Origin of the sequence: Pseudomonas sp. L7 (assembly GCF_046605565.1) — a bacterium.
Taxonomy (GTDB): domain Bacteria; phylum Pseudomonadota; class Gammaproteobacteria; order Pseudomonadales; family Pseudomonadaceae; genus Aquipseudomonas; species Aquipseudomonas wayambapalatensis.
The window spans coordinates 4228924-4285346 of record NZ_CP176784.1 but is presented as its reverse complement, the minus strand read 5'-3'; the positions used below and the strand labels follow the sequence as shown (position 1 = coordinate 4285346).

Here is a 56423-nt window from a genome sequence, read left to right as displayed (position 1 = left end):
CCCTCACCGGCGTGTCCGCATGGCATATAATGCGCGCCGGTTTTTTCGGGGTATGAACATGAGCACAGAAGATCCACGCTTTGCCGGTGTCGCCCGGCTGTACGGCGATGACGGCCTGCAACGTCTGCGCCAGGCCCACGTGGCGGTCGTCGGCATTGGCGGTGTGGGTTCCTGGGCGGCAGAAGCCCTGGCGCGCAGTGGCGTGGGCGAAATCAGCCTGTTCGATCTGGACGATGTCTGCGTCAGCAACACCAATCGCCAGGCCCATGCGCTGGAGGGGCAGGTGGGGCGCTCGAAGGTCGAGGTCATGGCCGAGCGCCTGCGCGCGATCAATCCGGCCTGCACCGTGCATGCGGTGGCTGACTTCGTCACCCGTGACACCATGCTCGAATACATCACCGAGTCGCTGGATTGTGTGATCGATTGCATCGACAGCGTGCAGGCCAAGGCCGCGCTGATCGCCTGGTGCCGGCGGCGCAAGATTGCGATTGTCACCACCGGGGGGGCGGGCGGACAGATCGATCCGACCCAGATCCAGATTGGCGACCTCAACAAGACCTTCAACGACCCACTGGCGTCGCGGGTACGTTCCACCTTGCGCCGGGACTACAACTTCTCGCGCAATGTCAGCCGCAATTATGGTGTGCCTTGCGTGTTCTCCAGCGAACAACTGCGCTACCCCAAGGGGGATGGCAGTGTGTGCCTGCAGAAGAGTTTCGTGGGAGAAGGCGTGCGCCTGGATTGTTCGGGGGGCTTCGGCGCGGTGATGATGGTGACCGCGACCTTCGGCATGGTGGCCGTGAGCAAGGCCGTGGAGAAGCTGGTGGCTGGCGCGCGGCGGCCGTCGGAGCGGGTCAAGGCGCAGTAAGCGCCAAGCAGGCGCTTTCGACTCAAGGGCTGGTTACCAACTCCGCCATCTGTAGCAACACCGCATGCAGCCCATTGCTGCGTGAGGGCGAAAGCTGTCGCTCCAGTCCAAGTTGCGTAAACCACTCGCGCAGGTCCAGCCCGGCCAGATCGTCGCTGCCCAGCCCCTGCACCCGCACCAGCAGCAACGCCAGCAGGCCGCGCAGCAGCCGGGCATCGCTGGTTGCCTTGAAGCGCCACTGTCCGTCGACCTGCACAGCCACCAGCCAGACCAGGCTTTCACAGCCATGCACGCGGTTGGCGTCGGTCTTGTCAGACTCGTCCAGTGGCTCCAGGCGATCACCCATCTGCATCAACAGGCGCGCACGCTGCTCCCAGCCTTTTGCCTGGGTGAAGGTGTCCAGCGCCTGCTGGGCTGCTTCGGGCAGGCTCACCGCAGCAGCTCCAGACCCTGGTCGAGCGCATCGAAGAAGCGCTGCAGGTCGTCGCTGTCGTTGTACAGCCCCAGCGAAACGCGGATCGCGCCTTCCAGCCCAAGCCCCTTGAGCAATGGCATGGCGCAATGGTGCCCGGCGCGCACTGCGATCCCTTGTTCGGTCAGCAGGTGGGCGATATCGGCGTTGTGCACGCCATCGATGACGAAGCTGGCCAGTGCGCTCTGTGGGGTGCCGAGGATGCGCACGCCTTCGCGGTCGGCCAGGCCGCGCACCAGGTGCTGGTGCAGGCTGGTTTCGTGGGCCGCCACGGCCGCGGGATCGAGGCTGGCGAGGTAGTCGAGGGTCGCGCCCAGGCCGATCACGCTGGCGATCGGCGGCGTACCCGCCTCGAAGCCCAGTGGCGCGGGACGAAAGCTTGACTCATGGTAGTCGGCCAGTTGCACCATCTCACCGCCGAACTGCCAGTGTCGCAGCCGTGCCAAGGCCTCTGTGCGGCCATAGAGCGCGCCAACCCCGTCCGGGCCATACAACTTGTGGCTGGAAAACACGTAGAAATCGCAGCCCAACAGCTGCACGTCGTGGCGGCCATGAACCACGCCCTGGGCGCCATCGACCACGCTCAAAGCGCCTTGGGCGCGGGCATGAGCAAGCAGCGCAGGCAATGGCTGCCAGGTGCCGAGCACGTTGGATAACTGGCTCAGCGCGACCAGGCGTGTGCGCGGTCCGATCAGTTGCAAGGCGTGCTCGAGGTCGATCCGGCCATGCTCGTCCAGCGGCAGCACCACCAGACGCAGATTGCGGCGCTGCGCCAATTGTTGCCAGGGCAGCAGGTTGGCGTGGTGCTCCAGTGCGCTGACGGCGATTTCGTCGCCGGCTTCGAAGCCATGCTCCAGACCGTAGGCCAGCAGGTTGAGCGCCGAGGTGGCGCCGTGGGTGAAGATGATCTGCCGGGAGTCAACGGCGTTGAGCCAGGTGGCAACCTTGTCGCGGCTGGTCTCGAATGCCTGGGTCGCCAGCGCACCGGGCAGGTGCTGGGCGCGGTGCACATTGGCTGCACCATGGCTGTAGTAGTGGCTCAGGGCGTCAAGCAGGGCCTGGGGTTTCTGCGTTGTGGCGGCGCTGTCCAGGTAGGTCTGACGCTGCCGTTGCAGGGCGGTGATGGCGGGAAAGTCGGCACGCCAGGGGGAGGGCTGGAACATGATCGCGGGGCCTGGAATGAAAATCGGGTCTGGCGTAGTGCCAGACCCGATCTTAACATCTCAAGCACCGAGCGTCCGCTGATCGCGGGCAAGCCCGCTCTTGCAGCGGCCTGCAAAGTCCTCAGTTGTGCGCGTGCAGCGCCTCGTTCAGCTCGATGGCCGACTTGTGGGTCTTGCACTCCACCGCACCGTTGAGCGAGTTGCGGCGGAACAGCAGGTCGGCCTGGCCGGCCAGGTCACGGGCCTTGACCACCTTGACCAGCTCATTGTGCTCGTCGAGCAGGTTCACCTTGGTGCCAGCGGTGATGTACAGGCCGGCTTCGACGGTGTTGCGGTCGCCCAGGGGGATACCGATACCGGCGTTGGCGCCGATCAGGCACCCTTCACCAACCTTGATGACGATGTTGCCGCCACCGGACAGGGTGCCCATGGTCGAGCAGCCGCCGCCCAGGTCCGAGCCCTTGCCGACGAACACGCCGGCCGAGACGCGGCCTTCGATCATGCCCGGGCCTTCGGTGCCAGCGTTAAAGTTGACGAAGCCTTCGTGCATGATGGTGGTGCCTTCGCCGATGTAGGCGCCCAGGCGCACACGGGCGGTGTCGGCGATACGCACGCCGCTCGGGACCACGTAGTCGGTCATCTTCGGGAACTTGTCCACCGAGAACACTTCCAGCAGCTCGCCCTTCAGGCGTGCTTCCAATTGCTGCTCGGCCAGTTCGGCCAGGTCGATGGCGCCCTGGTTGGTCCAGGCCACGTTCGGCAGCAGTGGGAAGATGCCGGCCAGGGAAACACCGTGCGGCTTGACCAGGCGGTGCGACAGCAGGTGCAGCTTGAGGTAGGCCTCGGGGGTGGAGGTCAGCGCACCGTCTTCGGCGAGCAGGGTGGCGACCAGTGGCTTGTGGCTTTCGGCCAGGCGGGTCAGCAGTGCGTGCTGGATGGCATCCACGCCCTTGACCGCGTCGGCGAGCTGGGCGGCCTGGGCCGGGCTGAAGGCGATCGCCTGGTTGCCGCCTTCGTAGCCGAGGATCGGGGTGATGGCCGCGACCAGCTCGCTGGACGGGTTGAGCAGGGGCTGAGCGTAGAAGACTTCCAGCCAGGTGCCCTGGCGGTTCTGGGTGCCGACACCGAAGGCCAAGCTGAACAGAGTGGTGGACATGCGGTTACCTCGTACTGAAATGGATTGACAACGGGCGGCTCACTGCAGGGCGGCCGCGTACAGATCCGGTTTGAAACCCACCAGGGTCTTGTCGCCGAGGTCGAGGACCGGGCGCTTGATCATCGACGGCTGAGCGAGCATCAGCTCGACGGCCTTGGCCTGGTCAAGGCCGGCCTTTTGCGCGTCGTCGAGCTTGCGGAATGTGGTGCCGGCGCGGTTGAGGATCTTTTCCCAACCGTGTTCGTCGCACCAGCGGTTCAGGCTGTCACGGTCGATGCCCTGGGTCTTGTAGTCGTGGAAGTCGTAGCCGATGGCTTTTTCCTCGAGCCAGGTACGCGCTTTCTTCATCGTGTCGCAGGCCTTGATGCCGTAGATAATGTAAGCCATTGAACGTCAAGGGTCGTCGGAGCTTTCCGGGCCGACCCCGCAACTCCTCGAAAATTGGGGTGGGCAGGATTATGCGGTAACTCTCGGCACGGCGCCACGGCTGTGGCGCCGGCTTCTGACCGACGAGTTTTCAGCCTTTGTCGAGCAACTGCCCGGACTTGATGAAATTCACCCCGGCGTGCTGCATCTTGCTCATTGCATTTTCCAGCGAGCCGTCTTTGTCGATGGCGCGGCAGGCGTCCAGCACTACATAGGTGGTGAAGCGTTCGCGCCGTGCGTGCAGGGCAGTCCAGGCCACGCAGAAATCCAGGGCAAGGCCCACCACGTAGACGCTGGTGACCGCTTTTTCACGCAGGTAGCCGGCGAGGCCGGTGGTGGTCTTCTGGTCGGCTTCAAAGAAGGCCGAGTAGCTGTCTACCAGCGGGTTGCCGCCCTTGCGCACGATCAACTGGGCGTGGGGCAGGTCTACCTTGGGGTGGAATTCGGCACCCTGGCTGCCCTGCACGCAGTGATCCGGCCAAAGCACCTGGGGGCCGTAGGGCAGTTCGATGATGTCGTAGGGGTTCTTGCCGGGATGGCTGGAAGCGAAGGAGATATGCCCGGCGGGATGCCAGTCCTGGGCCTGGACCACAGTGCGGAAATTCACGGCGATCTGGTTGACCAGCGGCACGATCTCGTCGCCGCGGGGCACCTCCAGGGCGCCGCCGGGGGTGAAGTCATTCTGGATATCGATCACGAGCAGGGCGCGATCGGGGCTATCGTTGCTGATTGTGTGGTTGCTCGGTGCAGTACTCATCGAAAGGCCTTCCTTGTTGTGACGATGGTGGGGTTATAACAGCGGTTTCTGAATCAGCTGTTTGTGTAGCATGGTGTTACATCTTCTCCGGCGACTTGCGACTTAGGTGCAGCAGTTCGTTGGCGGCTTGGCTCGTTACTATATGTGTCCAGTTACCGACGGCGTTGTCCAAGGCGACCAGGACCGCTTTTGAATCGAAAAGGGAAACACGCCACATGCAGTCAGCTTATACCGTTCTTATCCTGCTGATGCTGGTCAGTGTCTCCAAGCTGGTGGGGCGGATGATCCCGCTGCCCCTGCCACTGGTGCAGATCGGCGCTGGAGCGCTGCTGGCCTGGCCAACACTCGGCCTGCACGTGGCCCTGGATCCCGAGTTGTTCCTGTTCCTGTTCCTGCCACCGTTGCTGTTCGCCGATGGCTGGCGTATCCCCAAGCGCGAGCTATGGCGCATTCGTGGCCCGGTGGTGGCCTTGGCCGTGGGGCTGGTGCTGTTCACCGTGGTGGGCGCGGGATACTTCATTCACTGGATCCTGCCAAGCATTCCACTGCCGGTAGCGTTCGCCCTGGCCGCGGTGCTCTCGCCCACTGATGCGGTGGCAGTTTCGGCGATTACCCAGGATCGCCTGCCAACACCCTTGATGCACATGCTCCAGGGCGAAGCGCTGATGAACGATGCTTCGGGCCTGGTGACGTTCAAGTTCGCATTGGCGGCAGCCATTACCGGGGTGTTTTCGTTGACCGATGCCAGCCTGACGTTCGTGCTGGTGGCCATCGGCGGGCTTGCGGTTGGCGTGGGACTGAGCTGGTTGGTGGGGCGCCTGCGTGCCTGGATGATCGCTCGGGGCTGGGACGATCCGGCGACGCATGTGGTGTTCATGCTGCTGTTGCCCTTTGCCGCCTACGTGCTGGCCGAACGACTCGGTGTCTCGGGCATTCTCTCGGCGGTGGCGGCAGGGATGATGCAGAGCTGGCTCGACCTGTTGCCGCGCCAGACCAGTACGCGCCTGCTCAACCGCAGCGTCTGGTCGCTGCTGGAGTTCGCCTTCAATGGCCTGATTTTCCTGCTGCTGGGCTTGCAACTACCCGACATCATCAAGGCAGTGGTCAGCCATGAAGCGTCGTTGTGGCCGACCCTGGCCTTGCGTTGCCTCGATGTGGTGGCGATCTTCGTGGCGTTGGTGCTGCTGCGGTTCGTCTGGGTACAAAGCGTGTGGCGCGCTATCGGCGTGGTGCGCCGCTGGCGCGGTAAGTCGGCGCTGGTGCTGATGCCCAGCGCACGTTCGTGCTGGCTGTTGACCCTGGGCGGCGTGCGCGGGGCCGTGACCTTGGCGGGTGTGATGTCGGTGCCCTTGCTGATCGGGGCCGGCCAGGCGTTCCCGGAGCGTGATCTGCTGATCTTCATTGCCGCCGGGGTGATCCTGCTGTCGCTGATCAGTGCCTGCATCGCCCTGCCGATTCTGTTGCGCGGGGTAACCAAGAGCCCGGACGAACGCCTGCATCAGGAAGTACAGGAAGCCTGGAGACGCACCGCGGAAGCCGCTATCCATGCACTGGAGGCCGAGGAGGTCATCGATGCCAATGCCCCGCAGGATGCCGCCCAGGCGACGCTGGCGACCGAGTTGAAGGCGCGCCTGATGGCGGAATACCGGGATGAGCTGGACAGTTACAACGACAGCGCCGAAGCGCGTGCGCTGGCCGAGCAGATGGATCTTCTGGAGCGCCGCTTGCGCTTGCGTGCATTGCGCGCACAGCGGCTGGAACTGTACAGCCTGCATCGCCAGCACCTGGTGGGGGATGAAGTAGTGCGCCAGGTGCTGGGTGAACTGGACATGAGCGAGGCGAACCTGGGGCAGGTTCGTTAGCGTCAGTCGTGTGGGTAGGCCAGGCGCATCATCTCGAGGTCTTTCGCACTGAGCTCCGTATTCTGGACTACCTCGGATCCATCCAAGGTCATCCAGGCCGCAATCGGGTAATGCATTATAGAGAGCGGATCGTACTGGGTTTTGATCAGTTCGTTGTCGGGCCGTTTGTTCAGGTAAGTCTCCCTGATGTCTTGCTCTGACCAGTCATCCGATTGCTTGGCAGCTTCGAATAGAGCCGGCTCGTTCCAGGGGATGGTGGCATCGGGGTGTAGCTGTTCATGTTCGAATCCTAGTGCATGGCCGAACTCGTGTAACACGGTGGATTTGAATGATTCATCCCCCGGTATGACATTCAGCGACATGGTGTAGTCTTCACTAGCCAGTGCATCGGTGCCGATGTCTGATTCGTTGTGCTCTGCATGTTCGCCTGTGAGGATCCTGATCTGGGCATGTTTGTCATCATCTTCTGACAGATCAAGCTCCAGGTTGGCGCCGGAAAGATCCACCCACTGGCAAGCCAGTTCGAAGATCGACATCTTGAGCTTTCTGTCCGGAGCACCGAGAAACGAGATCCACAAAGTACGACCGGGTGCCCATAGTCGGCCGGTCTCGATCAGTCCGCGCTTTTTTCGACCGCCGTTGCTCTGGCCCCTGTTGCGGGGGTTCTCGGTAACGGCCAGATCATGGGAGAGCTGCTGATCGATGCGGTGGCGAGTACGGAGTGAGGCGAGTGTATACATCGGAGAGTTCCTGGTGTGGTTGGAACTCAGGATGATCTGCGACCGATCAAGCTACGTGGCATTACATAAGTCTGTGCGGTGACACGCGTTCAGGCATCCCAGCGCCCGAGTGCCGTTAGATAGTTACCTAGGGGCTGACATCGACGCCAGTCCCAAGGGGAGAGGCATTTCAGCGCCCTGCGAGGAACCCGCGAATCCGCTCGGCCGCCTCGATGCACTCGGCCAGAGGCGCAACCAGCGCCATGCGCACGCGTCCTGCGCCCGGATTGACGCCATCCACTTCACGCGACAGATACGAGCCCGGCACAACGGTCACGTGCTCGGCTTCGAACAGGTCACGGGTAAAATCAGCGTCGCTGCCCGGCACCTTGGCCCACAGATAGAAGCTGCCATCCGGGCGTTGCACGTCCATCACCGGTTGCAGGATCTCGAGCACGGCATCGTACTTGGCGCGGTACTGGTCGCGGTTTGCGCGCACATGGGCTTCGTCCTGCCAGGCGGCGACGCTGGCCAGTTGCGTCTGCACCGGCATGGCGCAACCGTGGTAGGTGCGGTACAGCAGGAATGGCTTGATGATCTCGGCATCGCCAGCGACGAAGCCCGAACGCAGACCCGGCAGGTTGGAGCGCTTGGACAGGCTGTGAAACACCACGCAGCGTTTGAAGTCGTTGCGGCCGAGCTCGGCGCAGGCGCTCAGCAGGCCTGGTGGTGGAGCGTCTTCGTCGAAGTACAGCTCGCTGTAGCACTCGTCGGCGGCAATCACGAAATCGTGCTCGTCGGCCAGGGCGATCAGCTTTTTCAGGGTGTCCATCGGCACCAGTGCGCCGGTGGGGTTGCCAGGGGAGCACAGGAACAGGATCTGGCAGCGCTTCCAGATCTCGACCGGCACCGCGTCGAAATCAGGGTTGAAGCCGTTGTTTTCCAGGCAGGGCAGGTAGTGCGGAGTAGCTCCGGCCAGCAGCGCCGCGCCTTCGTAGATCTGGTAGAACGGGTTGGGGCTGACCACCAGGCCGTCGTCGGCGCGGTTGACCACCGTTTGCGTGAAGGCGAACAGCGCTTCACGGGTGCCATTGACCGGCAGGACATGCTGGTCGGCATCGAGCCAGCCAGCGGGCACGCCAAAACGGTGCTCGCACCATTGGACGATGGCCTGGCGCAGGGCCGGCAGGCCGAGGGTGCTGGGGTAGACCGCCAGTTTATCGAGGTTGTCGGCCAGGGCCTTGGCGACGAACGCCGGGGATTCATGCTTCGGCTCACCGATCGACAGGGCAATGGCGCGTTTGTCCGCGGCAGGTTTCACGCTGCCGAGCAGGGCGCGGAGCTTCTCGAAGGGATAGGGCTGAAGCTGGGTCAAGGCATGGTTCATCGGCGCAAGGTCTCGTAATCGTCAGAAGGTCACGCGGGTAGGGCTGGTATCGCTGGACTGGCCGGCCTGCAACTGTTCGACGATGGCTTCCTGCAGGCGGCTGCACAGTTGCGGGTCGGAGAGCGGCTGGTTGTCGGCGTCGGTGATGAAGAACACGTCTTCCACGCGCTCGCCGAGGGTGGCGATCTTGGCGTTCTGCAGCGACAGGTCGAACTCCAGGAAGATCCGCCCCAGGCGCGCCAGCAGGCCGGGCCGGTCGGGTGCGGTGATTTCGAGGATGGTCACCGGGCGCTGGGCATCGTTGAGGATGGTCACCTGCGGCGCGAAGTTGAAGTGCTTGAGCTGGCGCGGCACGCGCCGCTGGATGATGGTCGGGTAATCCTCGGGATTGCGCAGTGCCTCGGTCAGCCCTTCGCGGATCTGCTTGACCCGCTGCGGGTTGTCGCCGATCGAGCCGCCGTCGTTGTCGAGCACGATGTAGGTGTCGAGGGTGAACTGGCTGCTGGAGGTGATGATGCGGGCGTCGTGGATGTTCAGGTTGAGCTGCGACATCGCCGCCACGGTCACGGCGAAGAAGTCGTGCTGGTCGGGCGCGTAGATGAATATCTGCGTGCCGCCTTCGAACTCGCGCTGGGTGGTTTCCTTGATCAGCACCAGCGGGCCGCCATCGGCCGGCTGCTGGAGAATCGCATCGCTGTGCCAGGCCACATCGGCGGCGGTGTGCTTGAGGAAATAGTCGTCGCCCAGCTGCGACCAGAGTTGCTCCACATCGTCCGGGTCTGTGCCTTCGCGCACGAGGATGTCCAGCGCGGCGCTTTGTGTCTGGCGGATCTGCTCCTCGCGGTCCAGCGGGTTCTCAAGGCCCCGGCGCAGCGCGCGCTTGGCCTCGGTGTAGAGCTGGCGCAGCAGGCTGGCGCGCCAGGAGTTCCACAGGCTGGGGTTGGTGGCGTTGATGTCGGCCACGGTCAGCACGTAGAGATAGTCCAGGCGGGTTTCGTCGCCGACGAACAGGGCGAAATCGTTGATCACCTGCGGGTCGGAGAGGTCCTTGCGCTGGGCGGTGGTGGACATCACCAGGTGGCTCTGCACCAGCCAGGCAATCAGCCGCGAGTCCCAGGCCGGTAGCTGATGGCGCTCGCAGAACGCCTGAGCATCCACCGCACCGAGCTCGGAGTGATCGCCCTGGCGACCCTTGCCGATGTCGTGATAAAGGCCGGCGAGGTAGATCAGCTCAGGCTTGGGCAGGCGTCCCATGAGCTTGCTGGCCAGCGGGAATTTCTCCGACACCGGGGTGTACTGCAGTTTGCGCAGGTGCTTGATGAGGTTGAGCGTGTGCGCATCGACCGTATAGATGTGGAACAGGTCGTGCTGCATCTGTCCGACGATCAGGCCGAATTCCGGCAGGTAGCGACCGAGGATGCCATAGCGGTTCATGCGCCGCAGGTTGCGGTGGATGCCGATCTCGCACTTGAACAGTTCGATGAACAGGCTGGTGTTGCGGATATCGTTGCGGAACTTGTCGTCGATCAGGTGCCGATGTTCACGCAGAAGGCGCACGGTGTCGGCGCGTACGCCCTTGATCTCCGGATGCTGGGCCATCAGCACGAAGATCTCCAGCATGGCGAACGGGGTGCGCTTGAAGACGTTCGGGTTGACCGCCTCTATATAGCCGTCATGCAGGCGAAAGCGCGAGTTCAGCGGCTGGGTGCTGCCATTGTCGTCGGCGAGGATCACTTCCTCGAAGTGCTGGATGATCAGGTCGCAGAGCTGGCTGATGCTCATCACCACCCGGTAGTACTGCTGCATGAACTGCTCGATGGCGCGCTTGGGGTTCTCGTCGCTGTAACCGAGCAGCGCCGCGATACTGCGCTGGTGGTCGAACAGCAGGCGGTCTTCGGCGCGTCCGGCGAGCATGTGCAGGGCGTAGCGTACGCGCCAGAGGAAGGCCTGCGACGAGGCCAGCAGGTCGTTCTCGCTTTCCAGCAGAAAACCTTCGCCAGCCAGCGCGTGCAGGTTGAGGGTGCCGTACTGGCGGCGGGCAACCCAGAGCACGGTCTGGATGTCGCGCAGGCCACCTGGCGAACCCTTGACGTTGGGCTCCAGGTTGTACTCGGTGTCGTTGTACTTGTGGTGCCGTGCCTTGAGCTCGGCACGCTTGGCCAGGAAGAACTCCTTGCTGGGCCACATGTGCGCGGTGCTGGTGACTTCCAGCATGCGCTCGCGCAGCGTCTCGGGGCCGGCGACGGTGCGGCTTTCCATCAGGTTGGTGATCACTGTCAGGTCGGCGCGCGCCTGCTCGGCGCATTCCTCGACGGTGCGCACGCTCTGACCGACTTCCAGGCCGATGTCCCACAGCAGTGTCAGGAAGCGCTCGATGGCGTCGCGATACTGCTCGTGTTCCGCCTGGTCGAGCAGGATCAGCAGGTCGATGTCCGACCAGGGGTGCAGCTCGCCGCGGCCGTAGCCGCCGACCGCGACCAGGGCGATGCCGTCCGGATTGCCCCAGTCGAACTGGTTCCAGGCCTGTTGCAGGATATTGTCGACGAACCAGGCGCGGTCCTCGATCAGGCGGCGGATCTCGACGCCTTCGCGAAAGCGTCTGTCGAAGACTTCTGCGGCCTGGCGCAGTGCCTTCTTGAAGGCGGGAATGGGGCTTGCCTTGAGCGCCAGTTCCGCCTGGAACTGGCCACGGTCGAACAGCTCTGGATCCACCTGGGGCATCGAGTCGCCTTCCTGAGTTGAATTACGCCGAGGTACGGGGAATGGTGTCGTCTTTGCGCAGGGTGAAGATTTCATAGCCCGTGGCGGTGACCACCAGCGTATGTTCCCACTGTGCCGAGAGCTTGCGATCCTTGGTGATGGCGGTCCAGCCATCGCCCAGCACCTTGGTGTCGGCCTTGCCCTGGTTGATCATTGGCTCGATGGTGAAGGTCATGCCTTCTTTCAGTTCCATGCCGGTGCCGGCCCTGCCGTAGTGCAGGATCTGCGGTTCTTCATGGAACACCTTGCCGATGCCATGGCCGCAGAACTCGCGAACCACCGAGAAACCGTTCTTTTCGGCGTGCTTCTGGATCACTTCGCCGATGTCGCCCAGGCGGCAGCCCGGCTTGATGAGCTCGATGGCCTTGTACAGGCACTCTTGGGTGACCTTGGACAGGCGCTCGGCCCAGGGCGCGACGGTGCCGACATGGAACATGCGGCTGGTGTCGCCGTGGTAGCCATCCTTGATCACCGTCACGTCGATGTTGATGGTGTCGCCATCCTTGAGCGGCTTTTCGTTGGGGATGCCGTGGCAGACCACATGGTTGATCGAGGTGCAGATCGACTTGGGGAAGCCCTTGTAGTTGAGCGGCGCCGGGATCGCCTGCTGGACGTTGACGATGTAGTCGTGGCACAGGCGGTCGAGTTCCTCGGTGGTCACGCCAGGCTTGACGTGCTCTTCGATCATTTCGAGGACTTCGGCGGCCAGGCGGCCGGCGATGCGCATCTTCTCGATGTCTTCTGCGGTCTTGATGGTGACGGTCATTACAGGCTCTCTACGGCGCCGGGCGGCGCGCAACAAACGGGAAAGGCCGGATTCTAACAGAGCAGGGCGGCGTTCTGTGGGGAGAAAACCGCGGATCCGGTGGTCTATGGAAGGCATTCTGGCGCGATTGCCGGGCTGCTGCAAAAGCCCCTGACGGATGAAGCACCTTGCGGGTTCCGTTCGTCTTCTGTCTGTGGTATAAAATGCGCCGCTTTCGGGGAGGTCCCCGTCAGCTCAAACCCACACACGTGTCGACACGATGGCCTGGGTGCCCGGGATCTTCGGATCCATGGGTTGGTCATTGGGATACGTGGAGGCCCAACCCGACTTATCAAGGAACTATCATGTCCCAAGTCAACATGCGCGATATGCTGAAGGCCGGTGTGCACTTCGGCCACCAGACCCGTTACTGGAACCCGAAAATGGGCAAGTACATTTTCGGCGCGCGCAACAAGATCCACATTATCAACCTGGAAAAAACCCTGCCGATGTTCAACGACGCTCTGTCGTTCGTAGAGCGCCTGGCCCAGGGCAAGAACAAGATCCTGTTCGTCGGCACCAAGCGTTCCGCTGGCAAACTGGTCGCCGAGCAAGCTGCTCGTTGCGGTTCGCCATACGTTGATCACCGCTGGTTGGGCGGCATGCTGACCAACTACAAGACCATCCGTGCTTCGATCAAGCGTCTGCGCGACCTGGAAACCCAGGCCGAAGATGGCACCTTCGCCAAGCTGACCAAGAAAGAAGCCCTGATGCGCTCGCGCGACCTGGAAAAACTGGATCGCAGCCTGGGTGGTATCAAGGACATGGGCGGTCTGCCTGATGCACTGTTCGTCATCGATGTCGATCACGAGCGCATTGCAATCACCGAAGCCAACAAGCTGGGCATCCCGGTCATCGGCGTTGTCGATACCAACAGCAGCCCGGAAGGCGTTGACTTCGTGATCCCAGGCAACGACGACGCAATCCGCGCCATCGAGCTGTACATGACTTCGATGGCTGACGCCGTCATCCGCGGTCGCAACAACGTTGCCGGCGGTACCGAAGTCTACGCTGAAGAAGCGGCGGCACCAGCTGCTGAGTAATTGACGCCTGGCGTCTACTTGGCACGCGAAAAGGGGGCTTGGCCCCCTTTTTGCCACCTGAAATCCTCCTGTCAGCAAGCACGCCGCATCATGCGTGGCGCTGGTGTGAAGACAGCGGATTTCCAGAATTGAACGCCCGTGATGAACGGGTGGAATGGTTGAAAAACTTTCCAAGAGGATTTTGAAATGGCAGCAATTACTGCAGCGCTGGTCAAAGAACTGCGCGAGCGTACCGGCGAAGGCATGATGGATTGCAAAAAGGCCCTGGAAAAGGCCGGCGGCGACATCGAGAAAGCCATTGACGACATGCGTGCCTCGGGCGCCATCAAGGCCGCCAAGAAGGCTGGCAACGTTGCCGCTGAAGGTGCTATCGCCGTCAAGACCGACGGTAAGGTCGCCGTTCTGCTGGAAGTGAACTCGCAGACCGACTTCCTGGCCCTGCAAGACGACTTCAAGACTTTCGTTGCCGAAAGCCTGGAAGAAGCCTTCGCCCAGAAGCTGACCGACGCCGCTCCGCTGATCGCTTCGCGTGAAGCCGCTCGTGAAGCCCTGGTCGCCAAGTGCGGCGAGAACGTCAACATCCGTCGTCTGGCTCGCGTCGAAGGTGACGTGGTCGGTGCCTACCTGCACGGCAACAAGATCGGCGCTGCCGTCGTTCTGAAAGGCGGTGACGTAGAGCTGGCCAAGAACATCGCCATGCACGTTGCAGCTTCGAACCCTGAGTTCCTGGATTCGTCGGAAATCTCCGCCGAGGCCATCGAGCGCGAGAAGGGCGTCTTCCTGCAGCTGAACGCCGACAAGATCGCTGGCAAGCCGGAAAACATCGTTGAGAACATGATCAACGGCCGTATCACCAAGTTCAAGGCAGAAGCCTCGCTGAAAGAGCAGGCCTTCGTCATGAACCCGGAAGTCAAGGTCGGCGATCTGGCCAAGAAAGCCGGTGCTGAAATCGTTTCCTTCACCTACTTCAAAGTTGGCGAAGGCATCGAGAAGCCGGTTGACGACTTCGCTGCCGAAGTTGCCGCCCAGGTCGCTGCCGCCAAGCAGTAAGACGGACTCGTCTGTCGCCCCGAAGAGGCTGCCCGCTCACGCGCGCAGCCTCTTTGTCAAAGCGCGCAAGGGTTTATCTGGCCCTGTGCGCTGGCACTGAAGCAGTGCCACGCTACAGTTAGCAGGCTGCACACAGCCCGCACGGAATTTTCTAAAAGTACGCCGCAGGAGAGACTCGCAATGGCTCAGCAGGTGAGTGGTCGCCAACCTCGCTATAAACGCATTTTGCTCAAACTTAGCGGCGAGGCCCTGATGGGCTCGGAAGACTTCGGGATCGACCCGAAGGTGCTGGACCGCATGGCCCTGGAAGTTGGTCAGCTGGTCGGTATCGGTGTCCAGGTCGGCCTGGTGATCGGTGGTGGTAACCTGTTCCGCGGCGCCGCGCTCAGTGCAGCCGGCATGGACCGCGTCACGGGCGACCACATGGGCATGCTGGCCACTGTAATGAACGCACTGGCCATGCGCGATGCGCTGGAGCGCTCGAACATCCCGGCACTGGTCATGTCTGCCATCTCCATGGTCGGCGTCACCGATCATTACGATCGTCGCAAAGCTATTCGCCACCTCAACTCCGGGGATGTGGTAATTTTCTCCGCCGGTACCGGCAATCCGTTCTTCACCACCGACTCCGCAGCGTGCCTGCGTGCTATCGAAATCGATGCCGACGTGGTGCTGAAGGCGACCAAGGTCGATGGTGTGTACACTGCCGACCCATTCAAGGATCCGCATGCCGAGAAGTTCGACCACCTCACCTACGACGAGGTGCTGGATCGCAAGCTCGGTGTCATGGACCTGACCGCAATCTGCCTGTGCCGCGACCACAAGATGCCATTGCGGGTATTCAACATGAACAAGCCTGGCGCCCTGCTGAACATCGTGGTGGGTGGCGCTGAAGGTACTTTGATCGAGGAAGGCGAAGCATGATCAACGACATCAAGAAAGACGCGCAGGAGCGCATGGGCAAGTCCCTCGAGGCGTTGGCCCGCAACCTGGCAGCGATCCGCACCGGTCGCGCCCACCCAAGCATCCTGGATGGCGTCAAGGTTCCGGCCTGGGGTAGCGAGATGCCGCTGAACCAGGTGGCCGCGATCACCGTCGAGGACGCCCGCACCCTCAAGATCGTCGCCCACGACAAGAACCTCAGCGCCGCGATCGAGAAGGCCATCCTGACCTCCGACCTGGGCCTGAACCCGTCGAGCGCCGGTACCACCATTCGCGTGCCGATGCCGGCCCTGACCGAAGAAACCCGCAAGGGCTACACCAAGCAGGCCAGCGGCGTTGCCGAGGATGCCAAGGTTGCCGTGCGCAACGTGCGTCGCGACGCATTAGCCGACCTGAAGAAGCTGACCAAGGACAAGGAAATCAGCGAAGACGAAGAGCGTCGTGCAGCTGACGAGATCCAGAAGCTGACCGACAAGTTCGTGGCAGACGTCGATGCTGCGTTCAAAGCCAAGGAAAAGGACCTGATGGCCGTCTGAGGCCAGGACTTTTTCATGGAAAAGACCAAGCAGGCGGCACCCTCGTCGGTGCCGCGTCACGTCGCTATCATCATGGACGGCAACAACCGCTGGGCGAAAAAGCGCCTGCTGCCTGGCGTTGCCGGGCACAAGGCCGGCGTCGATGCGGTGCGTGCGGTGATCGAAGTCTGTGCCGAGGCCAAGGTCGAAGTGCTCACGCTCTTCGCCTTCTCCAGCGAGAACTGGCAGCGTCCGGCCGATGAGGTGGGTGCGTTGATGGAGCTGTTCTTCTCGGCCTTGCGCCGCGAGGCCAAGCGCCTGAACGACAACAACATCTGCCTGCGCATCATCGGTGACCGCTCGCGCTTCCATCCGGAGCTACAGGCCGCGATGCGAGAAGCCGAAGCGCTGACCGCCGGCAACGATCGTTTCATCCTGCAGATCGCTGCCAACTATGGTGGCCAGTGGGATATCGCCCAGGCCGCCCAGCGCCTGGCGCGCGAAGTCCAGGCCGGCCATCTGCGCCCGGACGATATCACGCCCGGCCTGCTGCAGACCTGCCTTGCCACGGGTGACCTGCCTTTGCCCGACCTGTGCATTCGCACCGGCGGCGAACACCGCATCAGCAACTTCCTGTTGTGGCAGTTGGCCTACGCCGAGCTGTATTTCTCCGACCTGTACTGGCCGGACTTCAAACACGAGGCCATGCGTAATGCACTGGCCGATTTCGCTTCGCGCCAACGCCGCTTCGGTAAGACCAGCGAGCAGGTCGAGGCTGGAGCTCGTGCTTAATGCTTAAACAACGCATCATTACCGCGCTGATCCTGTTGCCGATCGCGCTGGGCGGTTTCTTCCTGCTCAACGGCGCGGATTTCGCCCTGTTCATCGGTTTCGTGGTGACCCTTGGTGCCTGGGAATGGGCGCGTCTGGCCGGGTTGATGGCCCAGCCATTGCGCATCGCCTATGCCGCCGTGGTCGCTGGAGCGCTGATGGTGCTCTACCTCATGCCGGACCTTGCGCCCTGGGTGCTGGGGGCGTCGGTGATCTGGTGGGGCCTGGCGACTTGGCTGGTGCTCACCTACCCACGTAGCGCTGAGTTGTGGAGCAGTGCCGCCTGCCGTCTGCTGATCGGTCTGCTGGTGCTGTTACCCGCCTGGCAAGGCCTGTTGCTGCTCAAGCATTGGCCATTGGGCAATGGCTTGATCCTGGCGGTGATGGTGCTGGTCTGGGCTGCCGACATCGGTGCATATTTCTCTGGTCGTGCCTTTGGCAAGCGCAAGCTGGCGCCGCACGTCAGCCCCGGCAAGAGCTGGGAGGGTGTGTATGGCGGCATGGCCGTGAGCCTGTTGATCACCCTGGTGGTCGGGCTCGTGCGCGACTGGGGGGTGGGGCAGTTGCTGCTCGGCCTGGTCGGCGCGGTGATCGTGGTCATGTCGTCGGTGGTTGGCGACCTGACCGAAAGCATGTTCAAGCGTCGCGAAGGCATCAAGGACAGCAGTAACCTGCTGCCTGGTCATGGCGGCGTGCTGGATCGTATCGACAGCCTGACCGCGGCGATCCCGATGTTCGCCGTGCTGCTCTGGGCGGCCGAATGGGGTGTGATGTGAGCCATCCGCAGCGGATTACCGTGCTCGGTGCGACCGGGTCGATCGGCCTGAGTACGCTGGATGTGATTTCCCGTCACCCCGAGCGCTACCAGGTGTTTGCCCTTAGCGGCTATTCACGCCTGGATGAATTGCTCGGCCTGTGCCTGCGCCATCGTCCGGCGTATGCGGTGGTGCCGGACGCCGACTCGGTCGCCCGCCTGCGTGAAGGGCTGGCGGCGGCGGGCAGCACCACCGAAGTGCTGGAAGGCGAGGCAGGTCTCTGCCAGGTTGCGTCTGCCAGCGAAGTGGACACCGTGATGGCTGCTATCGTCGGCGCTGCTGGTCTGCGTCCGACCTTGGCGGCGGTGCAGGCCGGCAAGAAGGTGCTGCTGGCCAACAAGGAGGCGCTGGTGATGTCCGGCGCGCTGTTCATGGAAGCGGTGCGCACCAGTGGTGCAGTGCTGCTGCCGATCGACAGCGAGCACAATGCCATCTTCCAGTGCTTGCCCGGCGACTATGCCCGTGGCCTGGCGCACGTTGGTGTGCGTCGTATCCTGCTGACGGCGTCTGGTGGGCCCTTCCGTGAAACCGCGGCGCAGGCGCTGATGGACGTCACGCCGGAGCAGGCCTGTGCTCATCCGAACTGGTCGATGGGGCGCAAGATTTCGGTCGACTCGGCAAGCATGATGAACAAAGGGCTCGAGCTGATCGAGGCCTGCTGGCTGTTTGATGCTGCGCCAGCCAAGGTCGAGGTGGTGGTACACCCGCAAAGTGTGATCCATTCGCTGGTCGACTATGTGGATGGTTCGGTGTTGGCGCAGTTGGGCAACCCGGACATGCGGACACCGATCGCCAACGCTCTGGCATGGCCTGAGCGGATCGATTCCGGTGTCGCGCCGCTGGACCTGTTCGCGGTCGCCCGTCTGGATTTCCAGGCGCCCGACGAGCAGCGATTCCCCTGCCTGCGCCTGGCGCGAGAAGCTGCCGAAGCGGGCAACAGTGCGCCTGCCGTGCTCAACGCCGCCAACGAAGTGGCGGTCGAGGCATTTCTCCAGCGGCGTATCCGCTTCCCGGAAATCGCGGGTATGATCGAACAGGTGCTCGAGCAGGAGCCGGTAGTGCCGTTGCCTTCGCTGGATGCGGTGTTCGCCGCCGACCAGCGGGCCCGGGAGCTGTCCCGGGAATGGTTGAGGCGCCACGGCCGCTGATTTCCCGTCGGCCCCAGGCCTGGCTGAACGTCATTCGGAGATGGATATGACTGCGCTCTACATGATTATCGGCACCCTGGTGGCTCTGGGTGTACTGGTCACCTTTCACGAATTCGGCCACTTCTGGGTGGCACGCAAGTGCGGAGTGAAAGTCCTGCGCTTCTCGGTGGGGTTCGGCACGCCGTTGGTGCGCTGGCACGACCGCCATGGCACCGAGTTTGTCGTCGCAGCGATTCCGCTGGGCGGCTATGTCAAGATGCTCGATGAGCGCGAAGGTGATGTGCCGCCCGCGCTTGTTGATCAATCCTTCAATCGCAAATCGGTTGGACAGCGTATTGCTATCGTTGCCGCCGGTCCGATTGCCAACTTCCTGCTCGCCATCCTGTTCTTCTGGGTGGTCGCCATGCTCGGCAGCCAGCAGGTGCGTCCGGTCATCGGAGCGGTCGAGTCGGGCAGCCTGGCGGCATCTGCAGGCCTTGTGGCAGGCCAGGAAATTGTTTCGATCGATGGCAAGCCGACCAGTGGCTGGTCGGCGGTCAATCTGCAACTGGTGCGTCGCCTGGGCGAGAGCGGCAGCTTGCGGGTGGGCGTGCGCGACGACGGCGCCACGCTGGAGCGTCAGCATGAAATCCGCCTGAATCAATGGCTCAAGGGTGCCGATGAGCCTGACCCGATCCAGTCCCTGGGGCTGCGCCCCTGGCGGCCGGCGGTAAGTCCGGTGCTCGCCGAAATCGATCCCAAGGGCCCGGCCGCTGCTGCCGGGCTGAAGACCGGCGATAGACTCCTGGCACTCGATGGTGTCGCACTGGGTGACTGGCAGCAGGTGGTGGACACTGTTCGGGCGCGCCCCGAGGCGAAGGTGCTACTGCGTATCGAGCGTGATGGCGCGCAGCTGGAACTGCCGGTGACGCTGGCGCGCAAAGGGGAAGGGCAGGCGTCCGGAGGTTATCTGGGGGCTGGGGTCAAAGGCGCCGAGTGGCCTGCGAACATGCTTCGAGAGGTCAGCTACGGGCCGCTGGAGGCGGTCGGCGAGGGGCTCTCGCGCACTTGGAACATGAGTGTCCTGACCCTTGAATCGCTGAAGAAAATGCTGTTCGGGGAGCTCTCGGTAAAAAACTTGAGCGGACCGATAACCATTGCTAAAGTGGCGGGCGCTTCAGCCCAGTCGGGCGTTGGGGATTTCCTGAATTTCCTGGCCTACCTGAGCATAAGCCTGGGGGTTCTGAACCTGCTGCCCATCCCGGTACTGGATGGGGGGCATTTGCTGTTCTACCTGATCGAGTGGGCGCGCGGTCGTCCGCTCTCGGATCGGGTGCAAGGTTGGGGGGTCCAGATCGGTATCAGTTTGGTCATTGGGGTGATGTTGCTCGCCCTGATCAACGATCTGGGTCGACTTTAACGCTTCGCTCTATTGCGAACCTGCCGCCGTGCTGCGGTGGCGGGTTGTTTATTGCCAGTTGGAATAAAAGGACTTCATGAAACGTCTGCTGCTAACTGCGGTCCTCTCCGCACTGATGATCGCTGAAGTTCACGCCGAGTCCTTCACCATCTCCGATATTCGTGTCAACGGCCTGCAGCGGGTTTCCGCCGGCAGCGTGTTCGGCGCGTTGCCGTTGAACGTAGGCGACCAGGTCGATGACCGCCGCCTGGTGGAGTCGACTCGCTCGCTGTTCAAGACCGGTTTCTTCCAGGACATCCAGCTGGATCGCGACGGCAATGTCCTGATCATCAACGTGGTCGAACGCCCATCGGTGTCGAGCATCGAGATCGAGGGCAACAAGGCGATCAGTACCGAAGACCTGATGAAGGGCCTGAAGCAGTCCGGCCTGGCCGAGGGCGAGATCTTCCAGCGCGCCACGCTCGAGGGCGTGCGTAACGAGCTGCAGCGCCAGTACGTGGCCCAGGGCCGCTACTCGGCCGAGGTCGATGCCGAGGTCGTGCCGCAGCCACGCAACCGTGTCGGCCTGAAGATCAAGATCAACGAAGGTACCGTCGCGGCGATCCAGCACATCAACGTGGTGGGCAACACCGTGTTCAGCGACGAAGACCTCTCCCAGCTCTTCGAACTGAAAACCACCAACTGGCTGTCGTTCTTCAAGAACGACGACAAGTACGCACGTGAAAAACTCTCCGGTGACCTGGAGCGTCTGCGTTCCTATTACCTGGACCGCGGCTACATCAACATGGACATCGCGTCCACCCAGGTATCGATTACCCCGGACAAGAAGCACGTCTACATTACTGTCAACGTCAACGAAGGCGAGAAGTACACCGTTCGTGACGTGAAACTCTCCGGTGACCTGAAAGTGCCGGAAGACCAGGTCAAGTCGCTGTTGCTGGTGCAGCCAGGCCAGGTCTTCTCGCGCAAGGTGATGACCACCACCTCCGACCTGATCACTCGTCGACTGGGTAACGAAGGCTATACCTTCGCCAACGTCAACGGCGTGCCGCAACCTAACGACCAGGATCACACCGTCGACATCATGTTCGTCGTCGATCCGGGCAAGCGTGCCTACGTCAACCGCATCAACTACCGCGGCAACACCAAGACCGAAGACGAGGTGCTGCGTCGCGAGATGCGTCAGATGGAAGGTGGGTGGGCATCCACTTATCTCATCGACCAGTCCAAGACCCGCCTCGAGCGCCTGGGCTTCTTCAAGGAAGTCAACGTCGAGACGCCGCCGGTGCCAGGCACCGACGACCAGGTCGACGTCAACTATGCGGTCGAGGAGCAGGCTTCCGGTTCGATCACCGCCAGCGTCGGTTTCGCCCAGAGCGCGGGCCTGATCCTGGGTGGTTCGATCAGCCAGAGCAACTTCCTGGGTACCGGTAACAAGGTGTCCATCGGCCTGACCCGAAGCGAATACCAGACCCGATACAACTTCGGCTTCGTTGACCCCTACTTCACTGCCGATGGCGTGAGCCTGGGCTACAACGCCTTCTACCGCAGCACCAACTACGACGACCTTGACGTCGATGTGGCGAGCTATGCAGTAGACAGCCTCGGTGCCGGCGTCAGCCTGGGTTACCCGATCAGCGAGACCTCGCGCCTGACCTACGGCCTGACCGTGCAGCAAGACAAGATCAAGACCGGCCGCTACACCGTCGACGAGATCTTCAAGTTCCTCGACAAGGAAGGCGACAACTTCCTGAACTTCAAGGCGTCGATCGGCTGGTCCGAATCGACCCTGAACAAGGGCGTGCTGGCCACCCGTGGTCACTCGCAAAGCCTGACCCTGGAAACCACCGTGCCGGGCAGCGACCTGTCGTTCTACAAGCTCGACTACCGCGGCCAGCTGTTCAAGCCACTGAGCAATGACTACACCCTGCGCCTGCACACTGAACTGGGCTATGGTGATGGTTTCGGCGGTACCTCGGGCCTGCCGTTCTACGAGAACTATTATGCGGGTGGCTTCAACTCTGTCCGCGGCTTCAAGGACAGCAGCCTGGGCCCGCGCAGTACGCCGAGCCAGGGCACCAATCCGGGTACCATTCGTGACCCGGACCAGGACCCGCTGCCGTTCGGTGGTAACGTCCTCGTGCAGGGTGGTGTCGAGCTGCTGTTCCCGCTGCCGTTCGTCAAGGACCAGCGTTCGCTGCGTACCTCGGTCTTCTGGGATGTGGGTAACGTGTTCGACACCAACTGCGGCTCCAAGCCTGACTGCGCGAAGGTCGGTTTCTCCGACATGGCCAGCTCCGTCGGCCTGGGCGTGACCTGGATTACCGCGCTGGGCCCGTTGAGCTTCAGCCTGGCGATGCCGATCAAGAAGCCGGACGACGCCGACACCCAGGTGTTCCAATTCTCTCTGGGCCAGACTTTCTAAGCTTGGCCCTTGCTTAACGACAACGGTTTATCCAGGAGTGCATCGTGCGTAAGTTGACTCAACTGGCCGTAGTGGCCGCGGCGCTGGTCGCCACCCCGGCTTTCGCCGAAATGAAGATTGCCGTTCTGAACTACCAGATGGCGCTGCTCGAATCAGACGCCGCCAAAAAGTACGCTGTCGATGCCGAGAAGAAGTTCGGTCCGCAACTGAACCAGCTGAAAACTCTGGAAAGCAGCGCCAAGGGCATCCAGGATCGACTGATCAAGGGTGGCGACAAGATGCAGCAGCAGGAGCGTGAGCGCCTGGAGCTCGAGTTCAAGCAAAAAGCCCGTGACTTCCAGTTCCAGTCCAAGGAACTCAACGAAGCGAAGGCCGTTGCTGATCGCGACATGCTCAAGCAGCTCAAGCCCAAGCTCGACGGTGCCGTCGAGGAAGTCATCAAGAAAGGTGGTTTCGACCTGGTGCTCGAGCGTGGTGCGGTAATCGATGTCAAACCTCAGTATGACATCACCCGCCAGGTCATCGAGCGCATGAACCAAGCGCGTTGATATGACCGTGACCATGACGCTCGGTCAGTTGGCCGAGACCCTCGGGGCCACGCTCAGTGGCCCCGAGTCGCTTGAAATCACCGGACTGGCCACCTTGCAGGAAGCCGGTCCGGGGCAGTTGAGCTTCCTCGCCAATCGTCAATACCGCAAATTCCTGGATGACAGCCAGGCTGCAGCGGTGCTGATCAAGGCCGAGGATGCCGAAGGCTTCACCGGCAATGCGCTGATCGTCCCCGATCCCTATCTGGCTTATGCCCGTATTTCTCACCTGTTCGATCCCAAGCCCAAGGCTGTGGCGGGAGTTCATCCCAGCGCCGTGGTGGCTGACGATGCTCAGGTGGATGCAAGTGCCAGCATCGGGCCGTTCGCGGTCATCGAAAGCGGTGCGCGCATCGGTGCGAACGTGTCCGTTGGCGCGCATTGCTTTGTCGGTGCCCGCTGCATCATCGGCGAGGGTGGCTGGCTTGCCCCGCGTGTGACGCTGTACCACGATGTCACCATCGGCAAGCGTGTGGTCATTCAGTCGGGTGCGGTGATCGGTGGTGAGGGCTTCGGTTTCGCCAACGAGAAAGGTGTCTGGCAGAAGATTGCCCAGATCGGCGGCGTGACGCTGGGTGACGATGTGGAAATCGGTGTCAACACCGCTGTGGACCGTGGCGCGCTGTCTGACACGCGAATCGGCAATGGCGTCAAGCTCGACAACCAGATTCAGATCGCCCACAACGTGCAGATCGGAGACCATACCGCAATGGCGGCTTGCGTCGGAATTTCCGGCAGCACGCGTATCGGCAAGCACTGCATGATCGCGGGCGGCGTCGGCATGGTTGGTCATATTGATGTTTGCGACAACGTCTTCGTCTCCGGTATGACCATGGTCACCCGCTCGATCACCGAGCCGGGCGGCTATTCTTCCGGTACTGCCATGCAGCCGTTGGCCGAGTGGCGCAAGAGCGCAGCGCGTATACGCCAGCTCGACGAGATGTCCAAGCGTCTGCAGCAACTGGAAAAACGCGTCGAGACCGTGACCTCAGGTGGCCAGCCGGCATCAGAAGGCTGATACCATTTCCTGAGCAAGAGTGAACAGTCGCTAGCTGGCTCCTCTTTGGACTGCAAAAGGAGCGTGTGGTCAGCACCTGCGCTCCCTATTCTTATTACAGGCTTCCCCCCGAAATGATGGACATCAACGAGATTCGCGAATACCTGCCTCACCGTTACCCGTTCCTGCTGGTGGACCGGGTCACGGAGCTGGACTTCGAGGCCCAGAGCATTCGTGCCTACAAGAATGTCAGCATCAACGAGCCGTTCTTCAACGGCCATTTCCCGGCGCACCCGATCATGCCGGGCGTGCTGATCATCGAGGCAATGGCCCAGGCGGCCGGAATTCTCGGCTTCAAGATGCTCGATGCGAAGCCTGCCGATGGCACTCTTTATTACTTCGTCGGCTCCGACAAGCTGCGTTTCCGTCAGCCGGTGTTGCCGGGTGACCAGCTCGTGCTGGAAGCCAAGTTCCTCAGCCGCAAGAGCATGATCTGGAAGTTCGAGTGCCGTGCCCTGGTCGACGGCAAGCCGGTCTGCTCGGCCGAGATCACCTGCGCGGAACGCTCCCTATGAGTTCGATTGATCCGCGGGCGATCATCGATCCCTCGGCCAAGCTGGCCGACGGCGTCGAGGTCGGCCCTTGGTCGATCGTAGGCCCCGATGTCGAAATCGGGGAGGGCACCGTCATCGGTCCGCACGTGGTGCTCAAGGGGCCCACCCGGATCGGCAAGCACAATCGCATCTATCAGTTCAGCTCCATCGGCGAAGACACGCCCGACCTCAAGTACAAGGGGGAGCCGACGCGCCTGGTGATCGGCGATCACAACGTGATCCGCGAAGGTGTCACCATTCACCGCGGTACTGTGCAGGACCGTTCGGAAACCACGCTTGGCGATCACAACCTGATCATGGCCTATGCCCACATCGGCCATGACAGCGTGATCGGCAACCATTGCATCCTGGTCAACAATACGGCGCTGGCCGGGCATGTGCACGTGGGCGACTGGGCCATCCTGTCCGGCTACACCCTGGTGCACCAGTATTGCCATATTGGCGCTCACGCTTTCTCTGGCATGGGCACGGCGATCGGCAAAGATGTTCCGGCGTTCGTCACGGTGTTCGGCAGCCCGGCCGAGGCGCGCAGCATGAACTTTGAAGGTATGCGCCGTCGCGGTTTCAGCGACGAGGTCATCCATGACTTGCGCCGTGCCTACAAGATCGTCTATCGCCAAGGCTTGACCGTGGAAGAGGCGATCAAGGAGCTGGACGAACTGGCCGGGCAGCACCCGGAAGTCGAACTGTTCCGCCAGTCGATTCTCAATTCTGCCCGCGGCATCACCCGCTGACATGGCGTCGCTTTGCGTAGCGCTGGTCGCCGGTGAGGCCAGCGGCGACATCCTCGGCTCCGGCCTGATGCGCGCGCTCAAGGCGCGTCATCCCGATGTGCGTTTCATTGGTGTCGGCGGCCCGTTGATGGAAGCCGAAGGGCTGCAGTCGTATTTCCCCATGGAACGCCTGGCGGTCATGGGGCTGGTCGAAGTCCTGGGGCGCCTGCGCGAGCTGCTCAAGCGGCGCAAGGACCTGATCCAGACACTGATCGGCGAGAAGCCCGACGTGTTCATCGGCATCGACGCACCGGATTTCACCCTCAATATCGAACTGAAGCTGCGTCAGGCCGGGATCAAGACCGTGCATTACGTCAGTCCATCGGTCTGGGCGTGGCGGCAGAAGCGTGTGCTGAAGATTCGTGAAGGTTGCGACCTGATGCTGACGCTGTTCCCCTTCGAGGCGAAATTCTACGAAGAAAAGGGTGTGCCGGTACGTTTTGTCGGCCATCCGCTGGCCGATACCATCCCGCTCGAGGCCGATCGCACTGCCGCGCGCGCAGCGCTGGGGCTGGGCGAAGGGCCGCTGGTAGCCTTGATGCCGGGTAGTCGTGGTGGCGAAGTGGGGCGGCTCGGCGAGTTGTTCCTCGAGACTGCCAAACGTCTGCAAACCCTGGTGCCGGGTGTGCGTTTCGTGTCGCCGTGCGCCAATCCTGCACGACGTGCCCAGATCGAACAGATGCTGCAGGGGCGCGAGCTCCCATTGACCTTGCTCGATGGGCAATCGCACCAGGCGTTGGCGGCCTGCGATGCGGTCCTGATTGCCTCGGGTACTGCCACGCTCGAAGCTTTGCTGTACAAGCGCCCCATGGTGGTCGCCTATCGCCTTGCGCCGCTGACCTTCTGGATTCTCAAGCGCATGGTCAAGAGTCCCTATGTGTCGCTGCCCAATCTGCTCGCCCAGCGCCTGCTGGTCCCTGAGCTGCTGCAGGACGCCGCAACGCCTGACGCTTTGGCGGCCACGCTGGCACCGTTGGTGACGCAGGGCAATGAGCAGACCGAAGGCTTCGACCAGATTCACCGCACCTTGCGCCGTGATGCGTCCAACCAGGCTGCCGACGCAGTGCTGGGCCTGCTGAAGGATCGATGACATGCAGATGGGACTTGATTTCAACCTGGTCGAAGACCTGGTCGCGGGTGTAGACGAAGTCGGGCGTGGCCCGCTGTGCGGGGACGTGGTCACGGCAGCGGTGATCCTCGATCCGCAGCGGCCGATCCTTGGCCTGAACGACTCGAAGAAGCTCACCGAGGCACGTCGTGAGTTGCTGTTCGACGAAATCTGCGAAAAGGCACTGGCCTTTTGTATCGCTCGTGCCACGGTCGGTGAGATCGACCAACTGAACATCCTGCAGGCCACCATGCTGGCCATGCAGCGTGCGGTGGAAGGGTTGAGCGTCACGCCGAAACTGGCGTTGATCGATGGCAACCGCTGCCCGAAACTGTCGGTGCCAGCTGCGCCGGTGGTCAAGGGGGATTCCCAGGTGCCAGCCATCGCCGCTGCTTCGATCCTGGCTAAGGTCACGCGTGATCGCGAGATGAGCGCGTTCGAGCTGATCTACCCGGGTTACGGCATCGGCGGGCACAAAGGCTACCCGACGCCGTTGCACCTCGAAGCTCTCGCGCGGCTGGGGCCTACGCCCATTCATCGGCGCTCGTTCGCACCGGTGAGGGCCGCGTGGGAAGTCCTCGAAGGGCGTGCCAGCACGCTGATCTGATCTGTCGGGGCCGCTATGCGGCCCCAAAACATTCCGGCTAATTACGCTACAATCCCGCCCTTGTCGTTCAGCATTGCCACAGGATCTTCAATGTCGGTCTCCTTCGTTCACCTCCGTGTGCACTCCGAGTTCTCCCTGGTCGATGGTCTGGTGCGGATCAAGCCGCTGGCCAAGGCCCTGGCCGGAATGAACATGCCGGCGGTGGCGATCACCGACCAGAGCAACATGTGCTCGCTGGTGAAGTTCTACAAGACCGCCATGGGCGCAGGGATCAAGCCGATCTGCGGCGCCGACCTGTGGCTGGCCGGTGCCGATCCGGAGGCACCGCTGTCGCGTATCTGCTTCCTGGCCATGAACCCCCGGGGCTATCGCAACCTCACCGAGTTGATCTCCAAGGGCTGGACCGAAGGCCAGCGCAACGGCCTGGTGATTATCCAGCGTGAATGGATCGCGCCCGCCAGCGAGGGCCTGATTGGCTTGTCTGCGGCGCGCGAGGGCGATATCGGCATGGCGCTGCTCTCCGGTCGCAGCGACGAGGCTGAGGCCTTGCTACGCGACTGGATGCAGATGCTGCCGGAGCGCTTCTATGTAGAAGTGCAGCGCACCAATCGCGCAGGCGACGAAGAATACCTGCACGCTGCAGTGGCCCTCGCCGACAAGGTCGGCGCGCCGCTGGTGGCGACCAACGATGTACGCTTCATCAAACAGACCGACTTCGACGCCCACGAGACCCGCGTCTGCATCGGCGAGGGCTGGACCCTGGACGACCCGCGGCGCCCGCGCGGCTACAGCGATCAGCAGTACCTGAAGTCGGCCGAGGAGATGGCCGAGCTGTTCAGCGACCTGCCGGACGCGATCGCCAACACTGTCGAGATCGCCAAGCGTTGCAACATCACGGTGCAGTTGGGCAAGTACTTCCTCCCGGATTTCCCGACGCCCAACGGCATGAGCATCGACGATTACCTGCGCCACGTCTCCCACGAGGGCCTGGAAGAACGTCTGGCCGTGCTCTGGCCGAAAGAGACCACGCCCAATTACGAAGAGAAACGTCAGGTCTACCTGGACCGCCTGAAGTTCGAGCTGGATATCATCATCCAGATGGGCTTCCCCGGTTACTTCCTGATCGTTATGGACTTCATCAAGTGGGCCAAGAACAACGACGTGCCGGTGGGGCCGGGCCGGGGTTCGGGTGCGGGTTCGTTGGTGGCCTACGTGCTGAAGATCACCGACCTCGACCCGCTGGCCTACGACCTGCTGTTCGAGCGCTTCCTCAACCCCGAACGTATTTCCATGCCCGACTTCGACGTCGACTTCTGCATGGATGGTCGCGACCGGGTAATCGACTACGTGGCCGAGGCCTATGGGCGCAATGCAGTCAGCCAGATCATCACCTTCGGCACCATGGCCGCGAAGGCGGTGGTGCGTGACGTGGCGCGTGTGCAGGGCAAGTCCTACGGCCTGGCCGACCGCTTGTCGAAAATGATCCCGTTCGAAGTGGGCATGACCCTGGAGAAGGCCTACGAGCAGGAAGAGATCCTGCGCGACTTCCTCAAGGGCGATGAAGACGCTCGCGAGATCTGGGACATGGCGCTCAAGCTCGAGGGGGTCACTCGCGGTACCGGTAAGCACGCCGGTGGTGTGGTGATCGCGCCGACCAAACTCACCGATTTCTCGCCGATCGCCTGTGACGAAGAGGGCGGCGGCCTGGTGACTCAGTTCGACAAGGACGACGTCGAGGCTGCGGGCCTGGTGAAGTTCGACTTCCTCGGCTTGCGGACGCTGACGATCATCAAGTGGGCGATGGAGATCATCAACCGCGAGCAGAAAAAGAAAGACCTGCCCGACGTCAACATCGACTTCATCCCGCTGGACGACCGCAAGACCTACGAGCTGTTGCAGAAGGCCGAGACCACGGCGGTGTTCCAGCTTGAATCGCGCGGCATGAAAGAGCTGATCAAGAAGCTCAAGCCCGACTGCCTGGAAGACCTCATCGCACTGGTGGCGTTGTTCCGCCCCGGCCCGCTGCAGTCGGGCATGGTGGACGACTTCATCAACCGCAAGCACGGCCGCGCGGAGCTGGCCTATCCGCACTCCGATTACCAGTACGAAGGCCTCAAGCCGGTACTGGCCCCCACCTACGGCATCATCCTGTATCAGGAACAGGTGATGCAGATCGCCCAGGTGATGGCCGGCTACACCCTGGGTGGCGCCGATATGCTGCGTCGGGCCATGGGCAAGAAGAAGCCAGAGGAAATGGCCAAGCAACGCGGCGGTTTTATCGAAGGTTGCGTGGCCAATAACATCGATGCAGACCTTGCCGGTAACATCTTCGACCTGGTAGAGAAGTTTGCCGGTTACGGCTTCAACAAGTCTCACTCCGCAGCCTATGGCCTGGTCTCGTACCAGACCGCCTGGCTCAAGACCCACTACCCGGCGCCGTTCATGGCTGCGGTATTGTCGGCGGATATGCACAACACCGACAAGGTGGTGGTGCTGGTCGAGGAAGTGCGCAGCATGAAGCTGCGCCTCGATGCGCCGGACGTGAACTTCTCCGACTTCAAGTTCACCGTCAACGACGACGGTCGTATCGTCTATGGCCTGGGTGCGATCAAGGGGGTGGGTGAAGGCCCGGTGGAGGCGATCGTCGAGGCGCGCGCCGAGGGCGGCCCGTTCAAGGACCTGTTCGACTTCTGCGAGCGCGTCGACCTCAAGCGCATCAACAAGCGCACCCTCGATGCCCTGATCCGCAGCGGTGCGTTGGACCGCTTGGGGCCGCACTTCCACGACGAGATCAAGGCCTACCAGGCCAACATCGACCGCAACCGCGCGGTGTTGCTGTCGGCGCTCGAAGAGGCGATCAAGTCGGCCGAGCAGACCGCTCGCACCGCTGACAGCGGCCATATCGACCTGTTCGGTGGGCTGTTCGTCGAAGAGGATTCCGATGTCTATGCCAACCACCACAAGGTCCGCGAGCTCACGCTCAAGGAGCGCCTGAAAGGCGAAAAGGATACCCTCGGGCTATATCTCACCGGTCACCCAATCGATGAGTACGAAACCGAGATCCGCCGTTTCGCTCGCCAGCGCATCGTTGACCTCAAGCCTTCACGCGACACTCAGACCATCGCGGGGATGATCATTGCCCTGCGGGTGATGAAGAACAAGAAGGGTGACAAGATGGGCTTCGTCACCCTCGACGATCGCTCCGGTCGTATCGAGGCCTCGCTGTTCGCCGATGCCTTCATGGCGGCCCAGGCGCTGCTGCAGACCGACGCGATGGTGGTGGTCGAAGGCGAGGTCAGCAACGACGACTTCTCCGGCGGCCTGCGCCTGCGCGTCAAGCAGGTGATGACCATGGAGGATGCCCGCACCAAGCTGGCCGAAAGCCTGCGCCTGAAGATCGCCCACGAAGCACTCAAGGGAGATCGCCTGGCCTGGCTGGGCGAGCTGATCACCCGTCATCGCGGCGGTTGCCCGATCACGCTGGAGTACACCGGCAGCGATGCCAAGGCCATGCTGCAGTTCGGCGACGAGTGGTCGATCGATCCCGCCGATGGCCTGATTCAGGCGCTGCGTGACCAGTTCGGACGTGAGAACGTCTTCCTGCAATACCGTTGAAACGACGAATTTTAATCTCGACCTGAATGCGCCAGATCCCGTAAGGTATGGCGCCAAACGGATCAACCGGCCGGCCGCCTGGCCGTAGACCCAAGACGGATGCCTATGAACCCGAATTTTCTCGATTTCGAACAGCCGATTGCCGACCTGCAAGCCAAGATCGAAGAGCTGCGCCTGGTTGGTAACGACAACTCGCTGAACATCAGCGATGAAATTGCCCGTCTGCAAGACAAGAGCAGTGCCCTGACCGAAAGCATCTTCGGCAACCTGACCAGCTGGCAGATCGCCCGCCTGGCACGCCACCCGCGTCGTCCGTACACGCTGGACTACCTCGATCACATCTTCACCGAGTTCGAAGAACTGCACGGCGACCGTCATTTTTCCGACGACGCCGCGATCGTTGGCGGTACCGCGCGCCTGGACGGCAAGCCGGTGATGGTCATCGGTCACCAGAAGGGCCGCGAAGTGCGTGAGAAGGTCCGTCGCAACTTCGGCATGCCGCGTCCTGAAGGCTACCGCAAGGCCTGCCGCCTGATGGAGATGGCCGAGCGCTTCAAGATGCCGATCCTGACTTTCATCGATACCCCAGGCGCCTACCCGGGCATCGACGCCGAAGAGCGCAACCAGAGTGAGGCCATCGCCTGGAACCTGCGCGTCATGGCGCGCCTGAAAACCCCGATCATCGCCACCGTGATTGGTGAAGGTGGTTCGGGCGGCGCACTGGCCATCGGTGTGTGCGACCAACTGAACATGCTGCAATACTCCACCTACTCGGTGATCTCGCCGGAAGGTTGCGCCTCGATCCTGTGGAAGACCTCCGACAAGGCGCCGGACGCTGCCGAAGCAATGGGCATCACCGCTGAGCGCTTGAAGAGCCTGAACATCGTCGACAAGGTGATCAGCGAGCCACTGGGCGGCGCTCACCGCGATCCGGCCAAGATGTCGGCCAGCATCCGTGCCGACCTGCTCGAGCAGCTCGACATGCTGGGCAAGCTCGACAACGATACTCTGCTCAAGCGTCGCTACGATCGCCTGATGAGCTACGGTCTCTGATTGGCAGGGGCGCTTTGCGCCCTGTTCGCGGGCAAGCCCGCTCCCACAAAAGCAACGATGCTATTTGGGAGCAACTGTCTTGTTCAACATCTAAAGGCCAGCCCAATCTCCCTGTGGGAGTGGGCTTGCCCGCGAATGGGGCGCGAGCGGCTCCGGCAATTCCAAGTCCTGTGAGGGCCTGATGCTTGACCTCACCCCCAAGCTGCTCCCCTGGCAGCAGGCCCCCACCTGGTACATTGCCTTCTCCGGCGGCCTCGACTCCACTGTCCTGCTGCACCTCCTCGCCAGTCACGCCCGGCAACACGACAGTCCACCGGTGCGTGCCCTGCACATTCACCATGGCCTGCAAGCCGCTGCCGACGCCTGGCCGGATCACTGTCGCCATGTCTGCGACAGCCTGGGCATTGCGCTCGATGTCATTCATGTCGAGGTATCTTCAGGCGCCAGCCTCGAGCAAGCCGCCCGCACGGCGCGATACGACGCGTTCGCCGAGGTTCTGCAGCCGGGCGAAGTGCTGTTCACCGGCCAGCACCGCGATGACCAGGCCGAGACCCTGCTGTTTCGCCTGTTGCGCGGTGCCGGCCTGCGCGGCCTGGCGGCGATGCCCGCATCTCGTCCGCTGGGGCAGGGGCGGCTGGTCAGGCCGTTGCTCGATCTGGCGCGGGATCAGTTGCAGCGGTATGCCCAGGCATCGGGGCTGAGATGGATCGAAGACCCGTCCAACACCGATACCCGCTTCGCCCGCAACTTCCTGCGCGCCGACGTGTTCCCGCTGCTGCACCAGCGCTGGCCGCAAGCGAGCCAGAGCCTGGCGCGCAGCGCCGCGCACCTGGGCGAGGCCCTGGCGCTGCTGGACGAACTCGCCGCCACCGACATCGCTGCCGCAAGCCCTGGCGCAATAGCGCCTTGGCAATGCCTGGACTCGCTGGACCTGGGGGTGCTGGCGGCGCTTTCGCCGGCGCGCCAGCGGAACGCCCTGCAGTACTGGCTGAGCAGTCGTACACGTCTACCCGATAGCCGCCATTGGGCCGGCTGGGACAACCTGCGTGATGCCGCCGCCGATGCCCAGCCGCTCTGGCGCTTGACCGATGGTGAACTGCAGCGCAGTCATGGGCGGTTGTGGTGGTTGAGCGGCGATTGGCTGCAGGCGCCGCAGGGTGGGGCGCCTTGGCCAGACCCGAGCCAGTCTCTCTCACTACCCGGCAATGGCAGCGTGCAAGTGGTAGGTGCCATTCCCGGACCTGGCCTGCATGTCGCCTATCGCCAGGGCGGCGAAGTGCTCGATATTCCAGGGCGCGGTCACCGCGACCTCAAGCGCCTGCTCAACGAGTGTCACGTGCCGCATTTCATCCGTCATCGCCTGCCGCTGCTGTGGCAGGGCGAGCGGCTGCTGGCGGTGGCCAACCTGCCGGATCTAGGGCCGGCAGGTTGGCAGTTGCAGTGGCAGCCGCCGACGAACGTGCAAGGTTTGAGCTGAAGGGTACATTCCGGTAGACTACCCTCCCTTCTTGATACAGCTTCTGTGGGTTCCTCGAAAACACAGGAGTTGCCGATTACCAAGCAGTTTTTTGCTGGGCTGATTCTTAAAATGACGAGCGAGCTCCACACTGGGGATACCCCCGGTCTGTACAGACGCGGCAGTTGTTCGAGATGCACTGTGATTGACGCAGGTGATCGGGGGCTTCGGCCTTCCTTCGCTTTCTCCGGCGGCGCTGGCCGCCTTAACGCAGACTTCTAGGGTTTTTCATGACGCGCTACATATTCGTCACGGGCGGTGTTGTTTCTTCATTGGGGAAAGGCATTGCCTCGGCTTCCCTGGCGGCCATCCTGGAAGCGCGGGGGCTCAAGGTCACCATGCTCAAGCTGGACCCGTACATCAACGTCGATCCGGGTACCATGAGCCCGTTCCAGCACGGTGAAGTGTTCGTCACCCACGACGGTGCCGAGACCGACCTTGACCTGGGCCACTACGAGCGGTTCATCCGCACCACGATGACCCAGAACAACAACTTCACCACCGGCCGCATCTACGAGCACGTGCTGCGCAAGGAGCGCCGTGGCGACTACCTGGGTGCGACCATCCAGGTCATCCCGCACATCACCGACGAGATCAAGCGTCGCATCATCAAGGGCGCCGGCGATGCCGACGTGGCTCTGGTCGAGATCGGCGGCACCGTGGGCGACATCGAGTCGCAGCCATTCCTCGAAGCCATCCGTCAGTTGCGTGTCGAAGTAGGCTCCAAGCGCGCCATGCTGATGCACCTGACGCTGGTGCCGTACATCGCCACCGCTGGTGAAACCAAGACCAAGCCTACTCAGCATTCGGTCAAGGAGCTGCGCTCCATCGGCCTGCAGCCTGATGTGCTGATCTGCCGCTCCGACCACCCGGTCGATGCCTCGTCGCGCCGCAAGATCGCCCTGTTCACCAACGTCGAAGAGCGTGCGGTGATCTCGCTGGAAGACGTCGACACCATCTACAAGATCCCGGGCGTGCTGCACGCACAGGGCCTGGACGACTTCGTCGTCGAGCGCTTCGGCCTGCAGTGCAATGGCGCCGACCTGTCCGAGTGGGACAAGGTCGTCGATGCCAAGCTCAACCCCGAGCATGAAGTCACCATCGCCATGGTCGGCAAGTACATGGAGCTGCTGGATGCGTACAAGTCGCTGATCGAAGCGATGAGCCACGCCGGCATCACCAACCGCACCAAGGTCAACCTGCGCTACATCGATTCCGAAGACATCGAGAACCAGGGCACCGGTCTGCTCGAAGGCGCCGACGCCATCCTGGTGCCGGGCGGCTTCGGTCTGCGCGGCGTGGAAGGCAAGATCAAGGCTGTGCAATTCGCCCGTGAGAACAAGGTTCCATACCTGGGCATCTGCCTGGGCATGCAGGTCGCGGTGATCGAATTCGCCCGTAACGTCATGGGCTGGAAAGACGCCAACTCCACCGAGTTCGACCGCAACAGCGGCCACCCGGTGGTCGGCCTGATCACCGAATGGTCCGATGCCACCGGTGCCGTCGAAACCCGTACCGAAGCTTCCGACCTGGGCGGCACCATGCGCCTGGGCGCGCAGGACTGCCAGCTGATCGCCGGCTCCAAGGTTCACGACTGCTACGGCAGCGACGTGATCACCGAGCGTCACCGTCACCGCTACGAAGTGAACAACAACCTGCTGCCGCAACTGATCGACGCCGGCCTGGTGGTTTCGGGTCGTTCCGAAGATGGCGCGCTGGTCGAAGTGGTCGAGTCGAAGGATCACCCATGGTTCGTCGCCTGCCAGTTCCACCCGGAGTTCACCTCCACGCCTCGTGACGGCCACCCGCTGTTCAGCGGTTTCGTCAAGGCAGCCCTGGCACAGAAGAACAAGGCCTGATCCATGACCCAGAAGATCATTCGCGTCGGTAACATCGAGATCGCCAACGACAAGCCGTTCGTCCTGTTCGGCGGCATGAACGTCCTGGAGTCCCGTGACCTGGCCCTGAAGGTCTGCGAGGAGTACGTGCGGGTGACCGAGAAACTCGGCATCCCGTACGTGTTCAAGGCCAGCTTCGACAAGGCCAACCGTTCGTCGGTCGCTTCGTACCGCGGTCCGGGCATGGAAGAGGGGCTGAAGATCTTCGAGGAGATCAAGCGTACCTTCAACGTACCGGTGATCACCGATGTGCACGAGCCTTACCAGTGCGAGCCGGTGGCCAAGGTCTGCGACATCATCCAGCTGCCGGCGTTTCTCTCGCGCCAGACCGACCTGGTGGTGGCCATGGCCAGGACTGGCGCGGTGATCAACATCAAGAAGGCCCAGTTCCTCGCCCCGCACGAGATGAAGCACATCCTCGCCAAGTGCGTCGAGGCCGGTAACGACCAGCTCATTCTCTGCGAGCGCGGTTCGAGCTTCGGCTACAACAACCTGGTGGTCGACATGCTCGGCTTCGGCATCATGAAGCAGTTCGAGTACCCGGTGTTCTTCGACGTCACCCACTCGCTGCAGACGCCTGGCGGCCGTGCCGACTCCGCTGGTGGTCGCCGTGCCCAGGTCACCGACCTGGCCAAGGCGGGCATGAGCCAGGGCCTGGCTGGCCTGTTCCTCGAGGCTCACCCGGACCCGGACAACGCCAAGTGCGATGGCCCGTGCGCCCTGCGCCTGGACAAGCTGGAACCGTTCCTGGCGCAGCTCAAGCAACTGGACGATCTGGTGAAAAGTTTTCCGACGGTAGAGACCGCGTAAAGCTCATTTCTCGGGTAAAGTACCGCCCGTTCCACCCCCTGGCCTGCCGGTCAGGGGCTCCCTTCGCCAGGCCTGCCCGTGCCATGTCGCCTGGTGAACGGCAAGAATTCCCAAAGCTGCGTTGTTTTCGTCAATTCTGGAGTGCTTACAACAATGGCAAAGATCGTCGACATCAAAGGTCGTGAAGTTCTCGATTCGCGTGGCAACCCCACCGTGGAAGCCGATGTGCTGCTCGACAACGGCATCATTGGCAGCGCTTGCGCGCCGTCTGGTGCTTCCACTGGCTCGCGCGAAGCGCTGGAGCTGCGTGATGGCGACAAGAGCCGTTACCTGGGCAAGGGCGTGCTGAAGGCCGTCGGCAACATCAATGGTCCGATCCGTGACCTGCTGCTGGGCAAGGATCCTTCGGACCAGAAAGCACTCGACCGCGCCATGATCGAACTGGACGGTACCGAGAACAAGGCCAAGCTGGGCGCCAACGCCATCCTCGCTGTGTCCCTGGCTGCTGCCAAGGCCGCTGCCCAGGACCAGGACCTGCCGCTGTACGCGCACATCGCCAACCTCAACGGCACCCCTGGCCAGTACTCGATGCCGGTGCCGATGATGAACATCATCAACGGCGGCGAGCACGCCGATAACAACGTCGACATCCAGGAGTTCATGGTCCAGCCGGTAGGCGCCAAGACCTTCTCCGACGGCCTGCGCATGGGCACCGAGATCTTCCACCACCTCAAGGCTGTTCTGAAGGCCCGCGGCCTGAACACTGCCGTGGGTGACGAAGGTGGCTTCGCCCCGAACCTGGCCTCCAACGAAGATGCCCTGGCGGCCATCGCCGAAGCGGTCGAGAAAGCCGGCTACAAGCTGGGCACCGACGTCACCCTGGCCCTGGACTGCGCGGCTTCCGAGTTCTACGAAGACGGCAAGTACAACCTGTCCGGCGAAGGCAAGTCGTTCGATGCCGAAGGTTTTGCCGACTACCTGAAAGGCCTGACCGAGCGCTTCCCGATCATCTCGATCGAAGACGGCCTGGACGAGTCCGACTGGGCTGGCTGGAAGATCCTGACCGACAAGATCGGTGCCAAGGTACAGCTGGTCGGTGACGACCTGTTCGTGACCAACACCAAGATCCTCAAGGAAGGCATCGAGAAAGGCATCGGCAACTCGATCCTGATCAAGTTCAACCAGATCGGCTCGCTGACCGAAACCCTGGAAGCCATCCAGATGGCCAAGGCCGCTGGTTACACTGCGGTCATTTCGCACCGTTCCGGTGAAACCGAAGATTCGACCATCGCCGACCTGGCTGTCGGTACCGCCGCAGGCCAGATCAAGACCGGTTCGCTGTGCCGTTCCGACCGCGTCTCGAAGTACAACCAACTGCTGCGTATCGAAGAGCAGCTGGGTGCCAAGGCCGTCTACCGTGGCCGTGCCGAGTTTCGCGGCTGAGCAAGAGATGGTAAAAAGGCAGCAGCCGGGGCTGTCTGAACGTTCTTACTGAGTGTTCAGCGCCTTCAAACGGGTTTCTGTCGACGAAGCCTGGCCTCGGCCAGGCTTCGTGCTATCGGAAGCTCGCTGCGGCGGCCTTTTACCCTGGATATCTTCATGCGCAGTCCCTATTGGTTGTTCCTCGTCCTGCTGTTGTTGCTCGGAGGCCTGCAATATCGCCTCTGGGTCGGTAATGGCAGCCTGGCGCAAGTGGCCGAGCTGCAACAGCAGATCGCCGACCAGCATGCCGAAAACGAACGGCTGCTGGAACGCAATCGCGTGCTCGACGCTGAAGTCCTGGAGTTGAAGAAAGGTATGGAGACCGTGGAAGAACGGGCTCGTCATGAACTGGGAATGGTCAAGGAGGGCGAAACCCTCTACCAGTTGCCACAGAAATGATCCAAGAACAGCCGGCCTTCTGGGCCGTGATTCCTGCCGCGGGCATTGGTGCCCGCATGGCTGCCGACCGCCCCAAGCAGTATCTGCAACTGGGCCGGCAGACCATCCTCGAGCATAGCCTCGACTGTTTTCTCGACCATCCCACGCTCAAGGGCGTGGTGGTCAGCGTTGCCGAAGATGATCCCTACTGGCCTGGCTTGCGCTGTGCGAGCGATCCGCGCATCCAGCGTGCAGCGGGTGGGCGCGAGCGTGCCGATTCGGTACTGAATGCCCTTTTGCTGCTGCACGCCCAAGGGGCGGCCGACGACGACTGGGTGCTGGTGCACGATGCTGCGCGGCCGAACCTGGCGCGTAGCGATCTGGACAAACTGCTGTCGGAGCTGGCCGACGATCCGGTGGGTGGGCTGCTGGCGGTGCCTGCACGCGATACCCTCAAGCGTGCCGACGCGACTGGCCGGGTCAGCTCCACGGTGGACCGCAGCACTGTTTGGCAGGCCTACACGCCGCAGATGTTCCGGCTTGGCATGCTGCACCGGGCACTGGCCGAATGCCTGGTGGCGGATGTGGCGGTGACCGATGAATCCTCTGCCATCGAATGGGCCGGGCATGCGCCGCGCCTGGTCGAAGGGCGTAGCGACAACATCAAGGTGACCCGGCCGGAAGACCTGGAGTGGTTGCGTCAGCGCTGGGCTGGGCGGCGCTGAGGCCATCGGCACAAGCGCAGCGCTTCAGCCTTGCTGATACTCCGGCAATCCTGCCAACCCATCCTTCAGGTAGTCGACCAACCGCCGCACCTTCGGTGAAAGATGCCGCTGCTGTGGATACAGCGCCCACACCGCGGTGTTCGGCGGCTGGTGCGCCTCCAGCAGCGGCACCAGTGCCCCGGCATGCAGATGCTCGAGCACGTAGTAATCCGGCAACTGGCACAACCCCATTCCTTGCAGCGCCGCGTCGAGTACCGCCTGGCCGCTGTTGCAGCGCCAGTTGCCTTGTACCCGTTGGCTGATTTCGCGGCCATCCTGCTGCAACACCCACAGGTCCGAACTGCCCACCAGGCAATTGTGCCGCGCCAGTTCCGACAAGCTGTGCGGTCTGCCGTAACGCTCCAGATAAGCCGGTGATGCGCACAGGTACATGCGCCGCGGTGCGAGGCGGGTGGCCACCAGGCGTGAATCCTGGAGGCGTCCCAGGCGAATGGCCAGGTCCATGCCTTCGTGCAGCAGGTCCAAAGTGCGGTTGCTCAGCTCCACCTCGACGCGCAACTGCGGATACAACGCCATGAAGCGTGTCACCAGTGGCACGATGAAACGCTCGCCGTAGGCCACCGCGCACGTCATGCGCAGCAAGCCCTTGGGTTCGCTGGCCAGGTCCCCCATCGCGCGCAGTGCTTCTTCGCGGCCATCCTGCAGGCGCTGGCAGTGCTGCAGGAAGGTCTGCCCGGCTTCACTCAGGGTCACACGCCGAGTGCTGCGGTACAGCAGGCGGGTTTGCAGGCGTTCCTCCAGGCGAGCGATCTGGCGGCTGATATGCGATGAGGAAACCCCCAGTCGTTCGGCGGCCGCGGTGAACTGGCCTGACTCGGCGACGGCGACGAACTCGTCGATTCCTTCCCAGCGACTGCTCATTTATTATCCCTGCATGGCAATAATGTTTTGCATTTGCTCGGATTATTCATCAAAAAAGCATGAATTACACTGGTGGCCTTAACTGATACCTAGCTTGGAGACCACCATGATCAAGTCCCGCGCCGCTGTTGCCTTCGAGGCCAAGAAACCCCTGGAAATCGTCGAAGTGGACGTGGCCATGCCCAAGGCGGGCGAGGTACTGCTGCGCGTGGTCGCCAGCGGTGTCTGCCACACCGATGCCTACACCCTCTCCGGTGCGGACCCGGAAGGCATCTTCCCGTCGATCCTCGGTCACGAGGGAGGGGCAATCGTCGAGGCGGTGGGTGAGGGGGTCACTTCGCTGGCCGTTGGTGATCATGTGATCCCGCTGTACACCCCGGAATGCGGCAAGTGCAAGTTCTGCCTGTCGGGCAAGACCAACCTGTGCCAGGCCATCCGCGCCACCCAGGGCAAGGGCCTGATGCCTGACGGCACCACGCGCTTCAGCTACAAAGGGCAGCAGTTGTTCCACTACATGGGCACTTCGACCTTCTCCGAGTACACCGTCCTGCCGGAAATCTCCGTGGCCAAGATCCAGAAGGAAGCGCCGCTGGAGAAGGTCTGCCTGCTTGGTTGCGGCGTGACCACCGGTATCGGTGCGGTACTCAACACCGCCAAGGTCAAACCGGGTGACACCGTGGCCATTTTCGGCCTGGGCGGCATTGGTCTGTCGGCGGTGATCGGCGCGGTGAAGGCCAAGGCCTCGCGTATCATCGCCATCGACATCAACCCGGCAAAGTTCGAGATCGCCCGCCAGTTGGGGGCTACCGACTGCATCAACCCGAAGGACTACGATCGCCCGATCCAGGAAGTGATCGTCGACCTCACCGATGGCGGCGTGGACTTCTCCTTCGAGTGCATCGGCAATGTCCAACTGATGCGTGCGGCGCTCGAGTGCTGCCACAAGGGCTGGGGTGAGTCTGTGATCATCGGTGTGGCCGGCGCCGGCCAGGAAATCGCCACCCGTCCGTTCCAGTTGGTCACCGGCCGGGTCTGGCGCGGTTCGGCCTTCGGCGGCGTGCGTGGCCGCAGCGAGCTGCCAAGCTACGTGGAAATGTCCGAGAAGGGCGAGATCCCGCTGGACACCTTCATCACCCACACCATGGGGCTGGAGGACATCAACAAGGCCTTCGATCTGATGCATGAAGGCAAAAGCATCCGCAGCGTGATCCACTTCTGAGGTCTGCCATGAGCCTGGACAACATCTCCTGCCAGAAGAGCTTCGGCGGCTGGCACAAGCGCTACAAGCATCACTCCAAGGTGCTCGGCTGCGACATGGTGTTCGCTGTCTACCTGCCACCGCAAGCCGAGCAGGGCGAGAAACTGCCGGTGCTGTACTGGCTCAGCGGCCTGACCTGCACCGACGAGAACTTCATGCAGAAGGCCGGCGCCCAGCGCCTGGCCGCCGAGCTTGGCCTGATCATCGTCGCGCCCGACACCAGCCCGCGTGGCGAGCAGGTGCCCGGGGACCCGGACGGCGCCTGGGATTTCGGGCTCGGCGCTGGCTTCTACCTCAACGCCACCCAGCAGCCCTGGGCCCAGCATTACCGCATGCACGACTACGTGGTGCAGGAGCTACCGGCGCTGATCGAGGCGCATTTCCCTGCGTCCGATCAGCGTAGTATCAGTGGTCATTCGATGGGCGGGCATGGGGCGCTGGTCTGTGCCCTGCGCAACCCGGGGCGCTACCGATCGGTGTCTGCGTTCTCGCCGATCAGCAACCCGATGGATTGCCCGTGGGGTGAAAAAGCCTTCTCCCGCTACCTGGGTGAGGACCGCGCGCGCTGGCGTGAGTGGGATGCCAGCGTGCTGCTGGCCGAAACCCCGGCTGGCCAATGTCCGCCGCTGCTGGTCGACCAGGGCGATCGCGACGACTTCCTCGACAAGCAGCTCAAGCCTGCGGCGTTGGAGCAGGCGGCGCGCAAAGGTGGGCATGAACTGACCCTGAGGTTGCAGCCAGGGTATGACCATAGCTACTACTTCATTGCCAGCTTCATCGATGAGCACCTGCGCCATCACGCGGTGGCGCTGGGGCGGGTGTAGTGTTGCAGGAGCGGCCCCAATAGCGGCCAAAGCAGGTAGAATCACGCCCTGACTCAATCAGGGCGTTTTTCTATGCGTATTGGCCACGGCTACGATGTGCACCGTTTCGCCGACGGTGATTTCATTACCTTGGGCGGGGTGCGTATTCCCCACAAATACGGCCTGCTGGCCCATTCCGATGGTGATGTGCTGCTGCACGCCCTGAGCGATGCCTTGCTTGGCGCAGCAGCGCTGGGCGATATCGGCAAGCATTTCCCTGACACCGATCCACAGTTCAAGGGCGCCGACAGCCGCGTGCTACTGCGTCATGTGGTGGCCGTCGTGCAGGCCAAGGGCTGGAAGGTGGGCAACGTCGACGCCACCATCGTCGCCCAGGCCCCGAAGATGGCGCCGCACATCGACACCATGCGTCGTTTCATCGCCGAGGACCTGCAGGTCGAGCTCGACCAGGTCAACGTCAAGGCGACCACCGAGGAGAAGCTCGGCTTCACAGGTCGTGAGGAGGGCATCGCTGTGCATGCGGTCGCCCTGCTGCTGCCGGCATGACCGAACTGGAACTGTTGGGCCCGCGTGCCAGCGGCGAGGTCCTTGGCCGCGCCGTGCTCAAGGCCGTCGCCGATGATTTTCAGGTCGATGAAGTGCTCGACATCCCCCTGTCCGGTCAAGGCGAACACCTGTGGCTGTGGGTCGAGAAGCGCGACCTGAACACCGAGGAAGCTGCCCGACGCCTGGCGCGCGCGGCCGGTGTGCCGGTTCGTGCTATCAGTTATGCCGGCCTGAAGGACCGTCAGGCCCTGACCCGGCAGTGGTTCAGCCTGCACCTGCCAGGCAAGGCCGATCCTGACCTGTCCCGTGCCGAAGACGACAGCCTGCGCGTGCTCAAACAGGTGCGTCACCAGCGCAAGCTGCAGCGTGGCGCACATTCGGCCAATGGCTTCACCCTGCGACTGACGGGCCTGAGCGCCGATCACCAGGCGCTGGACGCCCGTCTGGAACAGCTCAAGGTGCAGGGCGTACCGAACTATTTCGGTGCCCAGCGCTTCGGCCATGCCGGCGGGAACGTGCACGATGCGCTCGACTGGGCGGCCCGAGAGGCACTGCCGGAGCAGCGCAATGTGCGTTCGCGGCTGCTGTCTGCGGGGCGCAGCTACCTGTTCAACCAGGTACTGGCTGCGCGAGTGGCTGACGGAAGCTGGAACCAGGCGCAGGTTGGCGATCTGCTGGCCTTCACGGATAGCCGTAGCTTCTTTCCGGCTGGCGAGCAGGAATGCTCCGATCCTCGACTGACAATTCTCGACCTCCATCCCACCGGCCCCATGTGGGGCGCGGGCCTTCCGTCGAGCGCGGGCGGGACCGCGGCGCTGGAAACGGCGGTCGGCGAACGCCATCCTGCACTCTGCCAATGGCTGGGCAGGGCAGGACTGGATCACGAACGGCGCATCCTGCGGCTCCCTATTGGGCGGCTGACGTGGCATTATCCCGAGCCTGATATCCTGCAACTGGAATTCGTCCTTCCGGCCGGATGCTTCGCCACCGTGGTGGTGCGCGAACTTGTGGATCTGGTGCCGGCAGGGCAGACGGAAAGCCCATGCGTATTCTGATTTCCAACGACGACGGTGTTACCGCCCCCGGCCTCGCTGCGCTTCACGGTGCGCTGCAGGACTATGCCAAGTGCGTGGTGATCGCCCCGGATCAAGACAAGAGCGGCGCCAGCAGTTCGCTGACGCTCGACCGGCCCCTGCACCCGCAGGTGCTGGCCAACGGTTTCATCAGCCTCAACGGCACGCCCACCGATTGCGTGCACCTGGGGCTCAACGGCCTGTTGCCGGAAACGCCCGATATGGTCGTCTCCGGAATCAACCTGGGCGCCAACCTGGGTGACGACGTGCTGTACTCCGGCACGGTCGCCGCTGCATTGGAAGGCCGCTTTCTCGGCGGTACTTCGCTGGCGTTCTCATTGCTGTCGCGCCTGCCGGACAACCTGCCGACCGCCGCCCATATCGCCCGGCGCCTCGTCGAGGCGCAGTCGCGTCTGGAACTGCCGGCGCGTACCGTGCTCAACGTCAACATTCCCAACCTGCCGCTGGAGCATATCCGCGGAATACGCCTCACCCGCCTGGGGCACCGGGCACGTGCGGCCGCACCGACCAAGGTCGTCAATCCGCGTGGCAAGGAAGGGTACTGGATCGCTGTGGCCGGTGACGCCGAGGACGGCGGCCCGGGCACTGACTTCCATGCAGTGATGCAAGGCTATGTATCGATCACGCCGCTGCAACTGGATCGCACCTTCAACGATGCCTTCGAGCGCCTCGATGGCTGGCTGGAGGGGCTGCTTTGATGCGCGAACAGGATGATCTGCAGCGCCGTGGCGGCATCGGCATGACCTCCCAGCGTACCCGGGAGCGCCTGATCCAACGCTTGTATGAAGAGGGCGTGTCGAACAGCAAGGTGCTCGAGACCATTCGCCGTACCCCTCGCCACCTGTTCGTCGATGAAGCCCTGGCCCATCGGGCGTATGAAGATACTGCGCTGCCAATCGGCCATAACCAGACGATTTCCCAGCCATTCATGGTTGCGCACATGAGCGAACTGCTGCTGGAGGCCGGCCCGCTGGACAAGGTGCTGGAAATCGGCACCGGTTCTGGTTACCAGACGGCCATCCTGGCGCAGTTGGTCGAGCGTGTGTTTTCGGTCGAGCGGATCAAGGTGCTGCAGGATCGTGCCAAGGAGCGTCTGATCGAGCTCAACCTGCGTAACGTGGTGTTTCGTTGGGGCGACGGTTGCGAAGGCTGGCCGGCGCTGGCGCCTTACAACGGCATCATCGTCACCGCGGTGGCGCCGGAAGTCCCCCAGGCCTTGCTCGATCAGTTGGCACCCGGCGGACGCATGGTGATTCCGGTAGGGGTGGCGGGCGAAGCACAGCAACTGTTGCTGATCGTTCGTGAGGAGCAGGGTTTCTCGCGCCGGGTGCTGGGCGCCGTACGCTTCGTGCCGCTGCTCAACGGGCCGCTGGCCTGAGGGCCGACGGAATATGTGCGCTGATAGCGAATTCTTGCGCCACGGGCTTGTCTATCTGGCGGGGTGAGGCGAACCCCGCCAGATAGACAAGCCCGTACGGGCCACCCAAGCGGGTCGGGCTCGGTTATAATTGAAACAATATTGCATATCGTCATATCCAGATTTCGGCACCATGAGGGGAGCGCGGGTGGGTCACACAATCATTCGGCAGCGCAAGGATCGGTCGGGTTTCAAGCTTCTGGTGATTGCGCTGGCCATGGGAACCTTGCTGGCGGGATGCTCCAGCACCGGCTCCAGTGGCGCTCGGGTGGTCGATCGCAACAACGCGGCTCCCAAGCGTCCGACCGTGACCTCGGGGCAGTATGTGGTCAAACCCGGTGATACCCTGTTCTCCATCGCCTTCCGCTACGGCTGGGACTACAAGGAGCTGGCCGCGCGCAATGGTATCGCGCCGCCCTACACCATCCGCCCAGGCCAGCCGATTCGTTTCAGCAGCGGCGCTGGGGGCACCACCACTGTAGTGTCGTCCGGTCCCTCGTCATCGAGCAGAACCACGGTCATTCGCCGCCCGGTTGGTACGCAGACCGCGCCAGCAACAAATAGCGACAAGTCGGCAACGCCTCCCCCTGCCACGACCGCTCCGACCGTCATCCAGGTGCCGGCCGCAGAGCGCGCGGTCGGGGGTTGGACTTGGCCGGCGAACGGCGTGTTGATTGGAAAATTCGCTTCAAACGGTAGTTTGAATAAAGGCATTGATATCGCCGGAGATTTGGGACAGCCTGTTTTTGCTGCATCTGATGGTGCGGTGGTTTACGCCGGGAGTGGCTTGAGGGGCTACGGCGAACTCATCATCATCAAGCACAATGATACCTACGTCAGTGCCTACGGCCACAACCGCAGGCTTATGGTTCGGGAGGGGCAGCAGGTCAAGGCAGGGCAGACGATCGCAGAAATGGGGTCTACGGGCACTGATCGGGTGAAGCTGCACTTCGAGATTCGCCGCCAGGGCAAACCCGTCGACCCACTCCAGTTCCTGCCACGCCGTTGATTGTTGCACCAGCCTGTTCCTGAAGACGTAAAGGGGACAGGCTTTAGCGCTGCCAGGGAATCAGGCGACGCTAGAGTCTGAGGTTCGAACTCAGCAAAGGACTATAACAATGGCTCTCAGCAAAGAAGTGCCGGAGTTTGACATCGACGATGACCTCCTCCTGATGGAGACAGGTATCGTTTTGGAAACGGATGTGGTGTCAGACGAACCTGCTGTACCTTCGGTTCGGACCAGGGCCAAAACGGGCTCATCGCTCAAGCAGCACAAGTATATCGACTACAGCCGTGCGCTCGACGCCACGCAGCTGTACCTCAACGAAATCGGTTTCTCGCCACTGCTTTCCCCGGAAGAGGAAGTGCACTTCGCGCGCCTGTCGCAGAAGGGCGACCCGGCCGGCCGCAAACGCATGATCGAGAGCAACCTGCGCCTGGTCGTGAAGATCGCTCGCCGCTACGTCAATCGTGGCCTGTCGCTGCTCGATCTGATCGAGGAGGGCAACCTGGGGCTGATTCGTGCCGTGGAGAAGTTCGACCCGGAGCGCGGCTTCCGTTTCTCGACCTATGCGACCTGGTGGATCCGCCAGACCATCGAGCGGGCGATCATGAACCAGACCCGCACCATTCGCCTGCCGATCCACGTGGTCAAGGAGCTCAACGTCTACCTGCGCGCCGCGCGTGAGCTCACCCAGAAGCTCGACCATGAGCCGTCCCCGGAAGAAATTGCCGGGCTGCTGGAAAAACCGGTAGCTGAGGTCAAGCGCATGCTTGGACTCAACGAGCGTGTCTCCTCCGTCGACGTATCCTTGGGCCCGGATTCGGACAAGACGCTGCTCGACACCCTTACCGATGATCGCCCCACCGATCCGTGTGAATTGCTGCAGGACGACGACTTATCCCAGAGCATCGACCAGTGGTTGGGCGAGCTGACCGACAAGCAGCGGGAGGTGGTGATTCGCCGCTTCGGCCTGCGTGGTCATGAGAGCAGTACGCTTGAGGATGTTGGCTTGGAGATTGGCCTTACCCGTGAGCGGGTACGGCAAATTCAGGTGGAAGGGCTCAAGCGTCTGCGTGAGATTCTGGAGAAGAACGGCCTGTCCAGCGAGTCGCTGTTCCAGTAAGCCGGAATGCGCAACACAGAATGCCCCGACGACCTCGGGGCATTTTTTATGGCCTGGGAAATAGTTCAACCTGCTAGCGTTGTTGCTTAGCGTGTAAGAGATCGCTTACTCGTGGTGTAAGCCTTCGCTACCAACAAGAGTAAACAATTGCCTTTTCCAGTAATGATGTTTTCTTAACGTATTGAAATTATTGATTTTTTTAGATGTTTGTAAGTGTGTCTGCTGTAGCATCTTGTTAGGTGCGTAGGTTGCTCCCGCTGGGGAAATCGCTAGTATCTGAAGTGTGCCGACGGACTGGCACAGGCTTTCAAGGATGATCGCCAAGGACATCGCAGGATGCGATTCATCAGGATGATGAATGGGACAAGCAGGGACTACGGAAAAAATGTGGGCGGGTCAAACCGCCCCTTTTTTTTGCCTACGATTTCTCCTCGTCCGGGCTTGCATGAGCCCGAATGCCAGGCACAAAAAAGGCCCTTGCGGGCCTTTTTTGTCACTGCAGCGGTCAGCGCTCCAGATCAGCGATCTTGCCTGGCTTGCCATCCCACTCTTCAGCGTCCGGCAGGGCATCCTTACGCTCGGTGATGTTCGGCCAGATCTCAGCCAGCTCGGCGTTGAGCTCGAGGAAGTTCTCCATCCCCGCAGGCACTTCGTCCTCCGAGAAAATGGCCTGTGCCGGGCACTCAGGCTCGCACAGCGCACAGTCGATGCACTCGTCCGGGTGAATGACCAGGAAGTTCGGGCCTTCGTAGAAGCAGTCCACCGGACAGACTTCCACGCAGTCGGTGTACTTGCATTTGATGCAGTTGTCGGTGACGACGAAGGTCATTTCTAATTTTCTCCTCAGGCGACGGCAGCGTGCCCTTCCTTCCAGGGCAGCGCGGTTCACGTTGGCTGCAGGCCAGACTAATAACCTGCAGCTCCGGCAAACCGCGGCGGATTCTACCAGCTTGCGCGGCTGGCCGTTATAACAGGTTCTTCAGTTGATATAGCATTTCGATAGCTTGACGCGGTGTCATGTCGTCCAACGCCAGCTTGCCCAGCTTCTCGATGGCCGGGTGTGGCAGGCTGGCGAACAGGTCGCTCTGGTGTGGCACCTGCGGTTCGCCCTTGGCCTTGGTCACCGGCGCCTCGTGGGGCAGGCTGGCCTTTTCCAGGCGGCCGAGGTGCTCACGGGCGCGCAGGATGACTTGCGACGGCACACCCGCCAGTTGCGCCACCGCCAGGCCATAACTCTGGCTGGCAGGGCCTGGCAGCACATGGTGCAGGAACACGATGCGCTCGTTGTGCTCGGTGGCGTTCAGGTGCACGTTGGCCACCAGTGGCTCGCTCTCCGGCAGTACGGTCAACTCGAAGTAGTGGGTGGCGAACAGGGTGTAGGCGCGCAATTGTGCGAGACGTTCGGCGGCGGCCCAGGCCAGCGACAGGCCGTCGAAGGTACTGGTGCCGCGGCCGACCTCGTCCATCAGCACCAGGCTGCGATCGGTGGCATTGTGCAGGATGTTCGCGGTTTCGCTCATCTCTACCATGAAGGTCGAGCGGCCGCCGGCCAGGTCGTCGCTGGAACCGATGCGGGTGAAGATGCGGTCCACCAGCGACAGCTCACAGCGCGCTGCAGGCACGAAGCTGCCGATATGCGCCATCAGTACGATCAACGCAGTCTGGCGCATGTAGGTAGATTTACCGCCCATGTTCGGGCCGGTAATGATCAGCATGCGGGTGCTGTTGTCCAGGCCCAGGTCGTTGGCCACGAACGGCGTGGTCAGCACCTGCTCGACCACCGGATGGCGGCCCTGCTCGATACGCAGGCACGGCTCGTCGACGAAGCTTGGGCAGTTCAGGTCCAGGGTCAGGGCACGCTCGGCGAGGTTGCTCAGCACGTCCAGCTCGGCCAGGGCCGCAGCGCTGTCCTGCAACGGCGCAAGGTGGCTGATCAAGGTCTCGAGCAGCGCGTCGTAGAGCATTTTCTCCCGGGCCAGGGCGCGACTCTTGGCCGACAACGCCTTGTCTTCGAACGCCTTGAGTTCAGGCGTGATGAAGCGCTCGGCGCCCTTGAGCGTCTGGCGGCGGATGTAGTCGCCCGGCGCTTGCTCGGCCTGTTTGGTTGGCAACTCGATGAAATAGCCGTGCACACGGTTGTAGCCAACCTTGAGGTTGGCAAGCCCGGTACGGGCTTTTTCACGGGCTTCGAGGTCGATCAGGAACTGACCTGCGTTCTCGCTCATGGCCAGCAGTTCGTCGAGTTCGCTGTCGTACCCGGTCTTGAGCACGCCACCGTCGCGGATCACCGCAGGTGGGTTGTCGATGATTGCTCGCTCCAGCAGGCTGGCCAGCTCCGGGTACGTGCCGGTGATGGCCGCCAGGCGGGCCAGGTGGGGCGCTTCGAGCTCGGCCATGGCGTTCTGCAGTTCGGGCAGGGCGCCAAGGGCATCGCGCAGGCGCGCCAGATCACGTGGGCGAGCGTTACGCAGGCCGATACGGGCGAGAATCCGCTCGATATCACCGATTTCCTTGAGCTGCGGCTGCAGCTTCTCGAAACGGTAGCCGTCGAGGAAGCAGCGAATCGAATCCTGACGTGCCTGCAGCACTTTCAGGTCGCGCAGCGGGCGGTTCAGCCAGCGGCTCAGCAGGCGACTGGCCATGGCAGTCTGACAGCGGTCGATGACTGACTGCAGCGTATTGTCGCGGCCGCCGGCCAGGTTGATGTCCAGCTCGAGGTTGCGACGGCTCGCGCCGTCGAGAATCACCGTGTCGTCCATGCGCTCATGGCGCAGGCTGCGCAGGTGCGGCAGGCTGGTACGCTGGGTTTCCTTGGCGTAGGTCAGCAGGCAGCCGGCGGCGCCGATGGCCAGGGTCAGTTTGTCGCAGCCGAAGCCCTTGAGGTCCTGGGTTGCGAACTGTTGGCACAGGCTCTTGCGCGCCGAGTCACGATCGAAGTCCCACGGCGCCCGACGTCGCGCTCCAGGGCGTTTCTCTGCTGGCAGGCCCTGTGGCCAGTCGTCGGGAATCAGCAGTTCCACCGGGTTGATGCGCTCGAGTTCGGCAAGCAGGTTTTCCCAGCCCTTGATCTCCTGCACGGTGAAGCTGCCGCTGGTGATGTCCAGCACCGCCAGGCCGAACAGGCGTTCGTCACCCAGCAGGGCGGCGATCAGGTTGTCGCGGCGCTCGTCGAGCAGCGCCTCGTCGCTGACCGTACCTGGCGTGATGATACGCACCACCTGGCGCTCGACCGGGCCCTTGCTGGTGGCCGGGTCGCCGATCTGCTCGCAGATCACCACCGACTCACCGAGCTTGACCAGTTTGGCCAGGTAGCCTTCCAGCGAGTGGAACGGAATCCCGCACATGGGGATCGACTGGCCCGCCGACTGACCGCGCGCGGTCAGGGTGATGTCCAGCAGTTTCGCGGCTTTCTTCGCATCTTCGTAGAAGATTTCGTAGAAGTCGCCCATGCGGTAGAACATCAGCTGGTCTGGGTGCTGGTTTTTCAGCTTCCAGTATTGCTGCATCATCGGGGTGTGTGCGGAGAGATCAGACATTCAGGGCCTTGAAACAGGTGGTCTGGTGGCAATTTCGAAACCGGCAATGGTACAGGCTTTTTTTGCCTGCTGCAGGACACAAGGGCAGGGCATCGCTATGATTGGTCGATTTTCCGGGCAGCCCGAACACCGCGCGAGGAATTCCATGCCAAGGGTGGCGTTTTATCTGATGGTCGCAGGCTTGAGCCTGCCGTTACCGCTCATGGCGGCTGCACAGTGCCCGTTTCCGCAGGGCATGCAGGCCTCGATAGAGGCTTCGCGGCATGTGGTCCAGGCACGGGCTGGCGGGACACCGCGGGAGCAGTTGCTGCAGGGGATACCGGCCAGGCTGGACGAGCCGACCCGCCAGTTGCTGCGCGAGATCGTGGCCGAAGTCTATGACAATGAACCGGTGCAGGCCGATGTGTATGCGGGCTACCGCTTCGAGCACTGTTTCCTGTCGCAGCAGCATGCCGATACGGTCGCTGCAATCCAGTTCAGCGACGCGTTGCCGTTGCTGCGCAAGTGCGAGCAGATCGAGCCCCAGGGCGCGCGTCCGCCTTGTGCGATGCGGGCAGTGCATACGGTGACGGGTATCCCTGAATGATCGCAGGTTCGGGGTGTGTTGCATGCATTTGCATTTCCCATCGATCTGCAGCAATATGCATTTTATGCAAAAGCGCAACGTAGCCACTGTACTCAGAGAACTGCTCGATCGCCACGGCCTGTCCCCGACGGAGCTGCACCGGCGCACGGGCGTACCGCAATCCACCCTGTCTCGGATCCTTAGCGAGAAAATTGTCGATCCGTCAGACAAGCATGTCTCCAGAATCGCCGATTACTTCGGCGTGAGCACCGATCAGTTGCGTGGCCGCATGGAGCTGGGGGAGTCCCGCGAGGCGCAGCCCATGCATGGTCATGTGGACCTGAGCGACATCAGCCTGTGGGACGATGAAACCCCCGTCGAGGATGACGAGGTGTCCGTTCCATTTCTTCGAGAGGTCGAATTGGCAGCAGGATCAGGAAGATTCGTCATCGAGGAAAGCGAGCGCGCGCGCCTGCGTTTCGGCAAGCGCAGCCTGCGCCACAATGGTGTGCAGTTCGACCAGGCCAAGTGCGTCACGGTGCGCGGCAACAGCATGCTGCCAGTGCTGCGCGATGGCGCGACGGTCGGCGTCAACACCGGCAAATGTGCCATTGGCGATATCATCGATGGCGATCTCTACGCCATCAACCACAATGGCCAGCTGCGGGTGAAGCAGGTCTATCGCCTGCCCACCGGCATACGCCTGCGCAGCTTCAACCGTGATGAACACCCCGACGAAGACTACAGTTTCCAGCAGATGCAGGAAGAGCAGATCAGCCTGCTCGGGCATGTCTTCTGGTGGGGCATGTACGCACGCTGACCCGCAAATCCGCTGGATAAAAACCCGCTTCGGCGGGTTTTTTCATGCATACGAAGTATCCCCGCCTCCCGCCTTGCATCCCCCGCCGCCTCAAATCATACCGGGCCTACAAATTTTTAGGCTCTCTGAAAAGCCCTACAGGCCATACCCGACAAGGCCTTCATGCATTTAAGCAACTCCTAATGCATAAATATTTTCAAAAATGCATTGACTGCATATGCATCAGTGCATAGCCTGTATCTCAAGCCGGACAGCAACCGGTTGTTACACAGGCAGCGATGAACAGGCCTTGACTGTTCAGAGGGTTGGCAACTGGCCCGGGTGTGCAGCGTAAAGCACCACGATCAGTTATCCGGCGGGCAGGGGGCCGCGGTCGGAGTCACCAATTTGAAGCGGAACCGGCCGGTGTCACCAGATGTGACCGACGGTTCGACAACGCATTACTGAAGGGCCTGCACGGACGGGCCTTTTGGAATGCCGCGTTACACGGCAAGGGATCCACCGGCACTCGTCGGTGGCCATGACACAGGAGACAGGACAGTGACGAACGAGCAACAGGCGTTGCTGGAGATGCCGCTCTGGCTGGTGATCGTCCTGGCATTGCTGGGAGGGCTTTCCGGTGAGATGTGGCGGGCCGACAAGGCCGGCGCCCGAGGTTGGTCGCTGCTGCGGCGGCTGGCGCTGCGCTCGGGGGCTTGCATGGTGTGTGGGGTGTCGACAGTGATGCTGCTGTATGCCAGCGGCATGTCGATCTGGAGCGCTAGCGCCTTCGGGTGCCTGACCGCCATGGCGGGGGCCGATGTAGCCATCGGCCTCTATGAACGCTGGGCAGCCAGGCGCCTTGGTTTGAAGGACGAACGATAGGAGTGCGGCACATGAGCGAACTGGCCACCTTGCATGCGGCATTGACCGCAACGATTCGAGAGGCGATTCCGGAACTGGCATCGGTTGATGCCTATACGGAAGCAGGAAATACCCCGGCATTGCCGGCATTGCGCCATGGCATCGTGCGCATGACTGCCGATGCTGCGCCCAGGGATGGACGCTCGGTGCTGGTCACCACCTTCGAGGCGGACATCACCCCCGATGCCGCCAACCCCGAGGCACGCCTGCAGTGCAGCGTGCTGGCTGCACAACTGATGGACCTGTTGCGCCAGCAGCTATGGGGGCTCGACTTCGTTGAGCCGAGCCGCAACGTACGGGCTTTCTTCGCCGGTGCTGGCTGGCGCGTGCGCTGGGACCAGCCAGTGCTGTTGGGCGAACTGCAATGGCATTGGCCCGACCAGCCGCCGGGCAGCCTCAGGCTGGGCTTCAGTCCAGACACGGGGCCCGGTAATGAAAGCCAGTACATCGCCCCGGAGGACCTGGCATGAGCTATGTCAGTGCCACGCATGACCGCATGCTCGCCACCCTGGTGATTCCCTGCCGCGTGGTGGCGGTGGACTTGGCCGCTGCGCGGGTCAGGGTGTCCGACGGTGGCGGCTGGACCAGCGCCTGGGTGCGCTGGCATGCCCAGGCGGCCGGCAAGGCCCGGCACTGGCGGGCGCCCAGCCTGGGTGAGCAGGGCGTGTTGCTCAGCCCCAGTGGCGACCCGGCGCAAGGTACTTTTTTTGCCGGGCTGTATGGCAATGCCGGCCTCCCGCCAGACAACCGCGAGCATGCCGAGGTCTGGCGCTTCGATGACGGCGGCTCGCTGACCTACGACTGGCAGGCCCGGCGCTATGACATCGAACTACCCAGCGGCAACGCGCGCATCAAGGTCGGTGCCAGCACCCTGGTGGTCAGTGATGGCGCGATCACCCTCGAGGCCTCGAGCATCACCCTGACCGGCAAGGTCACGGTCAACGGCCCGCTGACTGTCAGCGGCGACATCAACGGCGGCGGGCGGATCATCGATACCGCCGGCAACACGCCCAACCACAAACACTGAACCCAGCCCGCCATCGCGGGCTTTTTAATGCCAGGAGAACGCAATGGATACCCATCAACGCGCCCGGGATTTTCCGGGAGACGCGTCATGATCGGCCTGGACCGTCGCACCGGCCTGCCATTGGCCGGGATCGCTCACCTGCGCCAATCCATCGAGGACATCCTTACCACCCCACTGGGCAGCCGTCGCATGCGTCCGGAATACGGCAGCCAGTTGCGCCGCTATGTCGACCTGCCCGTCAACGAAGGCTGGAAGAGTGCGGTACAGGCAGAGGTCGCTCGCGCCCTTGGGCGCTGGGAGCCGCGCTTGCAACTGGAGCGGGTGAAGGTCGTAGCCGTGCTCGACGGCCAGGTCAGCCTGGCCCTGAGCGGCCGTTATCTGGGCGATGACGCGCTGGTGGAGGTGAGCGTATGAGTCAGGTAGACCTGTCCAAACTGCCCGCCCCGCAACTGCTCGATGATCTGGATTTCGAAGCGCTGTACGAAGCCGACCTCGAGACCTTTCGTGCACATATGGGCGATGGCTGGACGGCACAGTTGGAAAGCGATCCGGTCACCAAGCTGCTCGAGGTCGGCGCCTACCGAAAGCTGCTCAACCGGGCACGCATCAATGATGCTGCGAAGGCCTTGTTGCTCGCCTATGCCCAGGGTCGCGACCTTGACCAACTGGCGGCCAACGTTTCGTTGCAGCGCCTGGTGATCCAGGCCGCCGACCCGACCACCGTTCCGCCCACCGAGGCGGTTCTCGAATCCGACGACGCCCTTCGCGAACGCGTGCAACTGGTCTATGAAGGCCTGACCACCGCCGGCCCGCGCAACAGTTACATCCTCCACGCCCGCAACGCCTCGGGACGGGTCGCCGACGCGACCGCCGAAAGCCCGTCGCCGGCGGTGGTCGATGTCACGGTGCTGAGCATCGATGACGACGGTGTCGCGCCCCAGGCGCTGCTCGACGAGGTCAACGCCTACCTCAACGACGAGGACATCCGCCCGGTCGCCGACCGGGTCAATGTGCGCAGCGCCCAGGTGCTGCCATACCGGATCGATGCCGTGTTGCACATGGCCGACAACGGCCCCGAGTACGAGGCCATCCTCAGCGAGTGCCGGCGTCGTTTGCAGGCCTGGATCAACCCGCGGCGCCGCCTGGGTGTCGAGGTCGCCCGCTCCGGCATCGACGCCCAGTTGCACATCGACGGCGTCAGTCGGGTCGAGCTGATCGACTGGACCGACATCCGCCCGAGCAAGGCCCAGGCTGCCTGGTGCACAGGCTTCGAACTCAAGCGCGGAGGCTGACATGCGAAGCCTTCTGCCGCTCAACCGCACCCCGCTGGAGCGGGCCATCGAAACGGCTGGCGACGAAGACCTCAAGGTCACCCTGCGCCAGCTCTACAACCCCGACACCTGCCCCGCGCACCTGCTCTACCAGCTGGCCTGGGCCTGGTCGGTGGATCGCTGGGACGACAGCTGGAGCGACACCGTCAAGCGCTCGGTGATCCGCTCAGCATTCTTCGTCCACGCCCACAAAGGCACCCTCGGCGCCCTCAGGCGGGTGGTCGAGCCGTTCGGCTACCTCATCGAGGTGGAGGAGTGGTGGCAGGCGCAGCCTGCCGGGGTGCCGGGGACCTTTGCGCTGAAAATCGGCGTCGAGAACTCGGGCATCAGCGAGCAGACCTACAACGAACTGTCGGCTCTGATCGACGATGCCCGTCCCGTCAGCCGGCACATGACCGGCATGGTGATCAGCCTGGAAAGCAACGGCGCCTTCCATCTCGGTTGCGCGCTTCAGGATGGCGACGAGCTCGATATCTACCCACCGGCACCGCGAGACATCGACGTTGAAGGCGTCATCGGGCGCGGCGGCCGAGAACACACAATCGATACCTTGGACATTGCACATGGTTGACCAGACTTCTCAGTTCTACGCCATCCTCACCAATGTGGGCGCGGCGAAGCAGGCCAATGCGGATGCCTTGGGCATTCCGTGGAAAATAACCCAGATGGGCGTGGGCGACGCCAACGGCACCGACCCGACCCCCAACGCCACCCAGACCAGCCTGATCAACGAATGGCGCCGCGCGCCGTTGAACCAGCTCAAGGTGGATGACAAGAATAGCGCGGTGATCGTCGCCGAGCAGGTGATCCCTGCCGAGGTTGGCGGGCGCTGGATCCGTGAGATCGCGCTGTATGACGCCGACGGCGACATGATCGCGGTGGCCAATTGCGCTCCGACCTACAAGCCGCTGCTCAGCCAGGGCTCGGGCCGTACTCAGGTGGTGCGGATGAACCTGATCGTCAGCAGCGCCAGTAATGTGCAGTTGAAGATTGACCCTGCGGTAGTGCTTGCTACCCGAGAGTGGGTCAGCGAGGAGTTGGCCAGGCAGGATTTCAAGCATTCGGTGCTAGTAGCGACTACTGCACCCATCGCCTTGAGCGGGTTGCAGACCGTCGATGGCGTGGCGCTGTTCACCGGGGCCCGGGTGCTGGTCAAGAACCAGGCGGCTGCCAAGGACAACGGCCTGTACTTGGTGGCCGGCGGTGCTTGGGCACGTTGCAGCGATGCCAACACCGACGCCAAGATCACGCCGGGCCTACTGGTACTGGTGGAGAAGGGGACGGTCAATGGTGACAGTGCCTGGCAACTGGTGAGCGACGGGCCTATCAGCTTGGGTATCAGCGCCCAG

Annotated in this window: 54 protein-coding genes (1 of these 54 running past the window's edge); 42 read left to right on the top strand and 12 right to left on the bottom strand. The window is 62.5% G+C overall.

Annotated features, from left to right (window positions below; all coding sequences use genetic code 11):
- Positions 1-58 precede the first annotated feature (58 nt).
- Positions 59-868, top strand: coding sequence for a tRNA cyclic N6-threonylcarbamoyladenosine(37) synthase TcdA (gene tcdA / locus ACK3BK_RS19810; RefSeq protein ID WP_065862293.1), 810 nt, complete (start codon positions 59-61; stop codon positions 866-868).
- 22 nt (positions 869-890) lie between these two features.
- Here the strand turns inward: tcdA and ACK3BK_RS19805 are convergent, their stop codons facing one another.
- From ACK3BK_RS19805 to pncA, 5 genes are all read right to left on the bottom strand, one after another.
- Positions 891-1301, bottom strand: coding sequence for a SufE family protein (locus ACK3BK_RS19805; protein ID WP_186667247.1), 411 nt, complete (start codon positions 1299-1301; stop codon positions 891-893).
- Complete coding sequence (locus ACK3BK_RS19800) at positions 1298-2503, bottom strand: cysteine desulfurase (protein ID WP_411383133.1); 1206 nt, start codon at positions 2501-2503, stop codon at positions 1298-1300. Before ACK3BK_RS19800 ends, ACK3BK_RS19805 begins: the two co-directional genes overlap by 4 nt.
- A 121-nt stretch (positions 2504-2624) precedes the next feature.
- Entirely contained in the window at positions 2625-3659 is a 1035-nt protein-coding gene (gene dapD, locus ACK3BK_RS19795) for a 2,3,4,5-tetrahydropyridine-2,6-dicarboxylate N-succinyltransferase (protein ID WP_411383132.1), read from the bottom strand.
- Between the two features lie 39 nt (positions 3660-3698).
- Entirely contained in the window at positions 3699-4046 is a 348-nt protein-coding gene (locus tag ACK3BK_RS19790; protein WP_411383131.1) for an ArsC family reductase, read from the bottom strand.
- 130 nt (positions 4047-4176) lie between these two features.
- Complete coding sequence (gene pncA / locus ACK3BK_RS19785) at positions 4177-4842, bottom strand: bifunctional nicotinamidase/pyrazinamidase (RefSeq protein WP_411383130.1); 666 nt, start codon at positions 4840-4842, stop codon at positions 4177-4179.
- Positions 4843-5057: 215 nt separating this feature from the next.
- Between pncA and ACK3BK_RS19780 the strand changes: the two genes are divergently transcribed.
- On the top strand, positions 5058-6704 hold the full coding sequence (locus tag ACK3BK_RS19780) for a Na+/H+ antiporter (protein ID WP_411383129.1): 1647 nt from the start codon (positions 5058-5060) through the stop codon (positions 6702-6704).
- Between the two features lie 2 nt (positions 6705-6706).
- Here the strand turns inward: ACK3BK_RS19780 and ACK3BK_RS19775 are convergent, their stop codons facing one another.
- The 4 genes from ACK3BK_RS19775 to map all read right to left on the bottom strand — a co-directional run bounded on the left by ACK3BK_RS19775 (position 6707) and on the right by map (position 12336).
- Positions 6707-7444, bottom strand: coding sequence for a M12 family metallopeptidase (locus ACK3BK_RS19775; RefSeq protein WP_411383128.1), 738 nt, complete (start codon positions 7442-7444; stop codon positions 6707-6709).
- A 169-nt stretch (positions 7445-7613) separates the two neighbouring features.
- A complete protein-coding gene (gene dapC, locus ACK3BK_RS19770) occupies positions 7614-8810 on the bottom strand; it encodes a succinyldiaminopimelate transaminase (protein WP_288374772.1) in 1197 nt (398 codons plus the stop codon).
- Between the two features lie 21 nt (positions 8811-8831).
- Positions 8832-11531, bottom strand: coding sequence for a [protein-PII] uridylyltransferase (locus ACK3BK_RS19765; protein WP_186711297.1), 2700 nt, complete (start codon positions 11529-11531; stop codon positions 8832-8834).
- Positions 11532-11553: 22 nt separating this feature from the next.
- Positions 11554-12336: a type I methionyl aminopeptidase gene (gene map, locus ACK3BK_RS19760; RefSeq protein ID WP_186667238.1), complete on the bottom strand. Its 783-nt coding sequence runs from the start codon at positions 12334-12336 to the stop codon at positions 11554-11556.
- 344 nt (positions 12337-12680) lie between these two features.
- On the opposite strand from map, the gene rpsB reads away from it, so the two are divergent.
- The 23 genes from rpsB to ispD all read left to right on the top strand — a co-directional run bounded on the left by rpsB (position 12681) and on the right by ispD (position 38706).
- Positions 12681-13418, top strand: a complete 738-nt coding sequence (gene rpsB, locus ACK3BK_RS19755; protein WP_054891081.1) for a 30S ribosomal protein S2 — start codon at positions 12681-12683, stop codon at positions 13416-13418.
- Positions 13419-13604: 186 nt separating this feature from the next.
- Positions 13605-14468 carry a translation elongation factor Ts gene (gene tsf / locus ACK3BK_RS19750; RefSeq protein ID WP_186667237.1) on the top strand — a complete coding sequence of 288 codons (864 nt, stop codon included), beginning with the start codon at positions 13605-13607 and terminating at the stop codon, positions 14466-14468.
- Between the two features lie 180 nt (positions 14469-14648).
- Positions 14649-15392: a UMP kinase gene (pyrH, locus tag ACK3BK_RS19745; RefSeq protein ID WP_023381972.1), complete on the top strand. Its 744-nt coding sequence runs from the start codon at positions 14649-14651 to the stop codon at positions 15390-15392.
- The gene (gene frr, locus ACK3BK_RS19740) at positions 15389-15946 is read left to right on the top strand and encodes a ribosome recycling factor (protein ID WP_186667236.1); all 558 of its coding nucleotides are present in this window, start codon (positions 15389-15391) and stop codon (positions 15944-15946) included. Before pyrH ends, frr begins: the two co-directional genes overlap by 4 nt.
- A gap of 15 nt (positions 15947-15961) precedes the next feature.
- Positions 15962-16717: a polyprenyl diphosphate synthase gene (uppS, locus tag ACK3BK_RS19735; RefSeq protein WP_186667235.1), complete on the top strand. Its 756-nt coding sequence runs from the start codon at positions 15962-15964 to the stop codon at positions 16715-16717.
- Positions 16717-17532, top strand: coding sequence for a phosphatidate cytidylyltransferase (locus ACK3BK_RS19730; RefSeq protein WP_411383127.1), 816 nt, complete (start codon positions 16717-16719; stop codon positions 17530-17532). Before uppS ends, ACK3BK_RS19730 begins: the two co-directional genes overlap by 1 nt.
- Entirely contained in the window at positions 17529-18719 is a 1191-nt protein-coding gene (gene ispC / locus ACK3BK_RS19725; RefSeq protein WP_411383126.1) for a 1-deoxy-D-xylulose-5-phosphate reductoisomerase, read from the top strand. Before ACK3BK_RS19730 ends, ispC begins: the two co-directional genes overlap by 4 nt.
- Positions 18720-18765: 46 nt before the next feature.
- Entirely contained in the window at positions 18766-20118 is a 1353-nt protein-coding gene (gene rseP, locus ACK3BK_RS19720) for an RIP metalloprotease RseP (RefSeq protein WP_186667233.1), read from the top strand.
- Positions 20119-20194: 76 nt separating this feature from the next.
- Complete coding sequence (bamA, locus tag ACK3BK_RS19715; protein WP_151925105.1) at positions 20195-22543, top strand: outer membrane protein assembly factor BamA; 2349 nt, start codon at positions 20195-20197, stop codon at positions 22541-22543.
- 44 nt (positions 22544-22587) lie between these two features.
- Positions 22588-23091: an OmpH family outer membrane protein gene (locus ACK3BK_RS19710; RefSeq protein ID WP_054891073.1), complete on the top strand. Its 504-nt coding sequence runs from the start codon at positions 22588-22590 to the stop codon at positions 23089-23091.
- Position 23092: 1 nt separating this feature from the next.
- Complete coding sequence (gene lpxD, locus ACK3BK_RS19705; protein ID WP_411383125.1) at positions 23093-24148, top strand: UDP-3-O-(3-hydroxymyristoyl)glucosamine N-acyltransferase; 1056 nt, start codon at positions 23093-23095, stop codon at positions 24146-24148.
- A gap of 113 nt (positions 24149-24261) precedes the next feature.
- Positions 24262-24702, top strand: coding sequence for a 3-hydroxyacyl-ACP dehydratase FabZ (fabZ, locus tag ACK3BK_RS19700; RefSeq protein ID WP_011535269.1), 441 nt, complete (start codon positions 24262-24264; stop codon positions 24700-24702).
- Positions 24699-25475, top strand: coding sequence for an acyl-ACP--UDP-N-acetylglucosamine O-acyltransferase (gene lpxA / locus ACK3BK_RS19695; protein WP_186667231.1), 777 nt, complete (start codon positions 24699-24701; stop codon positions 25473-25475). The genes fabZ and lpxA overlap by 4 nt, the downstream gene beginning before the upstream one ends.
- A gap of 1 nt (position 25476) precedes the next feature.
- Positions 25477-26604, top strand: a complete 1128-nt coding sequence (gene lpxB, locus ACK3BK_RS19690; protein WP_186718849.1) for a lipid-A-disaccharide synthase — start codon at positions 25477-25479, stop codon at positions 26602-26604.
- 1 nt (position 26605) lies between these two features.
- Positions 26606-27229 carry a ribonuclease HII gene (rnhB, locus tag ACK3BK_RS19685; protein ID WP_186667229.1) on the top strand — a complete coding sequence of 208 codons (624 nt, stop codon included), beginning with the start codon at positions 26606-26608 and terminating at the stop codon, positions 27227-27229.
- Between the two features lie 90 nt (positions 27230-27319).
- Positions 27320-30844 (top strand): DNA polymerase III subunit alpha, encoded by a 3525-nt coding sequence (gene dnaE / locus ACK3BK_RS19680; protein WP_186709876.1) that lies wholly within the window; start codon positions 27320-27322, stop codon positions 30842-30844.
- Positions 30845-30949: 105 nt separating this feature from the next.
- The gene (gene accA, locus ACK3BK_RS19675; protein ID WP_186667227.1) at positions 30950-31897 is read left to right on the top strand and encodes an acetyl-CoA carboxylase carboxyl transferase subunit alpha; all 948 of its coding nucleotides are present in this window, start codon (positions 30950-30952) and stop codon (positions 31895-31897) included.
- Positions 31898-32078: 181 nt separating this feature from the next.
- Positions 32079-33374: a tRNA lysidine(34) synthetase TilS gene (gene tilS / locus ACK3BK_RS19670; RefSeq protein WP_411383124.1), complete on the top strand. Its 1296-nt coding sequence runs from the start codon at positions 32079-32081 to the stop codon at positions 33372-33374.
- A gap of 269 nt (positions 33375-33643) precedes the next feature.
- The gene (locus ACK3BK_RS19665) at positions 33644-35272 is read left to right on the top strand and encodes a CTP synthase (RefSeq protein WP_186667225.1); all 1629 of its coding nucleotides are present in this window, start codon (positions 33644-33646) and stop codon (positions 35270-35272) included.
- 3 nt (positions 35273-35275) lie between these two features.
- Positions 35276-36121 (top strand): 3-deoxy-8-phosphooctulonate synthase, encoded by an 846-nt coding sequence (kdsA, locus tag ACK3BK_RS19660; protein WP_186667224.1) that lies wholly within the window; start codon positions 35276-35278, stop codon positions 36119-36121.
- Between the two features lie 153 nt (positions 36122-36274).
- Entirely contained in the window at positions 36275-37564 is a 1290-nt protein-coding gene (eno, locus tag ACK3BK_RS19655; RefSeq protein ID WP_054891062.1) for a phosphopyruvate hydratase, read from the top strand.
- 156 nt (positions 37565-37720) lie between these two features.
- Positions 37721-38002, top strand: coding sequence for a cell division protein FtsB (gene ftsB / locus ACK3BK_RS19650; protein ID WP_054891061.1), 282 nt, complete (start codon positions 37721-37723; stop codon positions 38000-38002).
- Positions 37999-38706 carry a 2-C-methyl-D-erythritol 4-phosphate cytidylyltransferase gene (ispD, locus tag ACK3BK_RS19645; RefSeq protein ID WP_411383123.1) on the top strand — a complete coding sequence of 236 codons (708 nt, stop codon included), beginning with the start codon at positions 37999-38001 and terminating at the stop codon, positions 38704-38706. The genes ftsB and ispD overlap by 4 nt, the downstream gene beginning before the upstream one ends.
- 24 nt (positions 38707-38730) lie before the next feature.
- Here the strand turns inward: ispD and ACK3BK_RS19640 are convergent, their stop codons facing one another.
- Positions 38731-39627, bottom strand: coding sequence for a LysR substrate-binding domain-containing protein (locus ACK3BK_RS19640; protein WP_411383122.1), 897 nt, complete (start codon positions 39625-39627; stop codon positions 38731-38733).
- A 106-nt stretch (positions 39628-39733) separates the two neighbouring features.
- Here ACK3BK_RS19640 and ACK3BK_RS19635 point away from each other — a divergent pair, with 106 nt between their 5' ends.
- The 8 genes from ACK3BK_RS19635 (at position 39734) to rpoS (ending at position 46892) form a co-directional block, all read left to right on the top strand.
- The gene (locus ACK3BK_RS19635; protein ID WP_009686067.1) at positions 39734-40846 is read left to right on the top strand and encodes an S-(hydroxymethyl)glutathione dehydrogenase/class III alcohol dehydrogenase; all 1113 of its coding nucleotides are present in this window, start codon (positions 39734-39736) and stop codon (positions 40844-40846) included.
- An 8-nt stretch (positions 40847-40854) separates the two neighbouring features.
- The gene (gene fghA, locus ACK3BK_RS19630) at positions 40855-41709 is read left to right on the top strand and encodes an S-formylglutathione hydrolase (protein WP_186667221.1); all 855 of its coding nucleotides are present in this window, start codon (positions 40855-40857) and stop codon (positions 41707-41709) included.
- 72 nt (positions 41710-41781) lie between these two features.
- Complete coding sequence (gene ispF, locus ACK3BK_RS19625) at positions 41782-42255, top strand: 2-C-methyl-D-erythritol 2,4-cyclodiphosphate synthase (protein WP_054891057.1); 474 nt, start codon at positions 41782-41784, stop codon at positions 42253-42255.
- Positions 42252-43310 carry a tRNA pseudouridine(13) synthase TruD gene (gene truD, locus ACK3BK_RS19620; RefSeq protein WP_411383121.1) on the top strand — a complete coding sequence of 353 codons (1059 nt, stop codon included), beginning with the start codon at positions 42252-42254 and terminating at the stop codon, positions 43308-43310. The genes ispF and truD overlap by 4 nt, the downstream gene beginning before the upstream one ends.
- Positions 43298-44047: a 5'/3'-nucleotidase SurE gene (gene surE / locus ACK3BK_RS19615; RefSeq protein WP_186667218.1), complete on the top strand. Its 750-nt coding sequence runs from the start codon at positions 43298-43300 to the stop codon at positions 44045-44047. Before truD ends, surE begins: the two co-directional genes overlap by 13 nt.
- Positions 44048-44088: 41 nt before the next feature.
- Positions 44089-44727 (top strand): protein-L-isoaspartate(D-aspartate) O-methyltransferase, encoded by a 639-nt coding sequence (locus tag ACK3BK_RS19610; RefSeq protein WP_411384496.1) that lies wholly within the window; start codon positions 44089-44091, stop codon positions 44725-44727.
- A 187-nt stretch (positions 44728-44914) separates the two neighbouring features.
- Positions 44915-45775 carry a peptidoglycan DD-metalloendopeptidase family protein gene (locus ACK3BK_RS19605; RefSeq protein WP_186667217.1) on the top strand — a complete coding sequence of 287 codons (861 nt, stop codon included), beginning with the start codon at positions 44915-44917 and terminating at the stop codon, positions 45773-45775.
- 109 nt (positions 45776-45884) lie between these two features.
- On the top strand, positions 45885-46892 hold the full coding sequence (gene rpoS / locus ACK3BK_RS19600; RefSeq protein WP_054891052.1) for an RNA polymerase sigma factor RpoS: 1008 nt from the start codon (positions 45885-45887) through the stop codon (positions 46890-46892).
- A 505-nt stretch (positions 46893-47397) separates the two neighbouring features.
- Here rpoS and fdxA read toward each other — a convergent pair.
- Both fdxA and mutS read right to left on the bottom strand, forming a co-directional pair.
- Positions 47398-47721, bottom strand: a complete 324-nt coding sequence (gene fdxA / locus ACK3BK_RS19595) for a ferredoxin FdxA (RefSeq protein ID WP_012315871.1) — start codon at positions 47719-47721, stop codon at positions 47398-47400.
- Between the two features lie 136 nt (positions 47722-47857).
- Positions 47858-50428 carry a DNA mismatch repair protein MutS gene (mutS, locus tag ACK3BK_RS19590; protein WP_186667216.1) on the bottom strand — a complete coding sequence of 857 codons (2571 nt, stop codon included), beginning with the start codon at positions 50426-50428 and terminating at the stop codon, positions 47858-47860.
- Positions 50429-50573: 145 nt separating this feature from the next.
- On the opposite strand from mutS, the gene ACK3BK_RS19585 reads away from it, so the two are divergent.
- The 9 genes from ACK3BK_RS19585 to ACK3BK_RS19545 form a co-directional block, all read left to right on the top strand.
- Entirely contained in the window at positions 50574-51014 is a 441-nt protein-coding gene (locus ACK3BK_RS19585) for a hypothetical protein (protein ID WP_411383120.1), read from the top strand.
- A 64-nt stretch (positions 51015-51078) separates the two neighbouring features.
- Complete coding sequence (locus ACK3BK_RS19580) at positions 51079-51813, top strand: helix-turn-helix transcriptional regulator (RefSeq protein WP_186718864.1); 735 nt, start codon at positions 51079-51081, stop codon at positions 51811-51813.
- Positions 51814-52353: 540 nt separating this feature from the next.
- Positions 52354-52677: a phage holin family protein gene (locus tag ACK3BK_RS19575; RefSeq protein ID WP_054891048.1), complete on the top strand. Its 324-nt coding sequence runs from the start codon at positions 52354-52356 to the stop codon at positions 52675-52677.
- Between the two features lie 11 nt (positions 52678-52688).
- A complete protein-coding gene (locus tag ACK3BK_RS19570) occupies positions 52689-53186 on the top strand; it encodes a hypothetical protein (protein WP_411383119.1) in 498 nt (165 codons plus the stop codon).
- Complete coding sequence (locus ACK3BK_RS19565) at positions 53183-53743, top strand: phage baseplate assembly protein V (protein ID WP_411383118.1); 561 nt, start codon at positions 53183-53185, stop codon at positions 53741-53743. Before ACK3BK_RS19570 ends, ACK3BK_RS19565 begins: the two co-directional genes overlap by 4 nt.
- Positions 53744-53830: 87 nt before the next feature.
- Entirely contained in the window at positions 53831-54157 is a 327-nt protein-coding gene (locus tag ACK3BK_RS19560) for a GPW/gp25 family protein (RefSeq protein ID WP_186667212.1), read from the top strand.
- Positions 54154-55035 carry a baseplate J/gp47 family protein gene (locus ACK3BK_RS19555; RefSeq protein WP_411383117.1) on the top strand — a complete coding sequence of 294 codons (882 nt, stop codon included), beginning with the start codon at positions 54154-54156 and terminating at the stop codon, positions 55033-55035. The genes ACK3BK_RS19560 and ACK3BK_RS19555 overlap by 4 nt, the downstream gene beginning before the upstream one ends.
- 1 nt (position 55036) lies before the next feature.
- On the top strand, positions 55037-55645 hold the full coding sequence (locus ACK3BK_RS19550) for a phage tail protein I (protein ID WP_411383116.1): 609 nt from the start codon (positions 55037-55039) through the stop codon (positions 55643-55645).
- On the top strand, positions 55638-56423 hold the 5' portion of the coding sequence (locus ACK3BK_RS19545) for a phage tail protein (protein WP_411383115.1). 951 nt of this gene lie beyond the right edge of the window; the window shows 786 of its 1737 coding nt (coding positions 1-786); it begins with the start codon at positions 55638-55640; the stop codon falls past the right edge of the window. Before ACK3BK_RS19550 ends, ACK3BK_RS19545 begins: the two co-directional genes overlap by 8 nt.

Bases quoted from the DNA above. Each gene is read 5' to 3' on its own strand.
- ACK3BK_RS19765 (WP_186711297.1), bottom strand. From the start codon at position 11,531: ATGCCCCAGGTGGATCCAGAGCTGTTCGACCGTGGCCAGTTCCAGGCG.
- fghA (WP_186667221.1), top strand. From the start codon at position 40,855: ATGAGCCTGGACAACATCTCCTGCCAGAAGAGCTTCGGCGGCTGGCAC.
- lpxB (WP_186718849.1), top strand. From the start codon at position 25,477: ATGGCGTCGCTTTGCGTAGCGCTGGTCGCCGGTGAGGCCAGCGGCGAC.
- ACK3BK_RS19580 (WP_186718864.1), top strand. From the start codon at position 51,079: ATGCAAAAGCGCAACGTAGCCACTGTACTCAGAGAACTGCTCGATCGC.
- ispD (WP_411383123.1), top strand. From the start codon at position 37,999: ATGATCCAAGAACAGCCGGCCTTCTGGGCCGTGATTCCTGCCGCGGGC.
- map (WP_186667238.1), bottom strand. From the start codon at position 12,336: ATGACCGTCACCATCAAGACCGCAGAAGACATCGAGAAGATGCGCATC.
- mutS (WP_186667216.1), bottom strand. From the start codon at position 50,428: ATGTCTGATCTCTCCGCACACACCCCGATGATGCAGCAATACTGGAAG.
- ACK3BK_RS19730 (WP_411383127.1), top strand. From the start codon at position 16,717: ATGCTTAAACAACGCATCATTACCGCGCTGATCCTGTTGCCGATCGCG.
- lpxA (WP_186667231.1), top strand. From the start codon at position 24,699: ATGAGTTCGATTGATCCGCGGGCGATCATCGATCCCTCGGCCAAGCTG.
- pyrH (WP_023381972.1), top strand. From the start codon at position 14,649: ATGGCTCAGCAGGTGAGTGGTCGCCAACCTCGCTATAAACGCATTTTG.
- rpsB (WP_054891081.1), top strand. From the start codon at position 12,681: ATGTCCCAAGTCAACATGCGCGATATGCTGAAGGCCGGTGTGCACTTC.
- ACK3BK_RS19640 (WP_411383122.1), bottom strand. From the start codon at position 39,627: ATGAGCAGTCGCTGGGAAGGAATCGACGAGTTCGTCGCCGTCGCCGAG.
- tilS (WP_411383124.1), top strand. From the start codon at position 32,079: ATGCTTGACCTCACCCCCAAGCTGCTCCCCTGGCAGCAGGCCCCCACC.
- ispF (WP_054891057.1), top strand. From the start codon at position 41,782: ATGCGTATTGGCCACGGCTACGATGTGCACCGTTTCGCCGACGGTGAT.
- ACK3BK_RS19555 (WP_411383117.1), top strand. From the start codon at position 54,154: ATGAGTCAGGTAGACCTGTCCAAACTGCCCGCCCCGCAACTGCTCGAT.
- pncA (WP_411383130.1), bottom strand. From the start codon at position 4,842: ATGAGTACTGCACCGAGCAACCACACAATCAGCAACGATAGCCCCGAT.
- ACK3BK_RS19635 (WP_009686067.1), top strand. From the start codon at position 39,734: ATGATCAAGTCCCGCGCCGCTGTTGCCTTCGAGGCCAAGAAACCCCTG.
- truD (WP_411383121.1), top strand. From the start codon at position 42,252: ATGACCGAACTGGAACTGTTGGGCCCGCGTGCCAGCGGCGAGGTCCTT.
- ACK3BK_RS19565 (WP_411383118.1), top strand. From the start codon at position 53,183: ATGAGCTATGTCAGTGCCACGCATGACCGCATGCTCGCCACCCTGGTG.
- dapD (WP_411383132.1), bottom strand. From the start codon at position 3,659: ATGTCCACCACTCTGTTCAGCTTGGCCTTCGGTGTCGGCACCCAGAAC.
- lpxD (WP_411383125.1), top strand. From the start codon at position 23,093: ATGACCGTGACCATGACGCTCGGTCAGTTGGCCGAGACCCTCGGGGCC.
- frr (WP_186667236.1), top strand. From the start codon at position 15,389: ATGATCAACGACATCAAGAAAGACGCGCAGGAGCGCATGGGCAAGTCC.
- bamA (WP_151925105.1), top strand. From the start codon at position 20,195: ATGAAACGTCTGCTGCTAACTGCGGTCCTCTCCGCACTGATGATCGCT.
- ACK3BK_RS19585 (WP_411383120.1), top strand. From the start codon at position 50,574: ATGCCAAGGGTGGCGTTTTATCTGATGGTCGCAGGCTTGAGCCTGCCG.
- ftsB (WP_054891061.1), top strand. From the start codon at position 37,721: ATGCGCAGTCCCTATTGGTTGTTCCTCGTCCTGCTGTTGTTGCTCGGA.
- dapC (WP_288374772.1), bottom strand. From the start codon at position 8,810: ATGAACCATGCCTTGACCCAGCTTCAGCCCTATCCCTTCGAGAAGCTC.
- rseP (WP_186667233.1), top strand. From the start codon at position 18,766: ATGACTGCGCTCTACATGATTATCGGCACCCTGGTGGCTCTGGGTGTA.
- accA (WP_186667227.1), top strand. From the start codon at position 30,950: ATGAACCCGAATTTTCTCGATTTCGAACAGCCGATTGCCGACCTGCAA.
- ACK3BK_RS19570 (WP_411383119.1), top strand. From the start codon at position 52,689: ATGAGCGAACTGGCCACCTTGCATGCGGCATTGACCGCAACGATTCGA.
- eno (WP_054891062.1), top strand. From the start codon at position 36,275: ATGGCAAAGATCGTCGACATCAAAGGTCGTGAAGTTCTCGATTCGCGT.
- surE (WP_186667218.1), top strand. From the start codon at position 43,298: ATGCGTATTCTGATTTCCAACGACGACGGTGTTACCGCCCCCGGCCTC.
- ACK3BK_RS19780 (WP_411383129.1), top strand. From the start codon at position 5,058: ATGCAGTCAGCTTATACCGTTCTTATCCTGCTGATGCTGGTCAGTGTC.
- ACK3BK_RS19550 (WP_411383116.1), top strand. From the start codon at position 55,037: ATGCGAAGCCTTCTGCCGCTCAACCGCACCCCGCTGGAGCGGGCCATC.
- kdsA (WP_186667224.1), top strand. From the start codon at position 35,276: ATGACCCAGAAGATCATTCGCGTCGGTAACATCGAGATCGCCAACGAC.
- ACK3BK_RS19560 (WP_186667212.1), top strand. From the start codon at position 53,831: ATGATCGGCCTGGACCGTCGCACCGGCCTGCCATTGGCCGGGATCGCT.
- tcdA (WP_065862293.1), top strand. From the start codon at position 59: ATGAGCACAGAAGATCCACGCTTTGCCGGTGTCGCCCGGCTGTACGGC.
- rnhB (WP_186667229.1), top strand. From the start codon at position 26,606: ATGCAGATGGGACTTGATTTCAACCTGGTCGAAGACCTGGTCGCGGGT.
- ACK3BK_RS19790 (WP_411383131.1), bottom strand. From the start codon at position 4,046: ATGGCTTACATTATCTACGGCATCAAGGCCTGCGACACGATGAAGAAA.
- rpoS (WP_054891052.1), top strand. From the start codon at position 45,885: ATGGCTCTCAGCAAAGAAGTGCCGGAGTTTGACATCGACGATGACCTC.
- fabZ (WP_011535269.1), top strand. From the start codon at position 24,262: ATGATGGACATCAACGAGATTCGCGAATACCTGCCTCACCGTTACCCG.
- ACK3BK_RS19800 (WP_411383133.1), bottom strand. From the start codon at position 2,503: ATGTTCCAGCCCTCCCCCTGGCGTGCCGACTTTCCCGCCATCACCGCC.
- tsf (WP_186667237.1), top strand. From the start codon at position 13,605: ATGGCAGCAATTACTGCAGCGCTGGTCAAAGAACTGCGCGAGCGTACC.
- ACK3BK_RS19665 (WP_186667225.1), top strand. From the start codon at position 33,644: ATGACGCGCTACATATTCGTCACGGGCGGTGTTGTTTCTTCATTGGGG.
- fdxA (WP_012315871.1), bottom strand. From the start codon at position 47,721: ATGACCTTCGTCGTCACCGACAACTGCATCAAATGCAAGTACACCGAC.
- uppS (WP_186667235.1), top strand. From the start codon at position 15,962: ATGGAAAAGACCAAGCAGGCGGCACCCTCGTCGGTGCCGCGTCACGTC.
- ACK3BK_RS19610 (WP_411384496.1), top strand. From the start codon at position 44,089: ATGACCTCCCAGCGTACCCGGGAGCGCCTGATCCAACGCTTGTATGAA.
- dnaE (WP_186709876.1), top strand. From the start codon at position 27,320: ATGTCGGTCTCCTTCGTTCACCTCCGTGTGCACTCCGAGTTCTCCCTG.
- ACK3BK_RS19775 (WP_411383128.1), bottom strand. From the start codon at position 7,444: ATGTATACACTCGCCTCACTCCGTACTCGCCACCGCATCGATCAGCAG.